42 protein-coding genes (1 of these 42 running past the window's edge) are annotated in these 57,671 nt (G+C 71.5%); 23 read left to right on the forward strand and 19 right to left on the reverse strand.

The features are described 5' to 3' along the window. Positions 1-255: 255 nt before the first annotated feature. The 4 genes from FF041_RS07640 to FF041_RS07655 are packed head-to-tail and all read left to right on the forward strand — an operon-like array spanning position 256 to position 5,269. Entirely contained in the window at positions 256-1,101 is an 846-nt protein-coding gene (locus FF041_RS07640) for a hypothetical protein (RefSeq protein WP_153521596.1), read from the forward strand. A 3-nt stretch (positions 1,102-1,104) separates the two neighbouring features. Next, on the forward strand, positions 1,105-2,421 hold the full coding sequence (locus FF041_RS07645; RefSeq protein WP_153521597.1) for a ParB N-terminal domain-containing protein: 1,317 nt from the start codon (positions 1,105-1,107) through the stop codon (positions 2,419-2,421). Further along, complete coding sequence (locus FF041_RS07650; RefSeq protein WP_153521598.1) at positions 2,418-4,307, forward strand: DEAD/DEAH box helicase; 1,890 nt, start codon at positions 2,418-2,420, stop codon at positions 4,305-4,307. The genes FF041_RS07645 and FF041_RS07650 overlap by 4 nt, the downstream gene beginning before the upstream one ends. Then, complete coding sequence (locus FF041_RS07655; protein ID WP_153521599.1) at positions 4,304-5,269, forward strand: protein NO VEIN domain-containing protein; 966 nt, start codon at positions 4,304-4,306, stop codon at positions 5,267-5,269. The genes FF041_RS07650 and FF041_RS07655 overlap by 4 nt, the downstream gene beginning before the upstream one ends. A gap of 102 nt (positions 5,270-5,371) precedes the next feature. Here the strand turns inward: FF041_RS07655 and FF041_RS07660 are convergent, their stop codons facing one another. After that, positions 5,372-5,935, reverse strand: a complete 564-nt coding sequence (locus tag FF041_RS07660) for a very short patch repair endonuclease (protein ID WP_153521600.1) — start codon at positions 5,933-5,935, stop codon at positions 5,372-5,374. A gap of 82 nt (positions 5,936-6,017) precedes the next feature. On the opposite strand from FF041_RS07660, the gene FF041_RS07665 reads away from it, so the two are divergent. The 3 genes from FF041_RS07665 to FF041_RS07670 all read left to right on the forward strand — a co-directional run bounded on the left by FF041_RS07665 (position 6,018) and on the right by FF041_RS07670 (position 8,366). Next, positions 6,018-7,229: a DNA cytosine methyltransferase gene (locus FF041_RS07665; protein ID WP_194291962.1), complete on the forward strand. Its 1,212-nt coding sequence runs from the start codon at positions 6,018-6,020 to the stop codon at positions 7,227-7,229. Between the two features lie 121 nt (positions 7,230-7,350). Then, positions 7,351-7,503 (forward strand): hypothetical protein, encoded by a 153-nt coding sequence (locus tag FF041_RS37750; protein ID WP_194291956.1) that lies wholly within the window; start codon positions 7,351-7,353, stop codon positions 7,501-7,503. Further along, positions 7,482-8,366: a DUF4928 family protein gene (locus tag FF041_RS07670; RefSeq protein WP_194291957.1), complete on the forward strand. Its 885-nt coding sequence runs from the start codon at positions 7,482-7,484 to the stop codon at positions 8,364-8,366. Before FF041_RS37750 ends, FF041_RS07670 begins: the two co-directional genes overlap by 22 nt. An 8-nt stretch (positions 8,367-8,374) precedes the next feature. Here FF041_RS07670 and FF041_RS07675 read toward each other — a convergent pair whose 3' ends face one another. The 4 genes from FF041_RS07675 to FF041_RS07690 all read right to left on the reverse strand — a co-directional run bounded on the left by FF041_RS07675 (position 8,375) and on the right by FF041_RS07690 (position 12,056). Next, complete coding sequence (locus FF041_RS07675) at positions 8,375-9,586, reverse strand: oxygenase MpaB family protein (RefSeq protein ID WP_153521603.1); 1,212 nt, start codon at positions 9,584-9,586, stop codon at positions 8,375-8,377. A gap of 129 nt (positions 9,587-9,715) precedes the next feature. Further along, positions 9,716-10,852, reverse strand: a complete 1,137-nt coding sequence (locus tag FF041_RS07680) for a polyprenyl synthetase family protein (RefSeq protein WP_153521604.1) — start codon at positions 10,850-10,852, stop codon at positions 9,716-9,718. Further along, complete coding sequence (locus FF041_RS07685; protein WP_228388067.1) at positions 10,852-11,211, reverse strand: hypothetical protein; 360 nt, start codon at positions 11,209-11,211, stop codon at positions 10,852-10,854. Before FF041_RS07685 ends, FF041_RS07680 begins: the two co-directional genes overlap by 1 nt. A gap of 272 nt (positions 11,212-11,483) precedes the next feature. Next, the gene (locus FF041_RS07690; protein WP_153521605.1) at positions 11,484-12,056 is read right to left on the reverse strand and encodes a hypothetical protein; all 573 of its coding nucleotides are present in this window, start codon (positions 12,054-12,056) and stop codon (positions 11,484-11,486) included. A 1,130-nt stretch (positions 12,057-13,186) separates the two neighbouring features. On the opposite strand from FF041_RS07690, the gene FF041_RS07695 reads away from it, so the two are divergent. From FF041_RS07695 to FF041_RS07740, 10 genes are all read left to right on the forward strand, one after another. After that, on the forward strand, positions 13,187-15,406 hold the full coding sequence (locus tag FF041_RS07695) for a glycoside hydrolase domain-containing protein (RefSeq protein ID WP_153521606.1): 2,220 nt from the start codon (positions 13,187-13,189) through the stop codon (positions 15,404-15,406). 13 nt (positions 15,407-15,419) lie between these two features. Beyond that, positions 15,420-15,890 (forward strand): hypothetical protein, encoded by a 471-nt coding sequence (locus FF041_RS07700; protein ID WP_153521607.1) that lies wholly within the window; start codon positions 15,420-15,422, stop codon positions 15,888-15,890. Next, a complete protein-coding gene (locus tag FF041_RS07705) occupies positions 15,887-16,627 on the forward strand; it encodes a hypothetical protein (RefSeq protein ID WP_323391418.1) in 741 nt (246 codons plus the stop codon). Before FF041_RS07700 ends, FF041_RS07705 begins: the two co-directional genes overlap by 4 nt. Before the next feature lie 699 nt (positions 16,628-17,326). Continuing rightward, positions 17,327-18,214: a sterol desaturase family protein gene (locus tag FF041_RS07710; RefSeq protein ID WP_228388075.1), complete on the forward strand. Its 888-nt coding sequence runs from the start codon at positions 17,327-17,329 to the stop codon at positions 18,212-18,214. 187 nt (positions 18,215-18,401) lie between these two features. Continuing rightward, a complete protein-coding gene (locus tag FF041_RS07715) occupies positions 18,402-28,121 on the forward strand; it encodes a non-ribosomal peptide synthetase/type I polyketide synthase (RefSeq protein ID WP_153521609.1) in 9,720 nt (3,239 codons plus the stop codon). Then, on the forward strand, positions 28,111-29,799 hold the full coding sequence (locus FF041_RS07720; RefSeq protein ID WP_153521610.1) for a phytoene desaturase family protein: 1,689 nt from the start codon (positions 28,111-28,113) through the stop codon (positions 29,797-29,799). Before FF041_RS07715 ends, FF041_RS07720 begins: the two co-directional genes overlap by 11 nt. Before the next feature lie 174 nt (positions 29,800-29,973). Continuing rightward, the gene (locus FF041_RS07725; RefSeq protein ID WP_153521636.1) at positions 29,974-31,698 is read left to right on the forward strand and encodes a phytoene desaturase family protein; all 1,725 of its coding nucleotides are present in this window, start codon (positions 29,974-29,976) and stop codon (positions 31,696-31,698) included. Next, the gene (locus tag FF041_RS07730; protein WP_153521611.1) at positions 31,695-32,762 is read left to right on the forward strand and encodes an MDR family NADP-dependent oxidoreductase; all 1,068 of its coding nucleotides are present in this window, start codon (positions 31,695-31,697) and stop codon (positions 32,760-32,762) included. The genes FF041_RS07725 and FF041_RS07730 overlap by 4 nt, the downstream gene beginning before the upstream one ends. 189 nt (positions 32,763-32,951) lie before the next feature. Then, entirely contained in the window at positions 32,952-34,103 is a 1,152-nt protein-coding gene (locus tag FF041_RS07735; protein ID WP_153521637.1) for a cytochrome P450, read from the forward strand. A gap of 272 nt (positions 34,104-34,375) precedes the next feature. Next, on the forward strand, positions 34,376-34,585 hold the full coding sequence (locus FF041_RS07740) for a hypothetical protein (RefSeq protein WP_153521612.1): 210 nt from the start codon (positions 34,376-34,378) through the stop codon (positions 34,583-34,585). 1 nt (position 34,586) lies between these two features. On the opposite strand, the gene FF041_RS07745 is transcribed toward FF041_RS07740, so the two are convergent. Beyond that, entirely contained in the window at positions 34,587-35,354 is a 768-nt protein-coding gene (locus tag FF041_RS07745) for a hypothetical protein (protein ID WP_153521613.1), read from the reverse strand. A 244-nt stretch (positions 35,355-35,598) separates the two neighbouring features. Here FF041_RS07745 and FF041_RS07750 point away from each other — a divergent pair, with 244 nt between their 5' ends. Beyond that, positions 35,599-36,198 carry a hypothetical protein gene (locus FF041_RS07750; protein ID WP_323372160.1) on the forward strand — a complete coding sequence of 200 codons (600 nt, stop codon included), beginning with the start codon at positions 35,599-35,601 and terminating at the stop codon, positions 36,196-36,198. A 106-nt stretch (positions 36,199-36,304) separates the two neighbouring features. On the opposite strand, the gene FF041_RS07755 is transcribed toward FF041_RS07750, so the two are convergent. The 6 genes from FF041_RS07755 to FF041_RS07780 all read right to left on the reverse strand — a co-directional run bounded on the left by FF041_RS07755 (position 36,305) and on the right by FF041_RS07780 (position 43,931). Further along, complete coding sequence (locus FF041_RS07755; protein ID WP_323391420.1) at positions 36,305-37,465, reverse strand: glycine amidinotransferase; 1,161 nt, start codon at positions 37,463-37,465, stop codon at positions 36,305-36,307. Beyond that, a complete protein-coding gene (locus FF041_RS38840; protein ID WP_228388068.1) occupies positions 37,462-38,991 on the reverse strand; it encodes a hypothetical protein in 1,530 nt (509 codons plus the stop codon). Before FF041_RS38840 ends, FF041_RS07755 begins: the two co-directional genes overlap by 4 nt. Then, complete coding sequence (locus FF041_RS07765; protein ID WP_153521614.1) at positions 38,988-40,298, reverse strand: MFS transporter; 1,311 nt, start codon at positions 40,296-40,298, stop codon at positions 38,988-38,990. Before FF041_RS07765 ends, FF041_RS38840 begins: the two co-directional genes overlap by 4 nt. Further along, positions 40,283-41,575, reverse strand: a complete 1,293-nt coding sequence (locus FF041_RS07770) for an ATP-grasp domain-containing protein (RefSeq protein WP_153521615.1) — start codon at positions 41,573-41,575, stop codon at positions 40,283-40,285. Before FF041_RS07770 ends, FF041_RS07765 begins: the two co-directional genes overlap by 16 nt. 99 nt (positions 41,576-41,674) lie before the next feature. Next, entirely contained in the window at positions 41,675-43,249 is a 1,575-nt protein-coding gene (locus FF041_RS40285) for a GMC family oxidoreductase (RefSeq protein WP_323391421.1), read from the reverse strand. Further along, positions 43,230-43,931 (reverse strand): P-loop NTPase family protein, encoded by a 702-nt coding sequence (locus tag FF041_RS07780; RefSeq protein ID WP_323391422.1) that lies wholly within the window; start codon positions 43,929-43,931, stop codon positions 43,230-43,232. The genes FF041_RS40285 and FF041_RS07780 overlap by 20 nt, the downstream gene beginning before the upstream one ends. 195 nt (positions 43,932-44,126) lie before the next feature. Between FF041_RS07780 and FF041_RS07785 the strand changes: the two genes are divergently transcribed. Next, complete coding sequence (locus FF041_RS07785) at positions 44,127-45,443, forward strand: aminotransferase family protein (RefSeq protein ID WP_228388069.1); 1,317 nt, start codon at positions 44,127-44,129, stop codon at positions 45,441-45,443. On the opposite strand, the gene FF041_RS37755 is transcribed toward FF041_RS07785, so the two are convergent. After that, a complete protein-coding gene (locus tag FF041_RS37755) occupies positions 45,379-46,398 on the reverse strand; it encodes a hypothetical protein (RefSeq protein WP_228388070.1) in 1,020 nt (339 codons plus the stop codon). The two genes, FF041_RS07785 and FF041_RS37755, sit on opposite strands and share 65 nt — an antisense overlap. Before the next feature lie 263 nt (positions 46,399-46,661). Between FF041_RS37755 and FF041_RS07795 the strand changes: the two genes are divergently transcribed. The 3 genes from FF041_RS07795 (at position 46,662) to FF041_RS07805 (ending at position 49,391) form a co-directional block, all read left to right on the forward strand. Continuing rightward, positions 46,662-47,948 (forward strand): acyl-CoA dehydrogenase family protein, encoded by a 1,287-nt coding sequence (locus FF041_RS07795; protein WP_153521616.1) that lies wholly within the window; start codon positions 46,662-46,664, stop codon positions 47,946-47,948. Positions 47,949-48,213: 265 nt separating this feature from the next. Further along, entirely contained in the window at positions 48,214-48,735 is a 522-nt protein-coding gene (locus FF041_RS07800) for a MarR family winged helix-turn-helix transcriptional regulator (protein ID WP_153521617.1), read from the forward strand. Positions 48,736-48,896: 161 nt separating this feature from the next. Further along, the gene (locus tag FF041_RS07805; RefSeq protein ID WP_153521618.1) at positions 48,897-49,391 is read left to right on the forward strand and encodes an ATP-binding protein; all 495 of its coding nucleotides are present in this window, start codon (positions 48,897-48,899) and stop codon (positions 49,389-49,391) included. Between the two features lie 73 nt (positions 49,392-49,464). Here the strand turns inward: FF041_RS07805 and FF041_RS07810 are convergent, their stop codons facing one another. Both FF041_RS07810 and FF041_RS07815 read right to left on the reverse strand, forming a co-directional pair. Then, complete coding sequence (locus FF041_RS07810; protein ID WP_228388077.1) at positions 49,465-50,961, reverse strand: SDR family oxidoreductase; 1,497 nt, start codon at positions 50,959-50,961, stop codon at positions 49,465-49,467. Positions 50,962-51,305: 344 nt separating this feature from the next. Beyond that, positions 51,306-52,145, reverse strand: a complete 840-nt coding sequence (locus FF041_RS07815; RefSeq protein ID WP_153521620.1) for a sulfurtransferase — start codon at positions 52,143-52,145, stop codon at positions 51,306-51,308. Positions 52,146-52,369: 224 nt separating this feature from the next. Here FF041_RS07815 and FF041_RS07820 point away from each other — a divergent pair, with 224 nt between their 5' ends. Next, entirely contained in the window at positions 52,370-53,149 is a 780-nt protein-coding gene (locus tag FF041_RS07820) for a VOC family protein (protein ID WP_153521621.1), read from the forward strand. A 114-nt stretch (positions 53,150-53,263) separates the two neighbouring features. On the opposite strand, the gene FF041_RS07825 is transcribed toward FF041_RS07820, so the two are convergent. The 4 genes from FF041_RS07825 to FF041_RS07840 form a co-directional block, all read right to left on the reverse strand. Further along, complete coding sequence (locus FF041_RS07825; protein WP_153521622.1) at positions 53,264-53,932, reverse strand: thymidine kinase; 669 nt, start codon at positions 53,930-53,932, stop codon at positions 53,264-53,266. A 135-nt stretch (positions 53,933-54,067) separates the two neighbouring features. Next, positions 54,068-55,270, reverse strand: a complete 1,203-nt coding sequence (locus FF041_RS07830; protein ID WP_153521623.1) for an alkaline phosphatase family protein — start codon at positions 55,268-55,270, stop codon at positions 54,068-54,070. Next, on the reverse strand, positions 55,270-55,863 hold the full coding sequence (locus FF041_RS07835; protein ID WP_153480527.1) for a DUF5998 family protein: 594 nt from the start codon (positions 55,861-55,863) through the stop codon (positions 55,270-55,272). Before FF041_RS07835 ends, FF041_RS07830 begins: the two co-directional genes overlap by 1 nt. Positions 55,864-55,909: 46 nt before the next feature. Further along, positions 55,910-57,671 carry the 3' portion of a bifunctional acetate--CoA ligase family protein/GNAT family N-acetyltransferase gene (locus FF041_RS07840; RefSeq protein ID WP_153521624.1) on the reverse strand. It continues 1,286 nt past the right edge of the window, so the window shows 1,762 of its 3,048 coding nt (coding positions 1,287-3,048); its start codon lies off the right edge, out of view; its stop codon occupies positions 55,910-55,912.

Below are 57,671 nucleotides of genomic sequence, written 5' to 3' on the forward strand. Positions count from 1 at the left end.
AAGTCGACGACCCCACGACCCCGCCGCACAAGTTAAAGATCAAGCTAGGTCGTGTCCTCGAAGCCCCGTCTCGTCTCGAAGGCGTACCGGTCCCCGGTCGGCGCCCCGCCGGCCCCGCCGCCGGGGCGCCGACGACCTCGGGGCGCCGCACCGGCGCACGCGCCATATCCTGTGGGCGGCGCCCAGCTGGGCGGGCATGACATCCACCGTGCCACGTGCCGGGCGCCAGGGCTGAGACGATCAGGGGGATGGACCGTGGAGACCGATGAAGCAGCGCCCTGCCGCCATGCGGGAATCCCGCCGGCCACGGTGGTGGACTCCGTGGTCCGCCTCGTCGAGAACTTGGGCGCGCATCCCGGTCTGCTGGCCAAGCACGGACTGACGCAGCAGGAATTCTCCAACGCTCTGCCCGCCGCCATCGAGCAGATCCGGGGCCGTAGAAGCGCAGCCACCGGAGCCCGTCAGGAATTCATGACGATCATGCTGCAGGGTCTCGTGGACCGGGGGATCGCCTCGGCGCTCGAAGTGCCGAAGTCCGGAGCCGACGCCGTCTACCGCCTCACGGTCGACGGCATCGGGGACGTGGCCGTCATTCGCAAAGGCGCCCCGGACGGGACGCAGGGCAGCGTCAATTGGAGTGTCCCGGACTGGGCCCAGGAAACCTATCTGTGGTGGGTTTTCGACGGCATGAAGCGCAACCCCGGCAGCGAGGTCGCCAAGGGCGTCAGCCGACTGCGCAAGGTGTTCCTCACAGAGGATCGGAAGATGCTCGACGGAGTGATCTTCCATAACGATCTGTGCGGAACACCCGGCCGCCTCTGTCCGAAGAACGAGTACGCCGCCGATTTCGGCGACTGGCGCCTTCCGCCGCCGTGCGTCTACGTCATGCCGGACCACGATCCGGGCGCGTCCTCCTGGAACTGGGACGGCGCGACCCGGCGGAAATTCCCCGGGCTGCTGCTCGGAGCATTCGGAATTCCCGCGGAGACGGCTCCCTTGTTCACCGGCCATGTGGGGTTCCGGATCGGCGAGCGCAAGGTCAAGCGCACGGTGATCACCTCACGATTCGGCCCCGCCAATGCCACTACGTACAGGAGCTGAGCTGTGAGTTTCCCGATGGCCGATCCCGACCGCCGCGACTTCCTGACCTCGCGGGAGGCGATAGGGCATGTGCAGCTGCCGGCGTGGCCGCGATCGAACAAGAGCCTGCGTCTCGTCGAGCTCGACGTCGAGTGGGTCCGCTTCTCGACGCTGAACCACCGTACGAAGGCGGAGCAGCAGCGGGAGGCGCAGCGGCAGGGGCAGGACGACCTCTTCTCCTCCGACCCGCTCGGGCCGACGGCACAGGAGGTGCAGCTCGCCATCCTGGCCGGGCAGCAGAAGTTCGACGAGCTGAAGGAGGATCTGCGCAAGCGCGACCAGCAGGAGCCGGCGATCGTCACCGCCGACGGTGTGCTGATCAACGGCAATCGCAGAACGGCCGCCCTGCGCATGCTGCTGCGCGAGGGTCATCTGAAGTGCCAGTACGTGCGCTGTCTCGTGCTGCCGGGCGACGCCACACCCGAGGAGATCCTGCTCCTCGAAGCGGAACTCCAGGTCGCCCGGGACTTCCGGGAGGACTACTCCTGGATCAACGAGGCCATGATGATCGAGGAGCTCTACGAGCTGTCCGACCGCGACTGGGAGCAGGTGTCCGTGCGCATGCACCGCCCCCGGCGGGAAGTGCAGGGACTGTACGAGAAGCTGCTGCTGGTGCAGCAGCTGGTGAACCAGTCCCAGGGCGCGCGGCTTCCGATCGACTTCACCGACAACGAGTCCGCCTTCGACGAACTGGCCAAGCACATCCGCACCCTGCCGGCCACCGAGGCGGCCGGCGTCAAGAACGCGTACTTCCTCGGAATCGTCTCCGGTGTCAACTACCGTCAACTGCGTCATCTGCGGCGCGAGGACTCCGAGGCTCTGGTGGCCAAGGAGCTTCGGAGCGAGGCCACGCTGGAGGGGCTCGTCGCCGCGGCGAGCACCGGGTGGCTCGATGACGTCGAGAACGACCCGTTGAGCGACCTCCTGGGAGACGACGAACCTCAGGACACGGTCGTCGAGGACATCCTCGGCCTGATCGTCACCAGACGGCCCGAAGCCGTCGTCGAGCTGGCGGACGGCTCCGGCGTGCCCATGCAGAGCGTGCTGCGGAGCCTGTCCGGCGCCGTCTCCGCCGCGGCGCAGGAGGCCGACGAGCGCAGTCGTGAGCAGAACACGGTGGACGCTCCGTTCCAGAGGACGGAGAAGGCGCTCAGGGAGCTCAACCGTCTCCCCGCTCTGCTGCGGAGCTCCCGCGCTCACTCCGGATGGGACGAGGACGCCTTCCAGGATGAGCTCGATCGCATGGAGAAGCTCCTGGCCCAGCTCCGGGAGAGCTCGTGATCTCCGCCGAGCTGGAGCAGCGGGGGCGTCCCGTCGTCGTCCTGCGCCGGAGCGAGGGGGCGAACGCGGGCGCGTGGGCGCTTCTGCAGGAGGCGCTGCAGCGCGGGGTGGAAGGCGGCTCGCGCGATGTGATCGAGGCCCGTGTCGACGTCTTCTTCGCCGAGCTCGAAGCCGTCGCCGATGCCCGCAGACGTTTCCGTCAGACCATTTCGTTCGGCGATGAGCTGACCCGGCAGCTGCGCGCGCTCGCGGAGGACCGGAAGAAGCGGGAGAGCGTCCTGCGGGGCGTGCCACCGGCCGACCAGGGCGACCTCGCCGCCGAGCTCTCGGCGGCCGGATTCCGGCGCGCGCTGAAGCCGTTCCAGCTGGAGAACCTGGCGCGGTTGATGAGCCTGCCGCACGGCGCCGATTTCTCGGTGCCCGGGGCGGGCAAGACCACGGTCGCGCTGGCCGGGTTCACGCTGGGGCGGGCGCGCGGCGATGTGGAGCAGCTGCTGGTGATCGGGCCGATCGCGGCGTTCCAGGCGTGGAAAGAGGACTCGGCGGCATGTCTGAGCCCTGAGCCCGTGCTGGACGTGCACACCGGCCCGCGCACCGTGCTGCGCGACGATCTGGACATTCTGCTCACCAACTACAACCGGGTGGCGGCCGACTACGACCGAATCCGCACGTACATCACCCGCCGCCCGACTCAGGTGGTGCTCGACGAGGCCCACCGGATCAAGAAAGGCGAGGCCGGTGTGCACGGCCGCGCCGTGCTCGACCTCGCCTATGCCGCCCGACGGCGCGATGTGCTCACCGGCACCCCGGCACCGCAGGGGGCGAACGACCTGGTGGCGCCGGTGCGCTTCCTCTATCCGGGACAGGACCGCAAGATCCTGCCCCCGGGCGCCTACAGCGAGGCCGGCGGACGGGACCCTCATGTCGTGGCCGAGACCAGCGGGGCGATCGGCCGGTACTTCGTCCGCACCCCGAAGTCCAGACTCGAGCTGCCGCCCACCGAGTTCGACGTCGTCGCCGAGCCGATGGGCCGGATCCAGCAGGCGATCTACGAGGCGCTGGAGGGACGGTACCGGGGCGAGTTCGCGCTGGGCGTGCGGGACCGCCGGAGCTTCGGCAGGCTCGGTCGGATCACGATGTATCTGCTGGAGGCCGCGACGAACCCGTCGCTTCTGGTCGCGGGCTCCGACGAACACGACCAGGCCGAGTTCGTCCACCCGCCGTTGGAGCTGCGCGGCGATGAGGCGCTGGCCGATCTGCTGCGGCAGTACGTCCAGTACGAGTCTCCGTGGAAGTACCGCAGGCTGCGGCAGATCGTCGAGGAGGCCGCCGCCCGCGATGAGAAGGTGCTGGTCTGGTCGACGTTCGTACGGAATCTGAAGCTGCTCGGCGGCGCGCTGAAGGATTTCCAGCCCGCGATCGTGCACGGCGGCGTGCGCCCCGCCGACGGCGCCCCGGCAGGTGCGCTGACGCGGGACGCCGAGTTCGACCGCTTCCGCAACGATCCCGACTGCCGGGTGCTCCTCGCCAACCCCGCCGCCTGCGGCGAGGGCGTCAGCCTGCACCACTGGTGTCACCACGCCGTCGATCTCGACCGCACCTTCAACGCCGGCCACTATCTGCAGAGCCAGGACCGCATCCACCGCCTGGGCCTCCGTGACGACGCCGTCACCCGCTTCACCCTGCTGCTCAGCCGCGACAGCATCGACGAGACGGTGGACGGCAGACTCCGGGAGAAGATCGTCGTCCTGTCCCGTCTGATGAACGACCCCGGCCTGGTCACGGCCGCCCTGCCCGAGCCCGACACCGACACCGACGACAGCGTCCCCACGGTCCTGGACGACGACGCGACGGCGCTCCTGCAGGCCCTCCGCCGCCGCTCATGACGCTGCTTCCCAGCCACGGTCTCGTCTTCCGCGTGCTTCTCCTCGCGCACGCCGCGGACCGGGCCCCGCGGGCCGACGCCGACGCCTGGGCGCGAGCGGCATTCGACCGGGCTTCCCACTGGGGCCGGTCGCTGGACCTGCGCGCGGCGGCACGCGCCCTGCTCGCTCATGGTCTCGCCGAGGCGACCGAGGACGGGATACGCGTGGCGGCGCGGCTGCGCTCGCTCCCCGCCATGGAGTCCGGTGCGATGCGGGCGACGGCACGTGTGCTGCTGGCGGCCTCGCCCCCGCCCTGGCTGACCCAGGCGGTCCGCTCCGGATCCGTCGTACGCGACTACATCCCCGACGCCGACCTCAAGGCGCTCACCTGGCTGGAGCCGGAGTTGGACGCCCTGCTGGCCGACGCCGCGGCCCAGCACCTCGCCGCCGAGGGGGAGGTCTGGCGGGAGCGTCTGGGCGAGGCCGCCGAGGCGGTCGTCCTGTCGGCGCTGCGGCGCACGGGCCGCGAGGCCGTACAGGTGTCCCTCGTCTCCGCCGCCTACGGCTACGACGTGGAGGTGAGCGGTGACCCCGTGGAGCGCATCGAGGTGAAGGGCGCCGGTCCGGAGACGCGGGGGAGCTTCCACCTCACGCGTCATGAGTTCGAGACCTCTCGGCGCCACCCGGACACCTGGAGCGTCGTCCAGGTGGTCTTCCGCCCTGACGCCTTCCGGGCCGACGTACTCGGCCCGGAGCACGTCGCGGACGTGATCCGGCTCATGCCGCAGGCCGTGCGCGCCGTCGTCCCCGAGGACACCGACGCGTTCGTATGGGATCAGTCGGCTCTGCTCACACCGCCCGCGGAGGACTGGAGACCGACCGGGCTGAGACCAGCGGCGGATTTCAGCGCCCCCGGCCTACGCCCCGGTCTACGCCCCGGCCTGCGGCGACGGCCTGAGAATCCTGGCCGAGCCGGACACTGAGCCCGTGGCCGGCGGCTTCCCCACGCCCATGATCCTGTGGTCGGCCGCTCTCCTGGCCCGGTGAGCCCGTGGTCAGCCGCTTCCCGGGCCGTAAGCCCAAGCTCAGCCGTTCCCCGGGCCCGGGCGGCGGGCGGCGGCACGCCGCGCCTCGATCACCGCGGCCTCCACCCGGTCCGCCGCGTCGAGCGGGTTCTCGTGCTCCCACACCCGCACCACGGTCCAGCCCGCCTCGTCCAGTCTCCGGTCCGTGTCCGCGGCCCGGTTCCGGTTCTGCTCCACCTTCGCCGCCCAGTAATCCGCGTTGCGCACGGCGCCGGTGTGATGCTCGGGACAGCCGTGCCAGAAACAGCCGTCGAGGAAGACCGCGACCCTCGCCTTGGTGAACACGAGATCCGCGGTGCGCCGCAGCTCCTTGACCGGACGGGCGGCCACCCGATAGCGCAGACCGCGTCCGTGCACCGCCCGCCGCAGCGCCAGCTCCGGGCCGGTGTCCCGGCTCCGGTTCGCCCGCATGCTCGCTCGCACGCCCTCGGACGACGCCCACGACTGCCCCGCCCGCGTCTTCCGGGGCCGATCGGAACCCGCCCCTTCGACGCCCCCTTCGACGCCCTCTTCAACGCCTTCTCCGGCGCCCGCACTGTCGGCGTTCCCAAGATCTCCGGCCATCTGTCCAGCGTATGCCCAGCGCGATGCCTCCGTCTCGGGGTCCTCTCCAGGCAAGCCGGCGCCCTCCCGTACCATCGGGCGGGTGACAGCAGCGCTCGCCTCCGTTCCCGGCATCACCTCCTTGCCCTCCGGCCAGGCTCTCTTCGAGGTCGCTGAATTCTTCGCGGGGATCGGTCTCGCCCGGCTGGGGCTGGAGAGCGGCGGCTTCAAGGTCACCTGGGCCAACGACCTGGACGCCCAGAAGCGCGACATGTACAAGGGGCACTTCGCCGATCCGGAGGACCACTACATCCTGCGGGACATCCGGGAGATCGCCGACGACATCCGATCCCCGCTCGCCCCTCGCCGCGCCGACCTGGCATGGGCCTCATTCCCCTGCACCGATCTCTCCCTGGCCGGCGGTCGCTCGGGACTCGCGGGAGAGCACTCCAGCACCTTCTGGAACTTCACCGACGTCGTGGCGGCCATGGGCGACCGTGACGGCGAGACGCCCGCCGTCATCGCCCTGGAGAACGTCAACGGTTTCGCCACCAGCCATAAGGGCGCCGATATGAAGGCCGCCGTCGAGCGGCTGAACAAGCTCGGCTACTGGGCCGACGTGGTCACCCTGGACGCCCGTCGCTTCGTCCCGCAGTCCCGCCCGCGCCTCTTCGTCGTCGCCAGCCGACTGCCCAAGCCCCTCGCCGACGAGCGCCGCGACACCGAGCTGCGTCCTTCCTGGCTCGACCGCGCCCTCGACGACGAGAGCATCGACACCCACCGCACACTGCTCCCCGAACCGCCTCCCCTGCGCGGCGCCGGCTGGACGGATCTGGTCGACGCCGACGACGACCCGAGCGTCGAATGGTGGGACGCAGAGCGGGTCGCGCATTTCGAGAGCCAGCTCTCCGGCATCAACAAGGCCCGTGTGGAGCAGCTCGGCCGTGAGCCCGAGCCCTCTTACCGCACCGCCTACCGGCGCACCCGGGGCGGCGTCCCCGCTTGGGAGATCCGCGACGGCGACGTGGCCGGCTGTCTGCGCACCGCCCGCGGCGGCTCCTCCAAGCAGGCTGTCGTGCGCATGCAGAAGGGCGAGCCGTTGCGCGTGCGGTGGATGACGGCTCGCGAGTACGCGAAACTCATGGGCGCCCCGGAGTACGCCCTCCCCGCGAAGCGCAACCAGGCGATCATGGGCTTCGGCGACGCCGTCTGCGTCGACGCCGTCGCCTGGCTCGCCCGGCACTACCTCCAGCCTCTGCTCACGGGCACCCTCCGCCCCGAACCGCTTCCGGGGCAGCAGACCGTCTCCGCCTGATAGACCCGGGTCCGCCCGATGGACGGTGTCCGTCCGAGGACGGTCGGAGCGGATCCCGCTTCCGCCCGCCCCACCGCCCCCCGTACAACCTCGCAGCCTTCCCGCATGCCAGGAGGAACAGATGGTCGCCCCCCAGCCGAACGCGGACGCGGTCGAGATCCAGGTGACGGAGGCGGCGGCAGCGCTCGTCCAGGCGCTCGGAGTCTGGTACGAGGGTCTGCGCGACCCGAAGGACACGTCAACGCCAACGTCATGTGCGCGGGCCTGTACATGACGGAGTTCCTCGCCGCGCACTTCCCCCTCGAACCGGAGCACTACAAGACCCGCTCCCAGGTGAAGACCGCCGGCGGCAGGCAGGCCCAGAAGCTGCTCAAACAGCACGGCGAGCAGCGCAAGTTCACCAGCGAGGGCGGGCGCACCTCACGGGCCACCCTCGACCATGCCCAAGCCCTGGCGGACCTGCTCAACGCTCAGGGCGCCGAGGCGGGCCTGAACGAGTTCACCGAGCTTGAGCGCACCGCGCTCGCCGCGCTGCTCCAGGCATGGTTCGTCGCACGCATCCGGGAGGACTACTTCGGGCGCAGACGCATCGAGGCGGAGATCAACCCCGACAACCCCGTCCGCACCGCTGTGGCCGCGCTGATCGAGGCCGGCCGTCTCCGGGGCGGCAACACCGCGGGCGCGATAGCACAGCACCTCGTCGGGGCCAAACTCACGATGCGCTTCCCCGGCGAAGAGGTCAACGTCGAGAGCTACACCACCGCCGACGTCCAGACCGGCCGCGCCGGCGACTACCAGATCGGCGACACCGCCATTCATGTCACCATGTCGCCCGGCGAGAAGGTGTTCCTCGAACGCTGCGCCGACAATCTCAGCCATGGGTACCGTCCTCGCGTCCTCGTCCCCCAGGATCGCGTCGCCGCCGCCCTCCAGCTCGCCGAGAACTACGGCATGAGCGACCGCGTGGCGATCCAGTCCATCGAGGATTTCGTCGGCACCAACATCGAAGAGATCGGCGGCTTCTCCAAGAACGGCGTCCGCGACCGCCTCCGCGAGCTGCTCACCGGGTACAACGCCCGCATCGACCAGGCCGAAGCCGATAGATCACTGAAGATCCAGCTCCCCGAGAACCTCTGATCCAGACCTCATGCGGGGTCTGGGGTGAGCGGGGGCGGAGTCCAGCGGTCGAGGCGGGGTTTGGCCGAGGTGACGCCGTAGTCGTTCTTGAGGTGTTCCGGGATGGCGTACTGCATGACGCGTCCACGGGTCAGGGTGCTGAGCTCGAAGACGCTGGTGTAGTGGCCGAGGCGGTCGAGGGCCCAGGCGGCGAAGGGGGAGCGGTCCTCCAGGGTCTCCAGGATGCCGAGCAGCGCGGGGGCGGTGCGGATCGCGGAGTCCCACACGGCGGAGCGGGGCACATCGAGCCAGTCGGCGGCGGTGTCCCCGACGAGGTAGCGGATCATGGCGGGGACGACCGGGTCGAAGACGGTTCCGGGGACGACTTCCTCGTACAGGTCGATGAGCTGGCGGGTGAGGTGGACGCCGTCTTCCGAGGGGCCCATGTGGCGGCTCATGTACAGGTCGGAGAAGAGCCGCGCCTCGTCCAGGTCCTTGGGCATGTGGTCGAGGCTGATGCCGAGCATCGCGCCGACGACCCGCCAGGCGTAGAAGTAGGCGTCGGCGCCCTCGTTGGAGAAGTGGATGCCGAGCCGGTGCAGGGCGTCGAGGACCTGGATGGAGAACATCATCTGCCCGCCGATCATGTCCTCCTGACAGATCGGTACGCCCAGGCCCGCGACGTCCCAGCGGTTCTCCTGTCGCAGGTGGTAGCGGATCGAGGCGTGCAGCAGCCGGACCTTCTGGGCGGCCGGGATGAAGCGGCTTCCGGCCTCGAAGGCGTTCGGCTGCATCAGGAAGACGGTGAACTGCCCGGTCTCCGCCATCCGCCGGGAGGGGTACTCCAGGGAGTGGGTCGCGCTGAGCAGCTTCGCGACATGCGGCACGACGTAGCAGGCCGGCATCGACGCGAACGACAGCGCGGTCGAGACATGGACGTTGTTGTCGATGAAGAAGAGCCGGGCCTTCTCCATCTCGCCCCAGTCCACCCAGGAGGGCGGCATCGCCGTCGCCTCCAGATAGTCGCGGGCCACATCGGGCAGCCCCTCGGGGAGCTCCTGCCCGGCGGTGGAGAACCAGCGCATCAGCGTGTTGAACTTCCCCATCTCACCGCGGGCGAAGAGTTCCGCGACCGTGGCGTCCGCCAGCTCGTCGCCGGAGTGCCGCAGGGCGTCGAGGGAGTGTTCCGTGTATGCGGGGGCGGCGGGCCCGGTCGTCGGGTCGGCTCCGGTGGTGGTCATGCGCTGCTTCCTCTCGAATCGCGCGACGGATGAGGAGGGGTGGGGTGAAGAGGGCGACCGGGGCGAGGCGAGTCAGCTCAGCGATCCCAGGGCAGGGCGAGTCAGCTCAGCGGTCCCGGCCAGAACGGGTCAGCGCTCGCGGGCCAGACAGTGGCGCGCGAGCCCGTGCAGGGCTTCGGCGGCCCGCGGCGGCAGCCGGCCCGCCAGCAGTGCCGCGTCCACCGCCCCGGCGGCCGTCTCCGCCCGCGCGGCGATCAGGGTCTCGACCCCGCGGCGGGCCCCGGTCCGCTCGGCGATCTCGCGGAATCGGCCGAGCCGCTCGGTCCCGGCGGCGGGACCGCCTTCCAGCAGGGTGTGGAGCTCGCGCCGTTCGCTGTCCGTCGCCGCCTGCCGCATCAGCGCCAGCAGCACCGTCGGCTTGGCTCCGGTGATGTCGTCCAGATTGGACTTGCCGGTGGCGTCCGGGGCGCCGAAGACGCCCAGCAGGTCGTCCCGGAGCTGGAACGCCTCCCCGAGCGGGACGCCGTAGGCGCTGAACACGTCCAGCAGCGCCGGGGGCCCGCCGCCCAGCAGAGCGCCGATGTGCAGGGGGTGCTCCACGGTGTACTTCGCCGTCTTGTAGCGGACGATCTGCAGGGATCTGTCCGCGCCGGCCGGGCCGTCGGCGTCCGGAGCGGTGCGCAGGACCTCCAGGCACTCCCCGGCGACCAGTTCACGGGCGAGCGTCGCCCACAGGGGGCGGGCCCGGTTGAGATACGCGCTCGGCAGGCCGCAGCCCGTGAACAGCTGGCCCGACCAGGAGATCAGCAGATCGCCGGTCAGCAGCGCCAGAGCCCGCCCGGCTGAGCTCCGTCCGGCGCCGCCGGTCCGCCCTGTCCTGGGCGGCGCCAGGGCCCGGTGCGCGGTGGGCCGTCCATGGCGCACCGCGCTGCGGTCGATGATGTCGTCGTGGACGACGGCCGCGGCGTGCACCAGCTCCATCGCGGCAGCCGCCCGCACGATGTCGTCGCCGTCGTCCCGCCCCGCCGCCCGCCAGCCCCAGTAACAGAACGCCGCGCGCAGCCTCTTGCCCCGGCCGACGATCGCCCGGAGCTGCTCCCCCACCGGTTTGAGATCCGGGTCTATCGCCTCCAGCAGAGCCGTCTCGCTCCGGGCGAACTCCCCCAGCTCGTGATCGACCCGCGCCTTGAGCGCGCCCAGGGTCACCGGTAAGGCGTCCGGGCCCTGGCGCCCGGTGCCGCCTCGCCGGGCCGCCGTGGCCGTCATCAGACCGGATGCCCGGGTTCGGCGGCCGGCGCCCGGTCCGCCGCACTCCGCGCGCCGGTCGCCGCGCCGGGTACGCCCCGGCCGGCCCGGGTCCGCGCCCGTCGCGCCAGCAGCTCCAGATGCGGCTCCGAGGACATGACACGCGCCGGGTCCAGTCCGCTGTTACGGCCGCGCGCCACCAGATCGCGCCGCACATCGTCCGCCAGATCGCCCAGATCGGATCTGCTCAGCAGCGCGCGAACCCGCCGCAGCGCGCCTTCGGCCTGCTCCAGCACCATGTCCACGGCCCCGGTCACCAGCAGGACCGCCTCGGAACCCCGGTCCGGACCGCCCGGTCCGGCCTCATGCTCTTGTGCCATCTCCCCGCCCCACGCCTCGGTTGCCCTCCGGATGTGGCTGCCCATGGGTCGGGCCGCTACTCCGAAAGTCATCCGATCGGATGCCAGATCGACGAACACCTCGCCACCGAGCACCGCCGCTGCTAGGTGTATTGACCCGCAGGGTTGTCAACGCGGCTGATGGGCGGGTGCCCGTCGAGTCCGTACCCCACGGGCGGTTCCGCCGCTGGTGTACGGAATCACGGCCACCGCACACCAGCGCACCGGGGTCAGGCCTCTTTCGGGGGCCCTGCCTACACGCCCTCGGGCAGGGGCTCGGACCACCTCAGAGGCGACCCGCCCTGCTGCCAGGTGATGGGCCCGGCGCCGTCGCCTTCGAGGTCGTAGACGATGGTGGAGTCGATCGACCAGTACAGCTTGTAGCTGAAGAGGCCGCTGGGACCGCAGGTCAGACCGGTGGAGTTCGCGAGCGACGCGTTGAGCTGGGCCGTGAAGTCACAGGTCACGGAAGCTTCCACGGTGTCCGTGCCGGTGGGTGTGGGGCGGCTCTCCAGCCGGCTGGTCACCTTGAAGGACGTGAAGCGCTTGCCCTGGTCGATGGCCTGGGGCACCAGCATCTGCCAGCGGATGGTGGTGTTGCCGTAGGCCGTGGTCTGGTCACTGATCTCGGCGCAGTTCTCGACGATGACCTTCGTGTCGGGCTTCTGTCCGGGAAGGTCGAGATCCCGGGTGTTCTCAGGCGCCGTCGAGCACTTCAGGGTTCCCGGGTTGGCCACCGCGGTACCCGACGCGATCACACCTCCACCGAGGACGGCGGCGGCGGTGAATACGGCGGTGAATATCCGCCTGGACGTGGATCGATACACAGAAGACTCCTCAGTAGAGGTCGATTCCAAGCTGGCCGCAATGGCGCACGGAAAGAACGCACTTTGAGATAGGAAGCCGGATTTTCGGCACGACACCGAAGTGAATCCCGCGATGTCATGGGGCGCGGTCGAAAAGGCCCTCGGCCGCCGGAGGCCAGGGCTGTCATCACCCGGTGATCAAAGGGTCCCAAAGGGGCCCGCCCGCGGTCACCGCGATGGGCCGAAGCGGAGAGGGGCATGCGCGGCCGACGACGCCGCGCGGCCGTTCCGTTCATTCTCCATGCCCAGCGTCATTCGGACAGACCCCCGTCATGAGTGCCTTCGGCAGCGGCGCGTATGGGCCGCCCCGCGAGCTCAACGATCATGAGTAGACACCGAGGGTGAGGGCGAGGCAAGAAAATTGGTTATGCACTGCGCAGCGTGTCTAAAAATCGCTCCCCGCGTGCCGCAGCGGCACAGATACCGCCAATGCGACGTTCACCTGCACATATGAGAGTCCACGGCAGGCGTGTCACCTCGGATCGGCGACGCCGATCACGCCGGAATGGCCGATTCCCTCCCAGGAGCCGTCCAGCCGGCCCCCGTAGCCGCCAACCGGCTCTCCATGAGCCGGCCGCCTCCCCCTCTCTCCGCCCGTCGCCACCGGCGGCGACAGGCGGTTGCAGGCCATGCGCTGCCATCACCAAGTGATCGCGACGCCATTCCGGATACCCGACGATCATCGATCCGATTGCGCCGCCTACGGGCCACGGTGGCGCGCGTCGAGCCGTGACCCCGGACCGGACCCCGAAGCGAGGGAAAAGGCCGCCCATCGCACCGCATCGCGCCAGATAGTTCGCTCAAGCTGGCGTGATAGCACTGCCTTTTGCCGAGTCGGGCGAGTACTGTGCTCCATGATCGGTGCACGTCGCCACTACCACCAGAACCGTCAGAGGCTGTGCGCGAATTCGGCGCCGATGCGGTCATCGGCCCATCCTCGCACCGAGTCCGTACCAGGAACTGGTGGGCGCCGCAACCCCGTCGAACGGGCTTGATCAGTCGCGGACTCTTCATCAGATGTCGCAGAAAGAATCACCCCGACTTCCGCATGCTCGGACATCGCTCCTCCATATCTCCGCGAAAGGGACTTCATGGCTGACGAGATGGTGCGTCGCGCTCAGCGGTTCATCAATACGAAATACAACAGCGGAGCAACTCTCGGCATATCCAAGCTGGACGAGAACGGCCAGACCAGCTGGACCGTGATGTACGCCCTTACCCGCGCGTTGCAGTACGAACTGGGCATCACCTCGCTGTCCAACTCCTTCGGCCCAGGCACCCTGTCGGCGATCGCGTCGAAGTACGGCAAGCTGGACGAGACCACCATCCCGTCGGCGGACTTCTGCCGGATCATCCAGTCCGCCCTGTACTGCAAGGGCTACGACGGCGGTGACATCGACGGCATCTACAGTGCGCGCGTCAAGGCCGCCGTGGTGAAGCTGAACCAGGACATGGGCGTGGAGGTCACCTACCCCGGCAGCGTGCTGTGGCCCAAGGTGGTCAAAGGTCTGTTCAACATGGACGCCTATGTCACCGTCAGCGGCGGTTCGGCGACCATTCGCTCCATCCAGCAGTGGCTGAACGGCCGCTACATCCTGCGCAAGGACTTCTACGCCATCCCTTGTGACGGGCACCACTCCCGTGACGTCGCCAAGTCCATGCTGTTCGCCATCCAGTACGAGCTCGGCATGGCCGACGGCGTCGCGAACGGAGTCTTCGGGCCGGGCACCCAGAACGGGCTCAAGAGCCACACCGTCGCCACCGGCGACTCCGGCACCTGGGTGCAGCTGTTCTCGGCCGGCATGGTCCTCAACCAGCGGCCCGTGTCGTTCACCAGCACCTTCACCAGCACCCTCGCCTCGGCCGTCTCCGCCTTCCAGTCCTTCGCGAAGCTCCCGGTCACCGGCACGGGAAACTTCTCGACCTGGGCCTCCCTCCTGGTCTCCTACGGCGACCAGTCCCGCAAGGGAGAGGCGTGCGACGGCGTCACGAAGATCACGACGGAACGCGCCGCCACACTCAAGGCCGAAGGCATCACGTACATCGGGCGCTATCTCACCAACCCCACGGGCGGCGTACCGTACGAGAAGGAGATCCAGGAGGGCGAGCTGGCCACCATCGCCGCGAACGGCCTGCGCTGCTTCCCGATCTACCAGACCTACGGCCGTGACGCCTCCGACTTCAGCTATGTCGCGGGACGCACCGCCGGGCAGGCCGCGGTCAACGCCGCCTTGAACCACGGCTTCAAGACGGGCACACGGATATTCTTCGCCGTCGACTTCGACGCCCTCCAGGAGGACGTCGTCTCCAGCGTCCTGCCGCACTTCAAGGGCATCCAGGACGCGATGACCGACGACGGTAACCGCTACCAGGTCGGCGTCTACGGTCCGCGCAACGTTTGTACGCGCGTCGCCGAAGCCGGCCACTCCACGGCCTCGTTCGTCTCCGACATGTCGTCCGGTTTCTCCGGGAACTTCGGCTACCCGCTGCCGCCCGACTGGGCCTACGACCAGATCGTCACCCGTACCGTCGGCTCCGGCGCCGGAGCGATCGAGATCGACGTCAACATCGCCTCCGGCCGCGACACCGGCCAGGGCAGCTTCAACCCGCCGCGCGTGATCAAGCCCGATGTGCTCCTCGATCCGTCGGTGACCACCGCGATGCTGACCGACGTCGGCAAGTACATGGAGTCGATCGGCTTCCCCAACAACGGCGGTGTGCGGAAGTGGCAGCACTGGAAGTGCTTCGCGGTCACCGTCACCGATCACGACGCGCTCATCACCCAGCTCTCCAACCGGTACAAGATGCGCAAGGCGCTCATCGAGACGTCCGCGTACTGGGAGATGCGACACGTCGACGCGATCGACGAGAGCGCGGACCTGGCCGTCATCGCGGCCTACGAGACGACCGGAGAATTCAAGGACACCTCCACCGGTATCTGCCAGATCTTCGGCGTCACCGCCATCCGGGCGTGGAATCACGCCATCCAGATGGATTACACGACCGGGGAAATGCGTGACCCCACCAACGCCGCCCACCTCTACGCCGCATGGCGCAAATGCCGGGACGACGATCAGTACGCCTTGTCCACCGTCCCTCTGATCCATCTGTGGAACGCGGACGGAGCCCCGGGCAGCGGCAACAACGAGACCAAGCTCCGCACCATGCGTCTCGACTACACGGAATCCGAGATCTACGAAGTCCTGCGCCGATACCAGGGAACGAACAGCGAGGCCAAGGAGCACGCGAAGAAGCGCATGGCCCTCTACCAGGTCATGGAGAAGTACAACTCCATTTCCCGGCATCTGTGACAGGCTGCACCGCATGCCCGGAGACGCTCCTTACGAAGGCCACAACCCCGTCCTCGTGATCCTTCTGATCCTGATCGGGATCATCGCCACGCCATGGCTCGCCATCCGCGCGGTGGTGCTGCTGGTCCGCGCCGGCATCAAGCGGACCACGCACGCCCTGCTCAAGGGCGCTGCCGCGCTGGCGTGGGCGGGCGCGATCGGCATATACACCTGGGGCGTCCTGCACCTCTTCTTCCTGGACGAAAGCGGTCAAGCCGAAGCCTGTAGGGAGGCATTGGGTCCGGGACGATCCATGCTTCTCGACGGATACGAACCTTCCTTCATTCCCTTGCGGTTCGGGTGTCATATCGAAGGCGGGCAGACATACGAAGCCGCCATACCCGGATACGTCAATCCTGCGACAGGCGTCTTCACAGTGACCGCCGCCGCCCTGACGGGATTCGCCGTGCGCTCCCGCAATCAGCACGAGGAGACGAATACGTGACAGTGAATATTTCTCGCCGCATCGCCCTGCGGCGTGCCGCATCGGTGGCCGCCGGAGTCGCTGTCGGCTCACAGGCGCTGTCCCTTCCCGCCCACGCGGCGGGCAGAGACCCCGAGCCGGAGAAGATCCGCGAGGCGGTACGGCAGGCACAGGAACGCAACAAGCGTGTCCTGACCGGCATCCCGTCGAAGAACGGCTGGGAGATGGAGAAGGTCGCGGACGACCGCGGCAACATCCATACCCGGCCCGTTCCGGGCACCGTCCTGGACATACGGGTGCGCCTGGGCGATGTCGAAGCAGTGCTCGTGCATGTGATCCGCCGCTTCCACTACGAGGTCGACGCGCTCCGCAAGGGCGATGTCGTCGGCTGGCGCACACCGGGCTCGGTGCGCAAGGGACTGGCGGAGTCGAACCAGGCGTCCGGCACGGCGGTGCAGATCCGGCCCGGCTTCTACCCCTTCGGGGCCCGCGGCGGTTTCCATCCCCTTGAGGAGCTGGTGATCCGGGACATCCTCGCCGAGTGCGAGGGCGTCGTCCGCTGGGGCGGGGACGACCGCAGGCCGGACGAGTCCCTCTTCTCCATCGACGTACCCCCGGCCGACGCCCGGCTCGCCCGGCTCGCGGAGAAGATCCGCAGCTGGGACTACATCCCCGGCCAGGGCGCCGGCACCCCGGTCGATCCCTCCCAGCCCCAGCGCCGCAAGGCCGCCAAGCGGCTCGCCGCCCGTCAGTCCTGACCGGCGCCCATCGCGGAGAGCCAGGGCGGGCGGCGGGTTCCGTCGCCTCCGCCGCTGCTCCCGCCGGGCACGACACCGCGGGCCGGCCTGATGCGCGACGCCGCGCCGCAGGGGTCCGTGACCCGTGACCCGTGGCCCGTACTGCGTCCCGCGTACCACGTCCCGCCACCGCGTCCCGCCATCACCGGATGGCGGGACGCGGTGCTTCGCGGCGGCGGCCCGGGGTCCCGGCCGCCCCGTCCCACCCCGGACGACCCGTCCCGCCCTGCCCCGTCCCGCCCCGGACGACCCGCCCTGCCCGTGCACAGCACCGCTCTCATTAAGTACTCATCACATTAAGTAACCCACATTGATTAAAAGCATCCTCCATGTATTCCATACAGGAGCGGGCGTCCTGTCCAATGACCATTGGGTAGGTGGCGGTAACGCGCCGGGGGACTCGTCGAATATCTCAAGGGTTTCACACCCTGTTGCGCGCGACGACATCCCACACTGCCGAGCAGTTCATGAGCGATCGAAACGGTTCGGCCCATGCCGTCGCAGAACGATGGCATGAGAAAAGCGAGTTGAACCCCTCGGCCGATCATCGCCGCTCTATGTCCCCAGATATTTCGCTATGCCGTGCCTCTTGCAGAGGAGCCATGGATGGAACTGCACGGAGAATCATCCGGTGACGGAGTAAAGACCGATCCGGCTGTGATGCCCAGAGCGCAGGAATCAGCGCTCTCCCGGGCTTCCGTGCTGCATACGACGGCCTATCCCGGCCTCCTGGCCGCCACGGTCCTGACCGGAGCGTCGGCCGTTACGCTCGGCTGGGATCCGGCCCTGGTCAGTCCGCTCTTCGTGCTGGGCACTCTGCTCTATCTCACCGCCCTCGAACGGCTCATTCCCTATGACCGCGACTGGCACCCCGACCGTGGCGAATGGCGCTGGTACGGCGTCTATTTCCTGCTCACCATGGCCGGCAGCGCATTCGCCCAGCTGCTGGTGACCCTCGCCGTGGGGGCGTTATCCCCCGCCACGCCCGCCCTGTCGCTCTGGGCCGAGGTCCCCGGCGCGCTGCTGATCGGCTCGCTCGCCAGTTATCTGGTGCACCGCCTGGGGCATGCCAACGCTCTGCTGTGGCGGCTGCACGGGGTGCACCATGTCCCGCGCAAAGTCAATGTCGCCAACAACGGCGTCAACCATGTTCTCGATATCGTCCTGGCCCAGGGAATCGTTCAGCTGTCCCTGGCGCTCGCCGGGTTCTCCCGGGTATCGGTGCTCGTCGTGGGCCTCTTCGTGACCGCGCAGGGCTATTTCGTCCACGCGAACATCGACGTCCGCATCGGCGGGCTGAACCATCTGCTCGCCAGCCCGGAACAGCACCGGCTGCACCACAGCACGACCCTCTCCGAGGCCGGTCACTACGGCTCCGATCTCTCTGTCTGGGACCACCTCTTCGGCAGCTACACCTGGCGGCCGGGGCGCGAACCGGCCGCGGTCGGGCTCGGCGATCCGGCGTCCTTCCCCGACACCGGTGAGATCCTCGCCAGTCTTCTCCATCCGTGGCGTCGCCCGCGGGAGACCGGCGGCGGGCCCGGGTAGCCCGGCCCTCCCCCGCAGTGCACCGACCGGTGTCACCGGTGCGCCCCGCCGATCGGCCTCCCCGGGTCCCCCCGACAGACCCGGCGGACCCGGCGGACCCGACGGGCCCGGCGGACCCCGCGCGCCACCGCACCGTCTCAGACATATCCCCTCAGCGCCGTAGCGCCACCACGTGAGGAGTTCGACCATGGCCGACGCGAGCCACGCCCCCATGCGAGGCAGAGTGGCGATCATCGGCATCGGCTGCCGACTGCCCGGCGGCGCATCGGACCACCGCGCCTTCTGGCGGAATCTGATGGACGGCAAGGACTGCATCACGCCGACGCCCGCCGACCGGTACGACGTCGCCACACTCGGCAGCCGGCACCAGGACAGACCCGGACGGCTGACCGGCGGCCGGGGCGGATACATCGACGGCTTCGACGAGTTCGACCCCGCCTTCTTCGGCATCAGCCCGCGCGAGGCCGACTATATGGACCCCCAGCAGCGCAAACTCCTGGAGGTGTCCTGGGAGGCGCTGGAGGACGGCGGCCAGCGGCCCGCGGATCTCGCCGGGAGCGACGTCGGCGTGTTCGTGGGCGCGTTCACCCTGGACTACAAGATCCTGCAATTCTCCGACCTCGGCTTCCGGTCGCTGGCCGCGCACACCGCCACCGGCACGATGATGACGATGGTGTCGAACCGTATCTCGCACTGCTTCGACTTCCGCGGCCCCAGCCTCTCCATCGACACCGCGTGCAGCTCCTCGCTGGTGGCCGTCCATCTCGCCTGCGAGAGCCTCGCCAAGGGGGAGACCGGTCTCGCGCTCGCGGGCGGCACCCTGCTGCATCTGGCACCGCAGTACACCATCGCCGAGACCAAGGGCGGCTTTCTGTCACCGGACGGCCGCTCGCGTACGTTCGACGCCTCGGCCAACGGCTATGTGCGGGCCGAGGGCGTCGGCGTCGTCGCGCTCAAACGGCTGGAGGACGCGCTGCGCGACGGGGACCCCATCCACGCCGTGATCCTCGGCAGCGGGGTCAACCAGGACGGCCGCACCAACGGCATCACCGTCCCCAACCCGGACGCCCAGGTCTCCCTGATCCAGCGCGTCTGCGCCGAAGCGGGCACCACCCCGGGCGGCTTGCAGTACATGGAGGCGCACGGCACATCGACCCCGCTCGGCGACCCGATCGAGGCGAACGCGCTGGCCCGGGCGCTGGCCATCGGGCGGGCACCGGGGGCCGCCTGCTATGTCGGCTCGGTCAAGACGAACATCGGCCACACCGAGTCGGCCGCGGGCATCGCCGGGCTCATCAAGGCCGCGCTCTGCCTCGAACACCGCCGGATCCCGCCCCATATCAACCTGGAGCGGCTCAACCCCGCCATCGACCAGGCCGCGCTGCCGTACGAGATCCCCACCCGGGTCACCGACTGGCCCGAGCACGAAGGTCCCGCGCGGGCCGGGGTGAACTCCTTCGGCTTCGGCGGCACCAACGCCCATGTCGTCCTGGAGGAGGCCCCGGCGGCCGACCCGCCGCCCGCCCCGCCGGTGGAGCGCGCCTGGAGCGTCCTCCCGCTGACCGCGCGCGACGCCGAGACTCTCCCCAAGGTCGCCGAAGGCATCCGGCGGGAGCTCGCCGGGGCCGAGGGCACGCCGCCGGTGTCGCTGGCCGACCTCGGCCACACCCTGGCCCACCGCCGCCAGCACCTGGAGTCACGGCTCTCCCTCGTCTACTCCTCCCGTGCCTCACTCGAAACGGCACTCGACGCCTTTCTGCGGAACGAGCCCCACCCCGGGGCGGTCGAAGGACAGCGGCTCGACCCCGCGGACCGGCGGCTGGTCTGGGTGTTCACCGGCATGGGCCCGCAGTGGTGGGGCATGGGCCGGCAGCTCTTCGAGCGCGAGCCGGTCTTCCGCGAGGCGATCACCCGCTGCGATGACGAGATCAGGGCCCTCACCAACTGGTCGCTGATCGACGAGCTCGCCGCCGACGAGGCCGGCTCGCGGATGGGCGAGACCTGGCTGGCCCAGCCCGCCAACTTCGCCCTGCAACTCGGGCTGGCCGCCCTCTGGCGAGCGTACGGGGTACGGCCGGACGCCGTGGTCGGGCACAGCACCGGTGAGATCGCCGCCTTCCACGAAGCCGGGGTCTACTCCCTGGAGGACGCGGTACGCATCGCCGTACACCGCAGCCGGCTCCAGCAGAAGCTCTCCGGCACCGGAACCATGCTCGCCGTCAGCCTCTCCGAGGAGGAGGCGGAGCGCCGTGTGCGCCCCTATGGCGACCGGGTGTCCGTGGCGGCGGTCAACAGCCCCACCGGGATCACTCTCGCCGGGGAGGAGGACGCGCTCGCACGGCTGGCGCGGGAGCTGCGGGCCGAGCAGATCTTCACCCGGTTCCTGACCGTGCGGGTGCCGTACCACAGCGCCGCGATGGAGCCGGTCAAGGACGAACTGCTGGCCTCGCTGGCCGGTATCGCGCCACGGCCCGCGCGCGTGCCGCTGTACACGACGGTGTGGGGCCGCCGGGCCGACGGCCCGGAGCTGGACGCCGGGTACTGGTGGCACAACGTCCGCGACCGGGTCCGCTTCCGGGCCGCGGTCGACCAGCTGGCCGACGACGGCCACCGGCTCTTTCTGGAGATCGGCCCGCATCCGGTGCTCGGCCACTCGATCCGCGAATGCCTCGACGAGAGGGAGCTCCAGGGCCTCACCCTGCCGTCGATCCGCCGCGAGGAGGACGAGACCGAGCGCTTCGCCGCCTCGCTGGCGATGCTGCACAACCTGGGCGCCGACATCGCCTGGGACGTACTGCACCCGGCGGGCAGGCCGGTGCCCCTGCCGCGCTACCCCTGGAAGCGCGAACGCCACTGGACGGAGCCGGAGCCCGTCGCCCGGGTCCGCCTCGGCCGCGTCGACCACCCGCTGCTCGGCCGGCGCACGGAGCATCCCGAACCGGCTTGGCAGACCGAACTGGACACCGAGCGACTGCCCTATCTCGCCGACCACCGGATCCAGGACGCCGTGGTCTTCCCGGCGGCGGGCTATCTGGAGATGGCGGCGCAGGCGGTACGGGCGCTCACCGGCGGCGATCACGCGGTCCTGGCCGACATCGAGCTGCGGAAGGCCCTCTTCCTGCCCGAGGGCGAGAGCCGCACGGTGACGCTCTCCTTCTCCCCGGAGACCGCCGCGTTCACCATCGCGTCCGCAGCGGGCGGCGACGCGGCCCCGGACGGGGAGCGGACCGTGCACACCAGCGGTGTCGTACGCACCGGACAGCGCCGCTCCCCGGGTCCCGCGCTCGATCCCGCGCCGATCCGGGCCCGTACTCCGCTCCGGCTCGACGGCGAGGGCTGCTACACGGCGCTGGCCGCACTCGGCTACCGGTACGGCCCGGCGTTCCAGGCCGTCGAAGAGGTGTGGATCGGCCCCGGGGAGGCCCTCGCCCGGCTCCGGCTCCCCGAGGCGGTCGCCGCCGACGCCGCCCCCTGCCATCTCCACCCCGTACTCCTCGACGCCTGCTTCCAGTCGCTGCTCACCCCCCTGATCCCGGCGGACCGCGCCGCGCCGGGAAGCACCGGCATCCGACTGCCGCTCTCGATCGCCGAGGTGAGCGTCGACCCCGTGGGGGATCAGCCCCTGTGGGCGCACGCCACGGTGACCCGTACCGCCGGTGACGAACTGGTCGGCGACATCGCCCTGTACGCGGAGAGCGGCGCGGCCGTCGGCCGGATCAGCGGCTTCCGCGCGGCCGACGTGGAGAAGGCCGCGACGGCGGTCTCCCGGAACACCATCGACTCCTGGCTCACCGAGACGGTCTGGATCGACCGGCCGTTCCCCGAGGCAGGAGAGGAGCCAGGGGCGGAGACCGCCGAACGGGGGGCCGGCGGCGGCGTCAGCGCCGCCGCCGGGGCCGCCCCCGGGGCCGCCGGGGCCACCCCCGGGGACTGGCTGATCCTCGCCGACGCCCAGGGCGTGGGCGACACACTCGCGGCGCTGGTGACCGCGCGCGGCGGTCGCTGCCATCTGGTGCGCCCCGGTGACTCCTACCGGATGAGAACGGACGCCCCGGATCCCGCCGGGGGGCCGGTGGGCGGGGAGTTCACCGTCGTGCCCGGATCCGCGGAGCAGTTGGAGCGCGTCTTCGCCGATCTGGGCATGGACGGCGCGTCCTCCTTCGACGCCGTGGTGCATCTGTGGAGCCTCGATCTGCCGGGCATCCGGGAGGCCGGGGCGGCGGAGCTCGGCGGAGAGCGCGGCACCGGGGCGTACTCGCTGATCGCGCTCGCCCGGGCGCTGCTCTCCTCCGGGGTCGGCGGCGGGCTCCATATCGTCACCCGGGGGGCTCAGCCCGTGGTCCCCGGCGAGGACGTCGAGCCGCTGGGCGCGACCGCCTGGGGGGTGGGTCGGGTGCTGCGGCACCAGGAGCTGATCGGCCACCGCGGGAAGCTCATCGACCTCGATCCCGCCGAGACCGGTACGGAGACGGAGGGCGGCGCGGACTCCGGCACCGGCACCGGCACCAGCACCAGCACCAGCACCAGCACGGAAGCGGAGGCCCAAACGGAGGCCGGCGCCAGGCCCCGTACCGGTGCGCCGGAAGCAGCCGTGCGCCGGGCCGAGGCGCTGCTGCGCGAGATCCTCACCGACGACGAGGAGGAGATCGCGCTGCGCGGCGGACGCCGCCGCACCAGCCGGATCCGGCGGGCCGAGGGGCTGACCCGGCCGCTGCCGCTGCGGCTGCGCGCCGACGGCGCCTATCTGGTCACCGGGGCCTTCGGGGCGCTCGGCCGGGTGCTCTGCCGCACCCTGGTCGCACGCGGCGCCCGCCGGCTGATCCTGATGGGCCGCACCGAGCTGCCCGAGCGCGACCGGTGGCGCGACGCCGACCCCGCCTCCCCCGCGGGCCGGGCCGTCGCCTTCCTCAGAGAGCTGGAGGAGCTGGGGGCGCACCCCGTCCCGGCCTCGGTCGACCTCACCGACGAGGCGGCCCTGACCGGCTGGCTCGACGCCTACCGCCGCGGCGATCCGCCCCCGATCCGGGGGGTGTTCCATCTGGCCGGGCAGGTGCGCGACACACTGGTCCCGGAGATGGACCGGCGGACCTTCGCCGCGGTGCACGACCCCAAGGTCATCGGCGCGTATCTGCTCCACCGTGAGCTGCGGGACGAGCCGCTGGAGCACTTCGTGCTCTTCTCCTCGATCGCCTCGCTGCTGACGACGGCGGGCCAGACGAACTACGCGGCCGGAAACGCCTTTCTGGACGCGCTCGCCCACCACCGCCGGGCCCAGGGCCTGCCGGCGCTGAGCATCGACTGGGGCCCCTGGGCCACCGGCATGATCGAGGAGCTCGGGCTGGTCGACCACTATCTGCGCAACCGGGGGATGAGCTCGCTGTCGCCCGATGCCGGGATGACGGTGCTGGAGCGGGTGATCGGCCAGGACCGGGCCCAGTTGATGGTGGCCACCGTCGTGGACTGGCCGGTCTTCATGGCCTGGTATCCCGCGCCGCCGCCGCTGGTGGCCGAACTGGCCGCGGCGGCCCCGCAGACGCGGCCCACCGGCGGCCACGGCCTGGTCGACGCCTTCCGGGCCGCCGCCGATCCGGCGGAGCGCCACGCTCTGGTGGCCGCGCGCTTCACCGAGCTGGTGGCCTCGGTGCTGCGGACCGCGGCGGACCGGATCGACCCGGCGGCCGGACTCGGCGTGCTCGGGCTGGACTCCCTCCTGGCGATCGAGCTGCGGGCCCGGGTCCAGGCCGATTTCGGGATCGCGCTCCCGGTGGTCGCCCTGCTGGGCAGCACCCCGGTCGGCGAACTGACGGACCAGCTGTACGACGGGCTCGGCGCGGTCGCGGCGGCCGGCGCCGGGGACGCCGAGGGCATGGCCCTGGAGGTGTTCGAGGACGAGCGGGAGTACCCCCTGACGCAGAACCAGAAGGCGCTCTGGTTCCTCAAGCAGCTCAACCCCGAGGGCTTCGCGTACAACATCGGCGGGGCGGTCGAGGTCCGGGTCGAGCTGGATCCTGAGCTGATGTTCGAGGCCGTGCGCCGGATGGTCGCCCGCCATCCCGCGCTGCGCACCAACTTCCTGCTGGTGGACGGCCGGGCGGTGCAGCGGGTCTCGGCCGAGGTCGCCCCGGATGTCGCGCTCTTCGACGTACAGGACCGGGAGTGGGACGACATCCACCGGATGATCGTGGCGGAGTACCGCAGACCGTACGACCTCGCGCACGATCCGCTCTTCCGGTTCCGGCTGTTCAAGCGGGGCCCGGACCGCTGGGTGATCATGAAGGCGGTCCATCACATCGTCTCGGACGCGATCTCGACCTTCGTCTTCATCGAGGAGCTGCTCGCGGTCTACGAGGGGCTGCGCCGGGGCGCGGAGCCGGAGCTGGCGCCGCTGACGGTCCGCTATCTCGACTTCCTCAACGGGCAGAACCGCTTTCTGGCGAGCCCGGAGGCCGAGCGGATGTTCGACTACTGGCGTTCGCATCTGCCGGAGCGGGTGCCGCTGCTCGATCTGCCGGTGGACAAGCCCCGGCCGGCGGTGCAGACGCACAACGGCGCGTCGGAGTTCTTCGTCCTCGACTCCGAGCTCAGCGCCCGGGTCCACGATCTGGCGCGGACCCATCAGGTGACCCCGTTCGTGGTGCTGCTGAGCGCCTACTACATCCTGCTGCACCGCTACTCGGGGCAGGACCAGATCATCGTCGGCAGCCCGGTGACCGGACGCACCTGGCAGGAGTTCTCCTCCGTCTACGGTTACTTCGTCAATCCGCTCCCGCTGCACGCGGATCTCTCCGGCGCCCCGACCGTCGCCGAGCTGCTGGACCAGGTCCGCCGGTCGGTGCTGAACGGGCTGGACAACCAGGAGTATCCCTTCGTCCTGCTGGTGGAGCGGCTCGGTCTCCAGCACGATCCCAGCCGGTCCGCCGTCTTCCAGGCGATGTTCATCCTGCTCACGCACAAGGTGGCGACCGAGAAGTACGGCTACCGGCTGGAGTACATCGAGCTCCCGGAGGAGGAAGGGCAGTTCGATCTCACGCTCTCGGTCTACGAGGACGAGGCGGAGCACCGTTTCCACTGCGTGTTCAAGTACAACACCGATCTCTTTCTGCCGGAGACGATGCGACGGCTGGCGTCGCACTACACCCAGCTGCTCGCCGAGCTGACCAGGGCGTCCGCCGGGCAGCTCACCACCCGGCTGGAGATGCTGGACGCCTCGGAGCGGCAGCGGCTGGTCGGCGAGTGGAGCGGGGCCGGCCGGACGCTTCCGGTTCCGGTTCCGTACGGCCGTACGGGTCCACAAACGGAACCGGAACCGGAGGCGGAAGCGGAACCGAGGACGGCGGCCGGCTGCGGGCCGCTGGTGCACCAGCTCATCGGCAGGGCGGCGGCGGAGCGTCCCGGGGCGGTCGCCGTCTCCGTACCGCCGTCGTCCCGGAGCGCGGCGCGGCGGCTGACCTACGGCGAGCTCGACCGCGGCTCCGCTCTGCTGGCCCATCGGCTGCGCGGGCTGGGCGTCGGGCCCGGCTCCGTGGTCGCGCTCTGTCTGGAGAAGTCGCCCGAGCTGATCACCGCCCTGCTGGCGGTGCTCAGGGCCGGCGGCGCGTATCTGCCGATCCAGCCCGATCATCCGGTGGACCGCATCGCCCGGATGGTGCGCACCGCCGACGCCATGCTGGTGATCGTCGACGACATCACGGGCCGGGCGGGGCTGCCGGATCTGCCCGCTGTGACGCTGACCCTGGCCGAGCTGGGCATAGCGGAGCCGGACGGCTCCGAGCCGGAGGGCCGTGCCGCGGCCGGACCGCTCCCCGGCACGGTGCATCCGGACTCCCCCGCCCTGGATCCGGACTCACCCGCCTATGTGATCCACACCTCCGGCTCCACCGGCCGGCCCAAGGCCGTCCAGGTCAGCCACCGCAATCTCGCCTCGGCGTACGGCGCGTGGTGTGAGCGGTACGGGCTCAGGGACGAGGCGGGCGTCCATCTCCAGATGGCGTCGCCGTCCTTCGACGTCTTCACCGGTGATCTGGTGCGGGCGCTCTGCTCCGGCGGCACCCTGGTGCTCGCGGGCCGTGATCTGCTCTTCGACACCGCGCGGCTGTACCGGACGATGCGCGAGGAGGGCGTCGACTCCGCCGAGTTCGTGCCGGCGGTCGTACGAGGGCTGCTGGACCACTGCGAGAGCCGCGGTCTCCGGCTGGACTTCATGCGGCTGCTGGTGGTCGGCTCGGACGCCTGGAAGGTGGAGGAGTACGAGCGGCTGCGCGCCCTCGGCGGCCCCCGCACCCGGGTGATCAACTCCTATGGGGTCACCGAGGCCACCATCGACAGCGCCTGCTTCGAGGGCCCGGCCGGCGATCTGGAGCCCAGCCGGATGGTGCCGATCGGACGGCCGCTGGCCAACAGCACCCTGCATGTGCTCGACCGGCACGGCGAACCGGCGCCGCCCGGTGTGCCCGGCGAGCTGTGGATCGGCGGGGACGGGGTCGCCCTCGGCTACGCCGGGGCCCCCGACCAGACGGCGGAGCGCTTTGTGACCCGGACGCTCGGCCGCGGGCCGGACGCCGTGCCCGTACGTCTCTACCGGACCGGCGATCTCGCCCGCTGGGACACCCGGGGGCGGGTGCATCTGCTCGGCCGGGCGGACAACCAGATCAAGCTGCACGGCCATCGCATCGAGATCGACGAGATCGAGTCCCAGCTGGCCCAGTGGCCGGGGCTGGCCCGCGCCGTGGTCGCGGTGCGGCCCGACCCCCGGGGCGAGCCGGTGCTCTGCGCCTACTGCGTACCGGCGGACGGCACGGCGCTGGACCGGCGCGCGCTCCGCCGCCATCTCGCCGGGTCGCTGCCGACGTACATGATCCCGTCGTACTTCACCGAGCTGCCCGCGCTGCCGCTCACCCCGCACGGCAAGGTCGACACCGCGGCCCTGCCCGCCCCCCGGCCGGAGGGAGAGGAGACAGATCCCCATGAAGCGCCCTCGACCCGGTACGAGAAGAGCATGGCCCGGCACTGGCAGGCGCTGCTCGGGCTGGAACGGGTCGGCGTGGAGCAGGACTTCTTCGAGATCGGCGGCAGCTCGATCAAGCTGATCGAGCTGATCCACCACCTTCAGACGGAGTTCGGCGTCACCATCCCCGTCAGCAGGCTGTACCAGGTCACCACCTTGCACGGCATGGCCGCCGCGGTGGCGGGGATCATCGCGAGCGGAACCGGCGACGACCGGCCCTACATCGGCTTCAACACCGGGCGGGGAGAGCGGATCTTCTGCTTTCCCCCGGCCGGCGGCCATGGACTGGTCTACCGGGGATTCGCCGGACAGCTCCCGCAGTTCCGGTTCGTCGCCTTCAACTATGTGCCCGGCGACGACAAGGTGGTGCGCTACGCCGATCTGGTCGAGGCCGTCCAGCCCGAGGGCCGCTGTCTGCTGCTCGGCTACTCCCTCGGCGGCAATCTCGCCTTCGAGACGGCCAAGGAGCTGGAGCGGCGCGGACGCCGGGTGGCGCATGTGATCATCCTCGACTCGCATCGCATCACGGAGGCGTATGTCCCGGGCCGGGAGCATCTCGACGCCTTCGAGGAGGAGCTCCGGGGGCATCTGCGCAAACACACCGGATCGGAGATCGTCGCCCGGGAGACGATGGAACACGCCGCCGAGTACCTCGCGTTCTGCGGACGGACCCCCAATCTCGGCGAGGTCACGGCCGCCGTCAGCGTCGTCACGGACGAGGAGAAGGCGGAGCTGTACGCCGCGGGCGCGCGCGGCGCCTGGCACGGCAGCTCCACCACCGGGCACACCGTGCTCCGGGGCTCCGGCACCCATGCCGCTCTGCTCGACCCCGGCCATCTCGCCAGCAACGCCGAACTCGTGCAGCGCATACTGACGGGGGACGGGGCGGCCCATGCCCGATGACGACGGCTGCGACTGGACCGTACGCCCGGACCGCCGAGGGGCCGACGACGAACCCCGGGTGATCGTCATCGGCGCGGGCGTCGCCGGGATGTCCACCGGGTGCTACGCCCGGATGAGCGGCATGCGGACCCGGATCTTCGAGAAGCATGTGCTCCCCGGCGGCTGCTGCACCGCCTGGGCGCGCGACGGCTACATCTTCGACTACTGCATCGAATGGCTGATCGGCACGGCTCCGGGGAACGAGGCGCACCGGATCTGGCGTGAGCTGGGGGCGCTCGACGGCAAGTCCCTCACCCACTTCGACATGTTCAACCGGGTCACCGACGAGGACGGCCGGTCGGTGACGTTCTACAACGATCCGGAGCGGCTGGAACGGCATCTGCTGGAGATCTCACCGGCCGACGCCGAGCTGATCCGCTCCTTCTGCCGCGATCTGCGGCGGTTCATCGCGATCGAGCTGTACCCCTTTCTGACCGCGCCCGCGCTGCGGACGGTACGGGAACGGGCCGAGACGGTGCGGACCGTGCTCCCCGCCTTCCGGCTCTTCTGGCGGACGGCCGCGACGCCCATGCACGCCTTCGCCGACCGGTTCCAGGACCCGCTGCTGCGCCGGGCGTTCCGGAACATCTTCTTCCAGGATCCGGAGGGGTTTCCGCTGCTGCCGTATCTCTTCAACATGGCCGCCGCCCACCATCGCAACGCGGGCTTTCCGCAGGGCGGTTCGCTGGGGCTGGCGCGGTCGATCGAAGAGCGGTACACGGCCCTGGGCGGCTCGATCGCCTACCGCTCCCGGGTGGCGCGGATCCTGGTCGAGAACGACCGGGCGATCGGGGTGGAGCTCGGCAACGGCCGGCGGTACTACGCCGATCATGTGATCTCCGCCTGCGACGGCCACACCACCGTCTACTCGCTGCTCGGCGGCCGGTACACCGGGCCGCGGATCGACCGGCTCTACGACGAGCTGCGCAGCAGTCCGGGCGCCCTGTTCCCCGCGGTGGTGTCGGCCTTCGCCGGCGTCGACGGCGATCTCGGCTCCGGCCACGCCCACAGCACCACCTATCTGCTCTCCGCGGAGGACGCCGCCCGGCTGCCCGGCGCCCTTCAGCGCAGTCTCGTGGTGCAGCTGCGCTCCCATTACTCGGACGGTTTCGCCCCGCCGGGGAAGTCGGTGATCCACTGCACCTACTTCAGCGATTTCGCCTACTGGAAGCAGCTGCGCGCCACCGACCGCAGGGCGTACTGGGCGCGCAAGCGCGAGGTGGCCGCGTTCGTACGGAGTTTTCTGGCCCGGCTCTGGCCGGGCATCGACGAGCGCATCGAGCTGATCGACGTGGCCTCGCCGGCGACGACCAAGCGGTACACCGGGAATCTCGACGGCAGCATCCTGGCCTGGAAGGCGTTCTCGGACGCCGACGATGTGGCGGCCCGGCTGGTCGGCCGGGACCGGATGCGGCTGCCGGGGCTGAGCGGCTTCTCCATGGCCGGGCAGTGGGTCGGGCTGGGGGGCCTGATCCGGGCCGCGTCGACCGGCCGCTTCGTCACCCAGTACCTCTGCGCGGAGTGGGACATGCCGTTCACGGCGTGGGAGAGCACGGTGCGCGAGCCCTGGCGCCGCGAAAGGCTCGGGCGGCTCCCGCAGCTGGACCGGGCGAGCCGGCGGGAGGGCTCCGGCGGATGAGGGCGGGCGGCCGGAACACCGGGCACAGGCGCAGACATGGGCGCAGGTGCAAACCCAGGCACGAGCACAAGCACAGGATCGCAGACACAGGCACGAGCACCGAGGACCGAGGACCGAGCACCCGATGCCGAGGAGAGCGGGACCGTGGCGCGACCGAAGCGTGACAGAGAGACGATGGTCATCATCGGCGCCGGGCTCGGCGGCCTGTCCACCGGGTGCTACGCCCGGATGAACGGCTACCGGACCGTGATGCTGGAGATGCATGAACTCCCCGGGGGCTGCTGCACGGCCTGGGAGCGCGGTGACTTCACCCTGGACTGCTGTGTGAGCTGGCTGCTCGGCAGCGGCCCCGGCAATGAGATGCACCAGATCTGGCTGGAGCTCGGCGCGCTCCAGGGCAAGCGGATCCGCCACTTCGACGTCTTCAACATCGTCCGCGACCGGGACGGCCGATCCGTCCGCTTCTACTCGGACCCGGACCGGCTCCAGGCGCATCTCACCGAGATCTCGCCCGCCGACGCGAAACTGATCCGCGGCTTCTGCGACCAGCTGCGCGCATTCCGGAAATGCCTCGCGGTCTATCCCTTCCTCAAACCGGTCGGGCTGATGGGGAGAGCGGAACGCTGGCGCATGCTCGCCTCCTTCATCCCGTACTTCAATGTCATCCGCACCTCGATCACGGTGCTGATGTCGGATTACTCGGCCCGGTTCAGCCATCCGCTGCTGCGCGAGGCGTTCAACTACATTCTGTACGAGAAGCATCCCGCGTTCCCCGTACTGCCTTTCCACTTCCAGCTCGCCTCGCACGCGAATCTCTCGGCGGGCGTTCCCGAGGGCGGCTCGCTGGGCCTCGCCCGCTCCATCGAGCGGCGCTATCTCAAGCTCGGCGGCGAGGTCGTCTACAACGCCAAGGTCGAGGAGGTGCTGATCGAGGCGGACCGCGCGGTGGGGGTGCGGCTCACCGACGGCCGGGAGTACCGTGCGGACATCGTGGTCTCCGCCTGCGACGGTCACACCACCATGATGAAACTGCTCAAGGGGCGCTATCTCAACGAGGCGTACCGCAAGCTCTACACCCGGACCATCCAGGAACCGGGCATGGTGTTCCCCGGGTATTTCACCCTCTTTCTGGGCCTCCGGCGGGATTTTCCCGATGGGGAGCCGTGCACCACGCATCTCATCGACGAGAAGCTGGCCGCCGAACTGACCGGCATCCGCCATCCGAGCATCAATGTGCAGTTCCGCAACCGGCATTACCCCGAGCTCTCCCCGCCGGACACCACGATCGTCTACGCCACCTATTTCTGCGATATCGCGCCGTGGCGCGCTCTGGACGAGGGCCCGGAGCAGACCAGCCGCACCCGTGGGGGTCAGGAGCTGCACACCCTGCCGGTCCGGCATGGGCGCGGCTACTACACGGCCAAGCGGCGGGCGCGGGACGCGCTCGTACGGTTTCTGGAGGAGCGCTACCCCGGCATCGGGGACGCGATCGCCGTACGCGATGTGTCGAGCCCGCTGACCCAGGTCCGCTACACGGGCAATTACGACGGGACCGTCCTCGGCTGGCAGCCGTTCGTGGAGAGCGGGGAGACGCTGGAGGAACTGGTCAAGAAGCACGGGCCCGGGGTGCCGGGGCTGGCGGACTTCTATCAGTCCGGGGTCTGGGCGACGACGGGCGGGCTGATCCGGGCGGCGGCGGCCGGGCGGCATGTCATGCAGTTCATCTGCCGTGACGACGGCAGGGAGTTCACCGCCTGGACCGACGATTCGGAACCGCCGCCGATCCATGTCGTCATTCCGGTCGGCATGAGCCCGGACGCCCCGGTTCCCTGCTCGCCGGCCAAGGCGGACCAGCCGGACGCCGCGCTGGCGGCGCGGAGAGCGGAGGCGCGGGAATGAGAACGCAGAAATGGGTGGTCCGGGAGCATATGGAGGGCGTTCCCGATGTGGAACGGGTCTACGAGAAGGTCGTCGAGGACATCGAGGTGAACCTCGCGCCGGACGAGATGCTGCTGAAGACGGCGTATGTATCGGTCGACCCCTATCTGCACGGCATCGCCCTGGACACCCCCCTCGGCGACCATATGGGCGCCGACTCGATCATGGAGGTGATCGCGGCCGGGCCGCTCGCGGCGCATCGGGTCGGCGATCTGGTGCAGGGATTCGGCGGCTGGCGCACCCATGTGATCAGCACCGGCGCCGAGACCCTCTGGCAGACCGGGACGTTCCCGATGGTCTTTCCCTCCTACCGCCGGCTGGATCCGCGGTGGTACGACGAAGGGCTGCCGCTGCCGACCGCGCTGAGCGCCATGGGCGGGCCGGGGATGACCGCCTGGGGGACGCTCACCAAGTTCATGGCCGTCGGCCCCGGCGACACGGTGGTGATCAGCGGCGCGTCGGGCGCGGTCGGGTCGCTGGTGGGGCAGCTGGCGAAGCTCTCGGGAGCGCGGGTGGTCGGCTCCACCTCCGCCGCGTGGAAGGCGGACCGCCTCATCGAGCTGGGCTTCGACGCCGTGGTGGAGTACCGGCACGGGGACGGCGCCGACAAGGTGCGGGCCGCGCTGCGCCGAGCGGTTCCGGACGGGGTCGACAAGTACTTCGACAATCTGGGCGGCGCCTTCACCGACGTGGTGTTCTCCCTGCTCAACGTCGGCAGTCAGGTGGCGGTGTGCTGGCAGTGGGCGACCCAGGTCGGCCGGGAGACGGTAGGGCCGCGGCTGCTCCCGTACATCATGTTCCCCCGGGCGACGATCCGGGGCGTCTTCTCGCTCGAATGGTTCACCGAGCGCAACTGGCAGGACCTCCACCGGGACCTGGGCGGCAGCATCCGCCGGGGTGAGATCGTCTGCGATCACACCCTCCACCACGGTTTCGAGAACATCCCCGCCGCGTACGGGAGTCTCTACCGGGACCGGGACCGGGACCGGGGAGGCCGGCTCGGAAAGGTGCTGGTCGAACTCTGACCGGGGCGCCGCCCGCCTCCCCCGCCTCCTCCGCTTCCCCCGTCTCCTCCGCTTCCCCCGTCTCCCCCGCCCGCTCCGTCCCCTCGCCGTCACCCGCCGTAGCGCTACGGACCGTATCGATACGGGCCAGGAGGTACCGTGTCCGCCGCAGAGAACACCGGCACAGATCCCCGGCAGCGGAGACTTCCGCTGCACCGCACCGTCGTCGGCGAGGTGGGGCCGCCCCGGCTCGTCACCCTCCCCGACGGCTCTCCGGCCTGGCTGGTGAGCCGCTACCCCGAGGTGCGTCAGGTCCTCTCCGACGCCCGGTTCAGACGCTCCCGGCTGTACGCGGCGGACGCCCCGGCCCGGACAGCGGCGCCCGATCTGGTGAACAACCCCGATCTGATGTTCAACCAGGACGGCCCCGACCATCTGCGGCTGCGCCGCACCCTGCGGGGCGCGTTCACGCCGAGGGCGGTGGCCCGCTGGCAGCCCTGGATCGCCGCGATCGTGGACCAGTGCCTGGACGCCCTGGTCCAGCGGGAGCCGCCGGTGGATGTGGTCGCCGCGTACACCCTGCCGCTGCCGGTCATGGTGATCAGCAGACTCATGGGCCTCGACGGTTCGGCGCGCTCCCGGCTGCGCCACTGGTCCGAGCACGCCTTCTCCGACGGCTCCCACGACGGGCGGGAGGTGGAGTCCGTCCTCGGGGAGTTCGCCGCGTTCGGGGCGGAGCTGCTGGAGCGGCGGCGGCGGACGCCCGGCGAGGATCTGATCAGCTCCCTGGTCCGGGCGGCCGACGAGGAAGGCGGCATCCCCGGCCCGCAGCTGGTCCATCTGGTGTGCGGGCTGGTGGTGGGCGGTCATGACAGCACGATGACCATGCTCGGCAACTCGCTGCTCTATCTCCTCGGTGAGCGGCCGGAGTGCTGGCCCCGGCTGGGCGCCGACGAGCAGGCGGCCGAGGCGGCGGCCGAGCGGCTGATGCATCTGATCCCGCTCGGCGACGACCAGGGCAGCGCCCGTCATGCGGCCGAGGACGTCGAGGTCGGCGGGGTGCTCATCCCCGCGGGCTCGGTGGTTCTCGCCGACTGCCTCATGGCCGACCGGGACCCCGGGGTCTTCCCCGCCCGGCCCTTCGACGATCTGTTCGCCCCGCTGGAGGCGCCCAGCCTCGCCTTCGGCGCGGGACCCCATTACTGTCTGGGCGTCTGGCTGGCGAAGCTGGAACTCCGGCTGGGGCTGCACCGGCTCGCCGCCCGGCTTCCCGGTCTGCGGCTGGCCGAGCCCATGGAGAGCGTCGACTGGCGGATCGGGACGACGTCACGCAGCCCGCGACGGCTCCTGGTGACCTGGTGACCTGGTAACGACCGGGCGGAGATCCCGCCGGGCTCACCCGACGACCGCCGACCGGTCCGGCGACCGGCCGAAAGACCCCCGCCGGCCCATCCGGCGACCGCGGACCGGCCGAAGACTCCGGCCGACCGGTCCGGCGACCGCCGCTGCGGTGATCCGCGGTGGTCCGATCAGGTGCGGCCCCCGCGCGGCCCGGCCGTCGGCGGTGCATGCGGCGGTACCGTCCGGCCGACCGGTCCGCACCCGACGGCCCGTCCCGATGAAGGGATCGACTCATGCGTATCCGCACCGCTCTCGCCGCCCTCACGCTGACCGTGGCGGGGCTCGCCGCCGCCTCGGCCGCCGCCGTGTCCGCCCACGACTTCGGCGACATCATCATCACCACGGAGCAGAACCCCGCCGTGGTGGTGGGGTGCAACCCCGACTTCGTCGTGCTCTCCCCCTCCGCGCAGTGCGGGGTCTACCACATCGCCACCGGCCAGTAGGTCAGCCGAGCTTCTTCAGCTGGGCGTCGACGAGCGCCTTCGGCTTCTCGGTCTTGCCCTGGAGGCTCAGGGCGTTGAAGCTCGCCAGCACCCCGCCCTTGCGGACCGTCACCAGGTTCACCGTCAGGGTCTCCTTGGGGCCCGCGCTCAGCACGAGGGTGACGCCGAAGGACTCGTCGCCCGCGGTGTGGTCGAACTTCTCGACCTTGGTGAACTCCGTGTTCTGCCCCTCGGCGTCGATGGAGAAGCCTCCGGAGCAGTCCTCCACCGACTTCTCCAGGGCCGCGAAGCCCTCGGCTGCCCCCTCGCCCTCGAAGGACGCCAGGGTGATGGAGGTGGTCGTACCGGAGAACATGCTCATGGCGGCCTTGGCCTGCTCCTCGGGGGAGGCGTCCTTGTCCGGCTTCGGGGCATTGGCCATCGGCACGAGCGTCTGCGTCGTGGCGGCGGACGCCTTGCCGCCGGGGCGGAAGGTCATCGCCTCGATGAGCGGCTCGCACTCGGCCTTCTTGAGCTTGACGGCCGACGCCTCCTTGACATCCGCCGCGCTGACCTCGGTGAACCGGTGACCGGGGGCGTCCTTCTTGGTGAGCGCGAGCTTGCCCAGCTCGGCCGCGGACAGCGCCTTCGCGCCGGCGGTCTCGCCCTTCGACTCGCTCTTCGACTCGCTCTTCGCGCCGGACTCGTCCGTGGCGCAGGCTCCCAGGGTCAGGGCCAGGGAGAGCATGGACGCGGCGACGGCGGTACGGCGGACAGCGGTGCGTGGCATGAAAAGGGCTTCTCTCAGATCTCAGATGTCGGTGAAATCGTCCCGCGGGCGGAGTTCGCTCCGTGACCGCGCGGAATCGTCTGTCCGAAATCTATGCGGTACACCGATCGGATGATCAACGGTTTTCTCTCCGGCCGTGATCGTGACAGGGAAGCAACCCGGCCTGTACCCGATCGAGATATCCACCGGTACAACCCTTGGGCGGTTGTCCGCTTTTCACCGGAAGAGACGTGATACTGACACCGTGACGACGCATGATCTTCTGGCACAGCAGGGCGGACTCCGGGCGGAGGCCGACGTGGTCTGCGCCGACCTCGGGCTGGCGGAGCTGCTGGGGACGCGGGGCGAGGCGGTGCGGGTGGGCAGCGCGGCGCTCGGGCTGATGGTGCGCCGCGATCTCGACATCACCGTGGTCTGCCCCCGGCTGGACGCCGCGACGGCGAAGGCCGTCGCGGACATCGGCGCGGAGCTGGCGGTGCACGACCGGGTGCGCCAGGTGCGGTTCCGGAACGACACCGGGCCGTGGAACGCCGATCCGGCGGCCTATCCGGACGGGCTCTACCTCGGGGTCGAGTACCGCGGCGGCGACGGCCGCGACTGGACGCTCGACCTCTGGTTCGTCGACGAGCCCGACCGCCAGCCCGACCTCGCCCATCTCCGTACCCTCCCGCCCCGGCTGGACGACGCCCACCGGCGCACCATCCTCCGCATCAAGGAGGCGCTGGCCGCCCGGCCGGACGACGGCGGCCGGGCCCCGAGTTACGACGTGTACCGGGCCGTGCTGGACGACGGGGTCACCACGGTCGGGGAGTTCGACGCCTGGCGCACCCGGGCGCTCGACTGACCACGGCCCGGCGCGGCTCCACGCGCGGTCGGGCCCGGGGCTGGGCTGGACTGGGGCTGGACTGGGGCCGGTCCGGGCAACGGGCGGCCCGCCCGGGAGCCGCCGGTCAGAGCCCGGCCGCCGGGTCCTCGGCCAGCGTCCGGTACTCCGCCCTCGGGAAGTAGTCCCGCGCCGAGCCCTCCCGGTTGACGTCCCAGGTGGCGCAGTGCAGCGAACCGCCGTACTCGAACACGTCCCGGAACGGCAGCGGGAGCACCTCGAAGCCGAGCCGGTCCAGGAGTTCCTGGAGCGGTCTCTCCGCCTCCTCGCACACCACCTTCTCCGGCGAGACGCTCAGCACGTTCATCGACAGCCAGGCGGAGGACTGGCAGAAGCGGGGCATCTCGTCGTCGGACGAGACCGGCCGCGGCGCGTCGATCAGCTCCCAGTCGTTACGGAGGAACAGCTCCTTCTCGCCCTTGCGCAGCGGCCGGTCGGGGTTGGTCAGCACCAGACCGGGGCGCAGCGGCACAAAGGTGCAGTCGATGTGCGAGGGGAAGAAATCCAGCGGGAAGTGCACCGGGTGCACCCTCAAGCCCCGGGGCTCCAGATGGCGTTTGAGCCAGCGGATTCCGGGGCGGTTGGTGGTCATCGACTCCTGCACCAGGAGATCGCGGCCGAAGCGGGAGATGTCCGCGGCGTCGAAGACCACCTCGTCCTGGGTGACGCAGAACTCCGACGCGTGCATCTCGCGGTGCCGCTTCTCCAGCGGCCACTCCCAGAAGCCCTCCCGGTACATGGAGTCCGCCATCGACGGCTTCGGCGCGACGGTCCATACGGCGCGGGGGTCGGCGTTCCAGTACTCGTACACCAGCTTCCGGTACGCCTGGTACTCGAAGTACCGGGCACGCCGGGACATCGGGGCCTCGACGATCTCATGGCCCACGGTGATCATCACATCCCGGGGGCAGACCACGCAGTACTGATGGGGCACCTCGAACGACGGGGTGCGCACCGGCTCCGCGAGCCGCGGGGCCTCGGGTCTGCGGACGGTGACCCCGTGGGAGCGGAGCAGCGACACCAGTCCCGCGAGCTGCTCATTGGCGCGGTCGATCATCTCGGGGGGTTTGGGCCCGGTGGGGAAGGCGCCGCCGTCCTTGCCGCGCAGCTGGGGCCGGTGTCCCGGTTCGCGTGGCTCGAAGCAGGCGTTGTCGGCCACTCCGACGACGATCTCCCGCAGAGGGTCCCATTCGTTCCAGGAGTTGACCAGGCTCGCCGTTCCGTTCACGGCCGGGTCTCCTTATCGCTCGGGGTCGGTGTCCGGTCTCCCCGGTTTTCGCTCGGGGGTCGGTGTCCGGTCCCGCCGGGCCGGGCGTCCAGCGGGAAGGACCGCAGCCCCGGTCTGCCCAGCCGGGCGGCGAGCGCCGCGCAGGCGGGCCCGGCGCGGCCGTCGCCGGGCGCGGGTGAGACCGTCTCCAGCGACGCGGTCCCGCCGTGCACCCGGTAGCCGATCGCCGCCCGGCCCGCCGTCAGCCGGGCCGGGCCGTCCGGTGTCCCGGGCCGGGTCACCGGCACCGAGAGGGCGTACGAGGGGGCCGCGGCGACCAGGGTGCGGACCGCGCGTTCCAGCCGGGCGCTGGTGACGGCCTCCAGTCCGGGCAGTGACTCCTGGACCGCCCGGTTGAACAGATAGACCGGGAAACCGGGCAGCGCCGCCCGCAGCCCGAGGCCGGAGGCATGGCGGGGGTTGAGTTCGGTGGCCGTGAAGCCTTCGGCGCCGAGCAGCCCGTCCACGCTGAAGATGCCCTGGTAGCCGGTGGCGCGGACGAGTTCGCCGGCCGCGCGGCGGGCCGCCGCCCTGATGTCGGCCTCGGCGCGGGCGCCGGGCCGCCAGTGGGTGGAGGAGCCGCAGAACAGCAGATCGCCGGTGGCCGGGTCGCCGAGGGTGACGATCTCGACGGGTGAGAAGACGGCCACCCCGTCGGGCAGGGCCATGCCGAGCACACTGCACGGGACGCCGTCGGTGAAGCGGGCGATACGGACCCGCTCGGCGCGGGCGCACAGCTCCAGCACCGCCGGCCCGGCCGGGCTTGAGCCGGGGCCGGGGCCTGAGCAGGAGCTTGGGCCGGGGCCTGGGCCGGGGACCCAGCGCAGGCCGAGGGAGTCGCCGACATGGCCCCGGGTGGAGTCGGCGGCGACCACCACGCCCCGGGGGCCGCCGAGGGAGCTCAGCTCGCCCCAGCGGCCCGCCAGTTCGCCCGCCGGGATCACCGTGTGGGGCGGTGCGGGCACTCCGGCGGCGGCCCAGAGCCGGTCGATGGTCGTCTTGTCCTCGACGGCGGCCCACTGGGGCCGCCGCCGGCCGTGGACCGGGCGCCCGCAGAACTCGGCGATCCCGGTGCGCGGAGTGCCGAGGGCCACCCAGCGGCGGGCCGGATCCAGCTCGTCCAGCCATCCGCGTACGGCCTCGGGCGGATCGCGCAGCCAGCTCTCGAAGCCGGGCCTGGTCAGGATTGCGCCGAGGTCGTCGCAGTGCAGGCTCCGCCCGACGCTGGGCACGCCGGGGGCGGGTCCGGTGCGCGCGACCGCGGCGGCTGCCCGTGCGCCGCACGCCCGCAGTTCATCGGTGAGCGCCCGGGCGCGGTGGTCGAAGTCGTCGAGCAGCAGCACCGCTTCGCGCCCGTGCCAGAACCGGCGCAGGGCGCGGGTGACCGCGTCGGCGATCCGCGCCATGTCCCGCTCGGCGTCCCGGGTGTCGTCGTATCCGTGCGGGGGCCGGGCCCGCTGGGGCCGCTGGGTCCGATGGGGTGTCATATCCGTTTCCGTCCCTTCGTGCCGACCGGCTCGCCGGGGCGGCCCCGGGGCGTGCCGGCGGCCGGCGACCGGCCGGCGAGCCCGAGGTGGACGGCGGCTCCGGCGAGCAGCGCGCCCGCCAGCACCAGCCAGGGCGTGGCCCCGGAGACCGAGAACATCAGGGTGTGCACACCCGGTCCGAGCGCCCCCGACACTCCCCAGGTGAGCTGGTAGAAGGCGCTGTAGCGGCCCGGTTCGCCCCCGGCGGCGTACGCCAGCACCAGGGTCATCGCGACCGCGCCGTAGAGCGCCTCGCCGAGGCTGAACGCCAGGACGAGAAACGCGATCAGGACGGTCGCGCCGACCGGGCCGAAGCGGCCGAGGGCGGCCAGTCCGCCGAGCCCCACCGCCATGAACCCGGCCGCCGCCGCCATCAGCCGCAGCGCCGGACGGCCGCGGCCCAGCCGCAGGGCCAGGGGCTGGAAGGCAGGGATCGCGGCGCAGGAGAGCACATAGGCCGCGGGGGGCAGCCAGAGCGGCAGTCCGAGTGAGTGGAGGTGGACGGGCAGCAGCGAGTCGAAGGCGACGCTGGAGAGGGTGATGGAGAGGGACGCTCCGGTGAAGGCGAGGAACGGGCGGTTGGCGAGGACCGCCCGGTAGCCGGTCCCGGTGAGCGTCTCCGGCGCCGGGTGTGCGGGCTCGTCCCCGGGCGGCGGGGGCAGCGGGGGCGGCTGCCTCAGCCGGGTGCCGATCCGGTGGAACAGCAGCCCCGCGACGGCGAAGCTGGCCGCGTTGACCAGGGGGAGGGCGTTCCACAGCGCCGTGCCGCCGGGGCTCTGGAGCGCGGCTCCCAGCGCCACGGCCAGCGCGCCCAGTCCGAGCCCGATGTTGCGCAGGCTGTTCAGCAGGGCGAAGAAGGCGCGCTGCCGCTCCTCCCCCGGCGCGGTGCTCTTCACCAGGCCGCCGTGCGCGGCCCAGTAGAGCCGGTCCCCGGAGGCGACCGCGAAGGCGATCGCCGCGACGGCGGCCGGGCCGTCCGCGAGGAGGTAGCAGGGGAAGGCCGCGGCCCGGACCGCGCAGCTCACGGCCGCGGCGGTGAACGGGCCCAGCCGGTCGGCGAGCACCCCGGTCGCCAGCCCGCCCAGGAGCAGCGCGGCCGTCGAGCCCGCGGTGAGCGCGGCTCCGGCCGTGGTCAGCGCCATGCCCCGGCCGTAGCCGAAGTAGAGCAGCGAGAAGGTGATCCATACCCCGCTGCCCAGCGCGTCCACCGCCATCGCGGTCAGGAAGCCGCGGTGCCGGCGCTCTGTCGCGGTCAGGGGGCGGCCCATCGGGCCTCCCGTTCCCACCAGTCGGCCACCTCGCGCAGCTGTGCTTCGGTGGAGCGGTCGCCGTCCAGCCGGAAGACGAGTTCGGCGACCCGGTCGGTGCTGGAGGCGGGGCCCTGGTGGCGGGAGCCCGGCTCACCGTGGCGGGCGAACCGCACCGTGCCGGGGAGCGGACAGCACGGCGGAACGCGCTCCAGGACGCCGTCCCGCGGCGGGAACCAGCCCCAGCCGTGGCGCGGCCGTGCGCCGCCGGGCCCCGCTGACGGGGTGAGCCCTGCGGGTGGGGTGAGCCCTCCGGGTGAGGCGAGTCCTCCGGGTGAGGTGAGCCCTCCGGGTGAGGCGAGTCCTCCGGGTGGGGCGAGCCCCGCCTGTCCTCTCAGATGGGCGGCGTAGAGATTGACCCCTGTCGACAGCTCGTACGCCTCCGGGATGCCGCAGCCGCCGGGGCGGCAGGCGATCTCGCAGAGCACCAGCCGGTCGTCGGGGGTGTGGAAGAACTCCGCGTGGAACGCGGTCGTCTCGGACACCGGGGGCAGCGCGGCCACCACGTCGGCGGTCGCCGCGAGGAGTCTTGGGCCCAGCGGGTCGCGCTCGTCGAGCATGCCGCTGACGCTGGGCTCGGCACGGGTGGCGGTGGCCAGATTGGTGTGCAGATAGCGGGAGGGGATGCCGTGCAGCACCGCGCCGCCGGCCATCAGCCCGTCGACATGGCAGACGGTCCCTTCGACGAACCGTTCGACGAGCCGTGTCCCGCCGGCCGGGAAGGGGTACGCCCCCACCGCGCTCCGGTCGTGGAGCACGCTCACTCCGACCGAGCCCGCGCCGGCGGCCGGTTTGACCACGGCGGGCAGCCCATGGGCGTCGGCGAAGGCCGCGAGACCGGCCCGGTCCCGTACCAGCGCCATCGGGGCGACCGGGACGCCGTGCCGGGCCGCGGCGCGTTTCATCCGGCGTTTGTCCCGGTAGGCCAGGGCGCTCGCCACCGACTGTCCGGGCAGGCCGTATCGGGCCCGGGCGCGGGCCGCACGGATCACATCGGCCTCCGCGACGCTCAGCACGCGCTCGATGCCCCCGGCCGCGCACTCCGCGTCGATGAGCCGGTCGACGGCGGGCGCTGTGTAGTCGTCCACGGTCTCGACCCGGATGTCCCGCCCCGCCGCCCACCCGGGCGGCAGCCCGCTGACGGCGGAGCGCGCTGTGACGACGACCAGGGGGACGCCGGGGAGCCAGTGGGGCAGATACGACAGGATCGGCCGGCGGTTGAGGAGGAGCAACGCCATGGCGGGGACCTTTCCGGGCCTTCCGTGGCCTTCCGTAGCCTTCTATGGCCGTCCGTCGTGGCCGTCTGTCGTGGCCGTCCGTCGTGGCCGTCCGTGGCCTCAACGGGCCCAGGCGGCGGCCCGTTCGGCGATCACGATGGAGATCAGATGGGTGTTCACCCGTACCGGCGCCGGGATCACGGAGGCGTCCGCTATCAGCAGCCCCTGGACGCCATGGACCCGGCAGCGGTCGTCGACCACGGCGAGCGGGTCGCCCGACCGGCCGATCCGGGCGGTGCCCATGGGGTGGTGGGCAGTGCGGGCGGCCCGCCGGATATGGGCGTCCAGCAGGCGCGATGAGCGGATCGTCGCCTCGTCCATGTCGATGACGTCTTTGGTGAGCGCGGTGAACGCGGGCTGGTGCAGCAGTTCCCAGCACAGCCGCAGCCCGGCCCGCTGCCGGTCCAGATCCGCCCGCTCCCGGCCGTAGTCGATGGCGATGCGCGGCCGGACGGCCGGATCGCGGGAGACGGCCTCGACCGTCCCCCGGCCCTCGGGGGCCATGAGGTTGGACGTGAGCATGAAGGCCCGGCCGCCGGGCACGGAGGCGGCCAGCCGCGGTGCGTACACCGCCAGTTCGACATGGTTGAGCGCGTAGAGCTGAAGGTCGCCCGGGATCGCGGAGCCGGGCGCGGTATGGCTCAGCAGGACCTGTGCGCAGGGGACGGCCCCTGCTCCGGGCCGACCGGGGCCGGGGCCGGCGCCGGGCCGTCCGGGGCCGGGCTGCGGGACGATGCCGATGGCGACCTGGGAGTGGTCGGCGAGACCGGCCCCGAGGCCGGGGAGGTCGGCCACCGGCGGCACGCCGAGCGCCCGCAGCAGCCGGGCCGGGCCCAGTCCGGAGCGGTGCAGCAGCGCCGGGGTGCCGTACGCCCCCGCGCACACCGTGATCCGGTCGCCGTGGAGCTCCCGCGGTCCGGCCGGGGAGTGGACCAGGACGCCCCGGGCGGTGGTTCCGTCGAAGACCACCCGGTCCGCCAGGGTGTCCGCGAGGACGGTCAGGCTCGGCCGGCCGCGCGCGGGGCCGAGGTAGGCGATGGCGGTGGAGATCCGGCGGCCGTCAGGGGTGAGGTTCAGCGGCAGCGGGCCCACCCCCCGCGCTCCGGGCGCGTTGTGGTCGGCCACCGGCGGATGTCCGGCCGCCGTCGCGGTGTCCACGAGCGCCGCGGAGAGCGGGGTGTACTCGTCCGGTGGGGTGCGCCGTACCGGCAGCGGTCCCTCGGCGCCGTGGTGGGGGGCGGTGAAGTCGGCGTCGCTCTCCAGACCGGTGAAGTACGGCAGCACCTCCCGCCAGGACCAGCCGCGCACCCCGGCGCGCGCCCAGTCGGCGAACTCCGCCGGGTGCGGGCGCAGCGCGACGCAGGCGTTGACGGCCGAGCTGCCGCCGACGACCTTGCCCCGGGGCAGCGGCAGCGGTGTGCCGTCGTCGCGTACGCCGGTCAGCGACCAGTCGTGCCGCACCATCGAGGGGGTGTGTCCGTCGCTGAGGTCGGGGGGCAGTGCGGAGGGGCGGGGGTAGTCGGGACCGGCTTCGATCAGCAGGACCCGCCGGGCGGGGTCCTCGGAGAGCCGGGCGGCGAGTACGGCGCCCGCGGCTCCGGCGCCGACCACGATGTCATCGAAGTGGGGGCGCACCGGTGCTCCTCGGTGGGGTGTGCGGACCCTGGGACTTCTGGGGCTGCTGGGGTTTCTGGCGTTCTTGGGGCTTCTGGGAGTGGTGCGGGCGCCGTCCGTCACGGGCGTGCCCGCGGGAGAGCCGGATCAGCCAGTCGGACAGTTCGGCGGGGCGGGTGAAGCGCAGCACGTCGAGCCGTACGTCCGGGTCCGCGCCGCCCGCCAGGGCCAGCAGCTCGCTCCGGGTGCCGTGCCGGGTGGCCCAGCCGTGGCGCAGGATGTTCTCCGGGTCGGTGAGGACCGAGCGCAGCGGCGGCTCCCGGTTGCCGCTCCAGAGGACTTCGCGGTGGAGCGACCGCAGCAGGGTGCGCAGCGCCAGGCTCGTCATGGTCACGGCCACCGGGTAGTCCAGCCAGATGAGCAGTCGGGCACGCCGGGCGAGCAGGGTGTTGACCTCCGGGTAGTGCCATTCGGTGATCCACCGGGGCTGCTCGGTCCGCTGGGCGACATCGGCCCCGAACCGGGGGCGCGGACGCCAGCCGGGGTCGTAGTACAGCTCGTCGAGTTCGATGCGGGGCACTCCGGTGAGCGCGGCGAGCTTCCCCGCGAGGGTCGTCTTGCCCGCGCCGCTGCCGCCCGCGACCAGGATCCGGTCGAGGGCGGGGGGCGGACCGGCCGCCGGGTCGAGCGCGCGCAGGGTCACCGTGGGCGTTCCTCTCTCCGCACCGTCTCACCGGTTCGGGACCAGCCGTGACGTGCCGTCTCACCGATGCGACACCGGTTCATGACGCACCGTTTCAGCGATGCCGCGTCAGCCATGATGACGGCGGTCTGCGGGCGGGACACCCTCACAGCTGTACGGGTGTGCGTCCGGGACGGCCGCTGCATGATGCTCGGCATGTCGCTTACCGATGGTGAGAACACCGGTGTGGCCGTCGATGAGGAGTCGGCGCGTGCGCGGGACCGCCGTTTCGTCTGGCATCCGTGGTCCCCGGTGGGCGGGGGCGGCGCCGAGGGGCCGGTGCTGGTCTCCGGCAGCGGTTACCGGGTGCGGGACGCGGCCGGACACCGCTATCTCGACGCGATCGCGTCGGCGATGAACTCCAGTTGCGGTTACGGCCATCCGGCGCTGGTGGCGGCGGCCGAGCGGCAGATGTCCCTGCTGCCCCACTTCGATCTCAGCGTGGGGACGCACCTTCCGGTGGGGCTGGTGGCCGAGCGGCTGGCGGCGCTGCTGCCCCGGGGGGTGGCGCGCACGCTCTTCGTGAACGGCGGCTCGGAGGCGACCGAGGCCGCCGTCGCGATCGCGCACGGCTACTGGCGTCATCGGGGCCGCCCCCGGAGCCGGATCGTCACCTTCGCCGCCGGGTACCACGGGACGACCCTGACGGCCCAGCATCTGTCCGGGCTGCCCGCCCATGAGACCCACGCCGAGGCGCCGTTCCCGGTGACCCGGGTGGAACTGCCCGTGCCTGCGGGGGAGCTGCGTTCACCGGGGGCGCTCGACGCGCTGGCCGGCGCGTTCGAGCGGGCGGTGTCCGACGGCCCTCCGCCCGCGGCGGTGTTCGTGGAGGCGCTGCTCAATGTGGGCGGCGGTGTGGTGCTGCCGCCGGGACTCCTGCGGGCGGTACGGGGGTTGTGCGACCGCAGCGGCGCGCTGCTGATGGTGGACGAGGTGTTCTGCGGCTTCGGCAGGACGGGCCGGATGTTCGGCTTCGACCACGACGGCGTCACCCCGGATGTGGTCACCATGAGCAAGGGCCTGAGCGGCGGCTATGTGCCGCTCGCGGCGGTGAGCGCCACCGAGGACGTCTATCAGTCCTTCGCCGCCGATCCGCTGCTCGGCGGGCTGCGGTACGGGCATACGACCGGCGGGCACGCGGTCGCCTGCGCGGTGGCGCTCGCGGTTCTCGACGTCATCGAGGAACGGAAGCTGGTCGCCGCCTCGGCGGCGCTCGGCGAGGAGCTGCTGAACGGGCTGCTTCCGCTCCGGGACCACCCCGAGGTCGTCGATGTGCGGGGGCTGGGCCTGGTCGCGACGGTCGAGTGCCGCCGTCCCGAGGCGGCGGCGGCTCTGGTCGCCGGGGCCAGGGAGCGCGGGACCCTGCTGCGCCGGCAGGGCAGCGCGGTGATGGCCATTCCGCCGCTGATCATCGATCAGGCCGGGATCGCGGAGCTGGTACGGACGACGGGACGGGCCCTTGAGGACGGCTGACACCAGGGTCCGGGCGGCTGACGCCAGGGTCCGGACGGTCGGCCCCACGGTCCGGACGGTTCACGCCGCGGTCCGGACGGTTCACGCCGCGGTCCGGACGGTCGGCCCCACCGGCAAGGGCTCCGGTGCCACGGGCAGGGGCTTCGGCACCACGAACAGGGGCTTCTGCCCCGGCGTGCCGCAGGAGCGTCCCGGATCCCGCGGCGCTCCGGGACGGCAGCAGCACCAGATGTTCTTCGCCGACCAGCCCGGACCGCAGGGCCATCGCCACCACGGCCTCGCGCTTCCAGTAGGAGCGCTTTCCGCCGGTGGCCCCGGCCCATTCGGTGACCTGGAGTTTCTCGGTCGCCAGATAGTTGATGTGGTGGTTGACGGCGGCACGGGTCAGTGTCGTGGCGCGGCCTTTCCCCTCCAGCCGGGCGATGACATCGGTGATCGTGGGAACCGCGCCCGGGGGATAGCCGCGCAGCTGGGGTTCGCAGAGGGCCACCAGAACCCGGAAGTAGGCGGAATTCTCATCCAGTCGCGGCCAATTGGTCCGGCCTCCCGGGGCGGCCGGTGCCGCGGCGAGAAACCGGGGTTCGGGGCCGAAGACATTGACCATGGCGGCCCCGCGCGCCACGGGCAGCACCAGCCGGGCCAGTTCGAAGGGAATGGGTATGTCCTGTCTACGGGGGGCCACTTTGACGAACTCGCCTCCCCGCTCCATGTTCTCGACGAAGTAGGTGTCCTCGGTGTGCAGATTGGTCAGACACCAGTGGGCGGAGCGGGCGGTGACCACTGCTGCCGCGCTGAGCACCGGGTCGGCGGCCGAGCGGATGTCCAGGACGTCCCGCTCCGCGTTGTAGCCGATCACCGCCCGGCCGCCGTCGCCGAGTTCGCACCGGTCGCGCACCGGCGGGCGGATCGCCTCATCGGCATACCATCCCGCAAACTGAAGAATCAAAGTCCCCACCAGGAGAAATCCTTTTTCTCAACGCGCCCCAGGGAAATCCTCATTCACTGCTCCACCGGCGAGCTTTCCTCCATACCGAGGCATTAAACGCAGACCGTCGGAGAATCGGATTCTCAGCCGGAGCCTGGATGCCGGAGGCGACGGCCGGTCCCGCCGGGAAAGGTCAGCCGCTTGTTCCCCGCCCTCCATCACCACGCATCCCGCCCGCTTATCGGAACATCCGACCGGAACATCGCATCCCATCGTCTGCCGAGGTCTCGCCCATGCCGATTCCCCTCTCTCTGAATTCCGAGCTGCGGCCGGTCACCGCGAACGGCGAACATATGGTGGCGGCGGTCGCGGACCACCATGACTTTCTGGCCGAGCAGGCACGGGCCACGGACGCGGAGGGCCGTTTCGCACGGGAGAGCGTCGAGGCGCTCGTGGACGCCGGAGTCTTCGCCGCGCCCGCCCCCGTGGAGCTGGGCGGATCCGGGGTCGAGCGGCTGCGCGATCTGACGGTGATCACCGCGCGGATCGCCCGCGCGGATGCCTCGGTCGCCGTCGCCCATGCCATGCATACCGCGCTGGCCTGGTACTTCGCCCGGGTGGTGCGTTTCAGCGCGGACGGCGACGCCGGCTGTCTGCCACGGCGTGAGTGGCTCCGGGCGATCGGCGAACGGCGGATGCTGCTCTGCTCCGCCGTCGCCGAACGCGGGGCCGACTACTGGAATCTCGCCACCACCGCGACCGCCTCCCCTGATGGCTGGGTGGTCAACGGCCGCAAGATCCTCGCCTCGGTCTCCCCTGCCGCCACCCATTTCTACTGCCGGCTCAGGGCCGAGCGCGGCGGCGGACGCCATCTGGCCAGCGCCATGATCCCCGCGAGCACGCCCGGAGTGCGGGTCGAGGACGACTGGCAGGGGCTCGGGCTGCGTGGCTCGGGCAGCGGGAGCGTGCTGTTCGAGGGGTGCGTCATCCCCGATGAGGCGCTGATGGTGCGCGGCCCCTGGGGCAGAAGGGACCCGGCCATGCTGGAGGGCCGCGCGGTGAGCGGCATGGGGCTGAACGGGGTGTATCTGGGGCTCGCCGAGGCGGCTCGCGATCACGCCCTGCGGGCGCTGGCCACAGGGACGCCGTCCGGTCGCGCCCGGGTTCGCTCGGCGGCCGTCAAGACCGCCGTCGCCGAGATGGAGACCGCGCTGACCGCGGCCCGGGGCACCCTCGGCGCGGGGCTCCGGGACTTCGACGCCCAGCTGCTGCTGAACAGACCGCGGTCCGTCACCGCCGAGACCGGCCGGGCGATGATGAAGGAGTGCCAGACCGTGAGCCTGGTGGTGGGGCGGGCCGCCCGGGAGGTCGTCGACCACGCGATGACGCTGACCGGGGGCGCGAGCTACACGGCGGGCCATCCCCTCGCCCGCGCCTACCGCGATGTGCGCGCCGCGCCCTTCATGCCGCCGTACTCCCCACCGGAGGAGGCCGTCGACTTCCTCGCCGACACCACGCTGGGAGAGCCGCCCCCGCCCCGAGCCGACGGCGCGTCACTCCCCGTACGGCGTACGGACTGAGCTCCATGGTGCCCGGACCGAGCTCCACGGCGTACGGACTGAGCTTCACGATGCACGGCCTGAGCTCCACCGCGTACGCACTGAGCGCACGGACTGAACGGCTGCGCAGTCCCGGCGGCGCCATCGTCCCACCCCAGGGGCTCCGGAGCACTCGCCCCCGGTGAAGCCGTCTCCCTTTCCACCGGCCCCGTCGGTACGCTGGAGCTCACCGGCCGCGCGGACTGGGCCACCCGTTTCCCGACCGGCCAGGCCACAAGGCGGAGCGATGAGCGAGCAGACGTACCGACGCGATGCGATGGAGAAGCCCCCGCTCGTCGATGTGTGCGGGCAGCCGGGTCAGCTCATCCGCCGCGCCCAGCAGGTGCACACCTATCTCTGGGCGACCTCCGTCTCGTCCGAGGTCACCTCGACCCAGTTCGCGATGCTCAGCGCCATCGCCGAACGGCCGTCCATCGACCAGAACTCCCTCTCACGCCAGGTCTCCGTGGACACCTCCACCGTCGCCGAGGTCGTCAACCGGCTGGTCGACCGGGGCCATGTCACCCGTGGCAAGGACCCGGCGGACCGGCGGCGCAATCTGCTCTCGCTCTCCGAGTCCGGGCACCGGATGTACGCGGAGGTCTCCGCAGCCGCCGCCGCGATGACCGACCGGCTGGTGGCGACCCTGCCGGAGCACGATCGCGGGGAGCTGGTCCGGATACTCCGGAATCTCGTCGAGTCGGGTGAGGCCATGCGCGACGCCGACGCGGCGGACGCGCAGGAAGCGCGCGGTCGCAACAGCCGCTGACGGGCCGCGATGCGGCGAGGGCGCCGGATGCGGCGTCCTCGCCGCATCCCTCGATCCCGCGTCCTTGCTGAATCAGGAGTGAGTCCCGCGCCCCGGGGTAGGCGAGCCTCGCCGTAAGGCGGGAAAGGCAACGGGGTACGGGGTACGGGGTGCGGGAGCGTATGGAATGGATCGGGCTGGCGGGCGAGGGCGACACGGTGTGCCGGGACGCCGTTCCGTGGGCGGGCGAGTGCTACGACGGGACGCCGGAGAGCATCTCCGCCGCACGGTGTTTCACCGCGCGGTTCCTCTCCCGGGTGCGGGCCCGGCTCGGGGTGCCGATACCGGAGGAGACGATCGCTACGGCTCAGCTGGTGGTCAGTGAGCTGGTGACCAATTCCTGCAAATACGCTCCGGGGCCGTGTCTGCTGAATCTGGAGGTGACCGGCGGCCGGGGCGACGGCGACGCGCCCCGGGGAGCGAAGAACCGGGGCGACGGGTTCGTGGAGATCACTGTCTGGGACGCCGACCCGGGGCTGCCGACGCCGGTCGCCGCCGATCCCGAACGGGTCGGCCGTCATGGCCTGGAGATCGTGCTCGCGGTGAGCGAGGGCTTCGAGGTCCGGCGCGAGCCGGTCGGGAAGCGGGTCGGGGTACGGGTCGCGTTCAGCGGCTGACCCGCGCGGGAGGCGGCTGGTGGCGAGCGACCGGAGGCGACTGCGCGGGCGGCCGGAGACCGTCCGCGCGGGCTCAGGGCGCCACCCGACCCCGCCCGGTAGCCGTCGTCCGCTCCGCCGCGCGGGTGATGTTGCGGGCCATCCCGCCGAAGACGACCGCGTGGAACGGGGAGACGCTCCACCAGTAGGCGTGCCCCAGCAGACCTCTGGGGTGGAACACCGCCCGCTGCCGGTAGCGGGTGCGCCCCTGCGCGTCGCGTTCGACGCGCAGCTCCAGCCAGGCCAGCCCCGGCAGCCGCATCTCGGCCCGCAGCCGCAGCAGCCGACCCGGTTCGATCTCCTCGACCCGCCAGAAGTCCAGCGAGTCGCCCGCCCTCAGCCGCTGGGCGTCCCGCCGCCCGCGCCGCAGCCCCACTCCCCCGGCGAACCGGTCCAGCCACCCCCGTACCGCCCAGGCCAGCGGGAAGGAGTACCAGCCGTTCTCCCCGCCGATGCCCTCGATCACCCGCCACAGCGCGTCCGGAGCGGCGTCGGCCGTCAGCTCTCTGTCGTCGGTGTACAGACTGCCGCCCGCCCAGTCGGGGTCGGTCGGCAGGGGATCGCTGGGGGCTCCGGGCAGCGCGGCGGAGGACCATCGGGTGGCGACATGCGCGTCCCTGACCCGCTGGAGGGCGAGCGAGAGCGCCTGTTCGAAGGTGAGCGGGCGGCCCGGCGGGTCGGGGACATAGCGCGCGATGTCGTGCTCGCGGCAGACCACCTCGTACCGCAGGGACTCGGTGAGCGGCCGGGCGATGGTGTGCGGCACGGGGGTGACCAGCCCGACCCAGTGGCTGGAGAGCCGTGGGGTGAGCACCGGTACGGGCACGATCAGCCGCCGGGGCAGCCCGGCCACCGCCGCGTAGCCGCGCATCATCTCGCGGTAGGTGACGACGTCGGGGCCGCAGACGTCGAACGCGCGGTTGACGTCGTCGGGCATCGCGGCCGAGCCGACGAGATAGCGCAGCACATCCCGTACGCCGATCGGCTGAACCCGGGTCCGCACCCAGCTCGGGGTCACCATCACCGGGAGCCGCTCGGTCAGATAGCGCAGCATCTCGAAGGAGGCCGACCCGGAGCCGATGATCACGGCTGCCCGCAGGACCGTGGCGGGTACCGGGGAGTCCAGGAAGATCCGGCCGACTTCGGCGCGGGAGCGCAGATGCGGGGAGAGGCGGTGCGGCGGGACCCCGGCGGGGGTGAGCCCGCCGAGGTAGACGATGCGCCGGACGCCCGCCCGGCGGGCCTGTTCGGCGAAGATCCGCGCGGAGTCGCGATCGGTCTCCTCGAAGCGCGAGCCGGTGCCCAGCGCGTGGACCAGGTAGTACGCGACGTCGATGCCGCGCATCGCGCCGAGGACCGAGGCGGCGTCGGTGACATCGCCCCGTACGGTCTCCACGTCCTTCGCCCAGGGGTGGTCGCGCAGCTTCCCGGGGGAGCGTGCGAGACAGCGTACGGAGTGACCTGCGGCGAGCAGTTCGGGGACCAGCCGGCCGCCGATATAGCCGCTGGCTCCGGTCACCAGACAGCTCAGCGGGGCGACCGGCCGATCCGGAACCTCCGGTTCGGCCGGTTGAACCGATTCAGCCGGTTCAGCTGGATCGACCGGTTCAGCCGGTGTCCGGCTCGCGGGTCCGTCCTCCGCCGTCATCGTCACCAGCTCCCTTCGCCCCCATCCTCCGGGATCGCCCCGCCGCCGTCATCCCGCGCCGGCGGCCGTACGTACGGGCCCGGGCCGACGGCTCGCTCCGGCCCGGCCCAGCTCGCTCCGGACCGGTCCGGTCCGCTCCGGTCCAGTCCGGTCCGCGAAACCGTCCTCGGCCGGAGCGCCGCCCCGGGTGCGCGCGAGGTGCCGACAGCCGGTGAAGGGACTCGCGCTCAGCCCTGCCCGGGGCCCGTCGCCACCGGGCGGGCCGGGTCGCGGGACCACTCCGACCACGATCCCGCGTACAGCGCCGGGGTGAACCCGGCCAGTTCCAGTGCGACGGCCTGCTGCGCCGCCGAGACCCCTGAGCCGCAGTAGACGCCCACCTCCCCGCCCGGCTCGCCCGCCCCCAGCGCCGAGAACCGGGCCGCCAGCCGTGGCGCGGGCAGAAAACGCCCCTCCTCGTCCAGGTTCTCCGTCGTGGGGGCCGAGACCGCGCCCGGGATATGCCCGGCCACCGCGTCGATCGGCTCGACCTCCCCCCGGTAGCGCTCCCCCGCCCGGGCGTCCAGCAGCAGCCCCGAGCGGGCCAGTTCGGCCGCGGCGTCCGCGCTCAGCAGCGGCAGCGCGCCCGGCGCCGCGGTGAAGTCGCCCTCCGCCGGGTCCGGAATCGCGCTCTCCAGCGGCCCGTTCCAGGCGGCGAGCCCACCGTCCAGCACCCGTACCGCCCGGTGGCCGGTCCACCGCAGCAGCCACCAGGCGCGCGCCGCCGCCCAGCCCCGGTCCGCGTCGTAGACGACCACCGAGGAGCCGGCCGACACCCCGGCCCGGCGCATCACCGCCGCGAACATGTCCGGATCCGGCAGCGGATGGCGGCCCCCGGCCCCGGGTGTACCGGCCAGTTCGGCGTCCAGGTCGACGAAGACCGCACCGGGGATATGACCGGATTCATACTCCGGCCTGCCATGCGGCCCACCCAGCCGGTAGCGGATGTCGAGAAGTACCGGCGGATTCGATCCGGCCAGCGCATCGGCGAGTTCGGCGGCCGAGACGATCGGTTTGACAGCGTTCATGAAGGTCATCCTCGCGCACCGCCCATCGCGCCGGCCCCTCTCGGCCGGATCTACACCACGAAATGGGCGTCGTCCAGCGGGAACACGCCAAAAACGGCGCGGCCGGGGCGCGCGGAAGACCGGTGGCATGGAAGCATTCACGCGGGGCGCACGTCCTCTTCGCACGGCGGCACGCGCCCCGTCCCCCCGCACGGCCACAACGATGGTCCGAGGAGAGAGTGACGATGACCGAGGCGACTCGGCGCACGCCCGGCACGCCCTGCTGGGTGAGCTTGATGGTGCACGGCCTTGACGCGATCCAGATCTTCTACGGCGAGCTGTTCGGCTGGGAGTTCCGTCCCGGCCCCCGGCAGCTCGGCCCCTACGTACGTGCATTTCTCCATGGCAAGGAGGTCGGAGGTCTGGGGCGGCTGCCCGTCGAACGGCATCTGCCGGTCGCCTGGACGCCCTATCTCTCGACCGATGACGCGGACGCGACCACCGAGACGATCCGGTCCAGCGGCGGCACCGTGGGCGTGGGCCCGATCAATGCCTCCAACGCCTGCCGGATGGCGATCGTGTCCGACCCCTCGGGCGCGGTCTTCGGTCTGTGGCAGCCCGCCGCGCACGGCGGGATCGCACCGCCGGGCAGCCCCGGCACCCCGGTCTGGCACGAGTTGGTGACCTTCGAGACCACGGCGATGGGCAAGTTCTACGAGACGGTCTTCGGCTATCAGGTGGAGACGGTGAAGAACGGGGACTTCGGCGGAACGGACCGGTCCTCGCTGCGCCTGGACGGGCAGGCGGTGGCCGAACTGCACGGCGTGGGCCGTGCGCTGCCGCCCGATCGGGGCCCGCACTGGATGACGTACTTCGAGGTGGCGGACGCGGACGAGGCCGCGCAACGGGTGACCGCGCTGGGCGGCCGGGTGCTGCGACCGCCCTCCGACGGACCGCGCGGGCGGGTCGCGACGGTGGCGGACCCGGAAGGCGGTGTTTTCACGGTCATACGGTCGAACCTCTGACGCGACACACTGTTGAATACCTGAGGCGATACGGCCGGTTCCGTGAGGCGGTACGGCCGAATCCTCGACGCTCCACGGCCGAATCCCTGAAGCGATACGGCCGAATCCTCGGCGCTATACCGCCGAGCCCCTGACGCCGCCGGCGTCGACGGGGAGCACATCCGGGGAGAGGGCCGCCGCCCGCGCGCTGGCGGCGGTCATCCGCCGCCGGTGGTGGCGGCGGCAGAGGACCTCGTAGCCGATGTCGCTGCTCGCGTCGACATCGCCGACGACGACCTGGGCGCCTTCGACGACCATCCTGCCGCCGACCGTACGGGCGTTATGCGTGGCCCGTGCGCCGCACCAGCAGAGGGCCTCGACCTGGAGCACCTCGATCCGGTCGGCGAGCTCCACCAGCCGCTGGGAACCGGGGAAGAGCTTGGAGCGGAAGTCGGTGGTGATGCCGAAGGCGAAGACGTCGAGTTCGAGATCGTCCACGACCCGGGCGAGCTGGTCTATCTGCTCGGGGGCGAGGAACTGCGCTTCATCGGCTATGACGTAGTCACAGCGACCGCCCTGGGAGAGGGTCTCGACGAGATGGGCGTAGAGATCGAACCCCTCGGCGGCCTCGACGGCGTCGGTGACCAGACCGAGCCGTGAGGAAAGCTTTCCCTCACCCGCGCGGTCGTCCCGGGTGAAGATCATGCCCTGGAGCCCGCGGGCGGACCGATTGTGTTCGATCTGAAGAGCGAGGGTGCTCTTTCCGCAGTCCATGGTTCCGGAGAAGAACACCAGCTCGGGCATGGGAGGTTGAGACCCTTTCGGTTCTGGGGCGTCGGGGCGGTCGTGTCAAGGAGGATCGGGGAAGATCGGCGAGGATCAGGGAGGATCGATCAGGGACGGCGGGCCGCTCGGGCGGCAGAGGTCAGGACCCAGAGGTCAGGACCGCACTTCCAGGAGCGGCACCAACTGCTCGGCAGCGGTCATGGAGCCATGGAGTCCGACCATCCTGGACTCGTTCGGCTCACTGACGGAAGCGGTGATCGCCACATCGTCACAGGCGGCGGCGACCACATCGCCGATGCGGCCGGTGACCCGCTCGTCGACGGCGGGGCCGAACCAGCCCGCCTCGATCGCCTCCGCCCGGCTCGCGACCCAGAAGCGGTCGCCGAGCACCTCGCGCCAGACGGTGAGCACATCGGCTTCGGCGCCCGGGACGGCGTACACATGCCGTGCCCGGCCCTCGCCGCCCAGCAGGGCGACTCCGGCGCGCAGCGCCCAGTCCTCGTCGAAGTCGATCCGGGAATCGTCGTCGAACGGGATGTCGATCATGCCGTGGTCGGCGGTGATGTAGAGGGCGGTACGCGGCGGAAGCTGCTCGGCGAGACGCTGGGCCAGCCGGTCGACGTACATCAGCTGACCGCGCCAGGCGTCGGAGTCGACGCCGAAGCGATGACCCTTGCCGTCGACCTCGCTGTAGTACGTGTAGACGAGAGAGCGATCGCCCGCGGCGAGCTGCCCGGCCGCGAGGTCCATGCGCTCCTCACCGCTGAGCCGCCCGTGGAACGCTCCGCCGCTCAGGGCGACCCTGGTGAGCGGAGTGGTCTCGAACACCGGGGAGGACACCTGGGCGGTGTGCACTCCGGCCTCGTGGGCGAGCTGGAAGACGGTGGGGTACGGCTGCCAGATCCGCGGCTCGGTGTACGGCTTCCAGCGGAGCTGGTTCATCAGCTCACCGGTGCCGGGGTCACGGACGGTGTAGCCGGGCAGTCCGTGCAGACCGGGGGCCAGCCCGGTGCCGACCGAGGCGAGGGAGGTGGCGGTGGTGGCGGGGAAGCCCGCGGTGACGGGCCGGCCGGCGCCGCCGAGCGAGGTGGGGAGCAGCGAGGTGAGATACGGCGCTTCGTCCGGATGGTTACGGATCTGCTCCCAGCCCAGCCCGTCGATCAGGAAGACGCAGTTGCGATCGGCGGGAGTGAGCTCGGGGATGAGCGGGGCGAAGCCCGGGACGCCCTGTCCCGCGACGAGGGTCGGCAGCAGATCGGCGAGCGAGCCACGGCCGTACGCGGGTACGGGGGCGGTGCCGATCGAGAGCGGTACGGGGTCGTCCGGCCAGAGCGCGGGTGCCGCGGGCTGGACCATCAGCGGGCGGTGCCGGTGGCCGCGGTCGCCTCGGAGAGCGCCTGGGCGAAGGCGAGGGTCTGGCGGACGGTGTCCGGGCCGTCTCCGGCCTCGCTGACCCGGAGGCTGAGGTCGTCGGCGGTGGAGTTGCCGGTGTAGCCGTGGTCGGCCTCGCAGTTGGGGTCGCCGCAGGCGGCGGGCTCCAGGTCGAGACGGGAGACGGCTCCCCAGCCGATGGTGAGCACGACCTCGCGGGGCAGGGTGCCGGGGGTGTACGACTCCGGGTTGGCCACGACCCGGCTGACGACCACGGAGGAGATCCGGTCGAGCTTGACCGACTCGGTGGAGGTCGTGGCGTAAGGCGTGGGGGAGCTGGAGTCGGCGGTCTGCTCATCGGTGTGGCTGACGATGAAGCGGTTGGCGGTGAGAACCAGAACGGTGACATGACGACGCACCTCATTGGCGTCGAAGGTGGTCTCCTGGTGCACCAGGTACGAGGCGATGGGCTCGCCGCCGACAGCGGCCTCCACCGCCTCTGCCACGAGAGCCGGGTAGTAGCCGCTGCGCTCGATCGCCGCTCGCAGCCCCTGGGTCGTCGTACCGGTCTTCGCCATGCGGTCCATCCTACGGGGCCCGGGCGGTGCCGAGCGCTCAGTCGGTTCAGTAGCTGGGCAGACGGCGCGGCCCCAGGTCGGTGAAGGTGGCGGGAGGCGCGAGCCGGACGGACGCGCCGAGCACGGAGAGTCCCCGCTGTGCCACGACAACGGGTTCCAGACTGATTCCCACCACCTCCGGATGATCGTCGACCAGGCGTGATACCCGCAGCAGCAGTTCTTCGAGCGCGGGGGTGTCGACGGGGGCGGAGCCGCGCCAGCCGAAGAGCAGGGGGGCGGTGCGGATGGTTCTGATGAGCTCGGCGGCGTCGCGGTCGGTGGCGGGCACCAGCCGGTGGGAGGTGTCGCCGAGCAGCTCGGAGGCGGCTCCGGCGAGCCCGAAGGAGAGGACCGCGCCCACCGCGGGGTCGATGACGGCGCGGACGACGGTGTCCACGCCCCGGGGCGCCATGGACTGGACGACGAGCCGCAGCTCGACGGGTCTGCCGAGCAGCTCGGTGATCTCGCGGTAGGCCAGGCGCAGCTGCTCCTCGTTGGCGAGATCGAGGCGTACGCCGCCGAGGTCGGCGCGGTGGCGCAGATGGGGGGCGGTGGTCTTGAGTGCGACGGGGTAGCCGAGCCGGGCGGCGGCTTCGGCGGCCTCGTCGGGGCCGGGCGCGGGGAGGGTCGGCCGCACCTGGATCCCGTAGCGGGCGAGCAGCCCATGCGCCTCGTCGGCGGGGAGGGTGCCGCCGCCGCCCGCTCCGAGCAGCCGCTCGATCCGGGCCGCCGCGCCGCTCTCGTCGATGTCGTCGTACGCGGGCACCTTGCCGGGCTCGGCGGCGTCCCGCCGCCATCGGGCGTAGGCCACGGCCTGGGAGAGGGCCCGCACCGCGCGCTCGGCGGCGGGGTACGCGGGAATCCGCCGCCGCGCCCGCGCGGGGTCCTCGCCGGGCGCAGGAACGGGCACAGGCGCGGGCGCGGGCGCGTCCGCGCTGGAGGCTCCGGGGGTGCCGGGACCATCGGGGCCAGGGGTGCCGGAGTCGCCGGGAGTGCCTGGGGTGCCGGGATCATCGGCGCTCGTGATGCCGGAGTCGCCGGGAGTGCCTGGGCCGGACCCCGGTTCGCCGAGAGCATCGGGGGCGTTCGCGGGGGTGCCGGAGGCGTTCGCGGGGGTCCGGGGAGCGGCGTCCGGCTCAGGGCGGGACCGGGACCGGGGCCGGAGAGCGATCCCCTCCCCGCCCGCGCCCCGCGCCGCCGCGAGCACGTCCGCCAGCCCGTCCAGCTCCACATGGACCACCGCCACCGGCTTCGCCGGGGCCGAGGCCGCCGCCTCCCGCAGCGTCTCCGCCAGGACCTCGCTGTACCCCGGCTCGGTCTCCCCGCTCTCCCCCACCCAGGGGATCGCCGTCACCACCACGGCGTCACAGCCGTCGTCCGCCAGCGCCTGGCAGAGCGCCGCCCGGAAGTCCGCCGGGGCGGCCTCCGTCGTCAGATCCAGCGGCGGCAGCGGTCGCAGCCCCTCCGTCAGACAGGCGTCATAGGTCAGCAGCCCGAGCGACTCGGAGTTGCCGAGGATCGCCACCCGGGGGCCCGCGGGCAGCGGCTGCCCCGCGAGCAGCAGACCCACGTCGACGAGCTCGGTGACGGTGTCGACCCGGATCACGCCCGCCTGCCGCAGCAGCGCCCCCACCGCGGCGTCGGGGATCCGGGTCACGGGCACCGCGTGCCCCGGCGGCTCGCTCCCGCTGTGTCTGGCCCCCTTGACCACCACGACCGGCTTCACCGCCGCCGTACGCCGCGCGAGCCGGGTGAACTTCCGCGGATTC

Source organism: Streptomyces jumonjinensis (genome assembly GCF_009600885.1).
GTDB classification, from domain to species: domain Bacteria; phylum Actinomycetota; class Actinomycetes; order Streptomycetales; family Streptomycetaceae; genus Streptomyces; species Streptomyces jumonjinensis.

Coding starts and splice junctions, on each gene's coding strand:
- FF041_RS37750 (WP_194291956.1), top strand. CDS start 7,351: ATGGTCGCCCCCCAGCCGAACGCGGACGCGGTCGAGATCCAGGTGACG.
- FF041_RS07655 (WP_153521599.1), top strand. CDS start 4,304: ATGACGCTGCTTCCCAGCCACGGTCTCGTCTTCCGCGTGCTTCTCCTC.
- FF041_RS38840 (WP_228388068.1), bottom strand. CDS start 38,991: ATGACACCCCATCGGACCCAGCGGCCCCAGCGGGCCCGGCCCCCGCAC.
- FF041_RS07770 (WP_153521615.1), bottom strand. CDS start 41,575: ATGGCGTTGCTCCTCCTCAACCGCCGGCCGATCCTGTCGTATCTGCCC.
- FF041_RS07745 (WP_153521613.1), bottom strand. CDS start 35,354: ATGCCACGCACCGCTGTCCGCCGTACCGCCGTCGCCGCGTCCATGCTC.
- FF041_RS07815 (WP_153521620.1), bottom strand. CDS start 52,145: ATGAACGCTGTCAAACCGATCGTCTCGGCCGCCGAACTCGCCGATGCG.
- FF041_RS07725 (WP_153521636.1), top strand. CDS start 29,974: ATGGTCATCATCGGCGCCGGGCTCGGCGGCCTGTCCACCGGGTGCTAC.
- FF041_RS07720 (WP_153521610.1), top strand. CDS start 28,111: ATGCCCGATGACGACGGCTGCGACTGGACCGTACGCCCGGACCGCCGA.
- FF041_RS07740 (WP_153521612.1), top strand. CDS start 34,376: ATGCGTATCCGCACCGCTCTCGCCGCCCTCACGCTGACCGTGGCGGGG.
- FF041_RS07825 (WP_153521622.1), bottom strand. CDS start 53,932: ATGCCCGAGCTGGTGTTCTTCTCCGGAACCATGGACTGCGGAAAGAGC.
- FF041_RS07805 (WP_153521618.1), top strand. CDS start 48,897: ATGGAATGGATCGGGCTGGCGGGCGAGGGCGACACGGTGTGCCGGGAC.
- FF041_RS07785 (WP_228388069.1), top strand. CDS start 44,127: ATGTCGCTTACCGATGGTGAGAACACCGGTGTGGCCGTCGATGAGGAG.
- FF041_RS07830 (WP_153521623.1), bottom strand. CDS start 55,270: ATGGTCCAGCCCGCGGCACCCGCGCTCTGGCCGGACGACCCCGTACCG.
- FF041_RS07710 (WP_228388075.1), top strand. CDS start 17,327: ATGCCCAGAGCGCAGGAATCAGCGCTCTCCCGGGCTTCCGTGCTGCAT.
- FF041_RS07660 (WP_153521600.1), bottom strand. CDS start 5,935: ATGGCCGGAGATCTTGGGAACGCCGACAGTGCGGGCGCCGGAGAAGGC.
- FF041_RS07765 (WP_153521614.1), bottom strand. CDS start 40,298: ATGGGCCGCCCCCTGACCGCGACAGAGCGCCGGCACCGCGGCTTCCTG.
- FF041_RS07715 (WP_153521609.1), top strand. CDS start 18,402: ATGGCCGACGCGAGCCACGCCCCCATGCGAGGCAGAGTGGCGATCATC.
- FF041_RS07800 (WP_153521617.1), top strand. CDS start 48,214: ATGAGCGAGCAGACGTACCGACGCGATGCGATGGAGAAGCCCCCGCTC.
- FF041_RS07695 (WP_153521606.1), top strand. CDS start 13,187: ATGGCTGACGAGATGGTGCGTCGCGCTCAGCGGTTCATCAATACGAAA.
- FF041_RS07700 (WP_153521607.1), top strand. CDS start 15,420: ATGCCCGGAGACGCTCCTTACGAAGGCCACAACCCCGTCCTCGTGATC.
- FF041_RS07795 (WP_153521616.1), top strand. CDS start 46,662: ATGCCGATTCCCCTCTCTCTGAATTCCGAGCTGCGGCCGGTCACCGCG.
- FF041_RS07730 (WP_153521611.1), top strand. CDS start 31,695: ATGAGAACGCAGAAATGGGTGGTCCGGGAGCATATGGAGGGCGTTCCC.
- FF041_RS07685 (WP_228388067.1), bottom strand. CDS start 11,211: ATGGCACAAGAGCATGAGGCCGGACCGGGCGGTCCGGACCGGGGTTCC.
- FF041_RS07675 (WP_153521603.1), bottom strand. CDS start 9,586: ATGACCACCACCGGAGCCGACCCGACGACCGGGCCCGCCGCCCCCGCA.
- FF041_RS07820 (WP_153521621.1), top strand. CDS start 52,370: ATGACCGAGGCGACTCGGCGCACGCCCGGCACGCCCTGCTGGGTGAGC.
- FF041_RS07680 (WP_153521604.1), bottom strand. CDS start 10,852: ATGACGGCCACGGCGGCCCGGCGAGGCGGCACCGGGCGCCAGGGCCCG.
- FF041_RS07670 (WP_194291957.1), top strand. CDS start 7,482: ATGTGCGCGGGCCTGTACATGACGGAGTTCCTCGCCGCGCACTTCCCC.
- FF041_RS07835 (WP_153480527.1), bottom strand. CDS start 55,863: ATGGCGAAGACCGGTACGACGACCCAGGGGCTGCGAGCGGCGATCGAG.